The organism is Flavobacterium hauense (assembly GCF_054457175.1).
In genome coordinates this window covers 57672-113518 of sequence record NZ_JBTKVX010000001.1, presented here as the reverse complement: position 1 = coordinate 113518, position 55847 = coordinate 57672, and the positions used below count along the sequence as shown (strand labels likewise).

Here is a 55847-nt window from a genome sequence, read left to right as displayed (position 1 = left end):
CGCGTTTAGTCTCTTCACAATATCAAGTGCCATTGTGTTTACAAATTCTTTTTTGCGGTATTTGGTAATCGGCTGAATGCCTTTTATCACGTTAGTGACAAACAATTCATCTGCCTTTTGAAGGTCAAAAGGAGAAATTGACGCTTCTGAAACTTCCAGTCCTTCGATCTTTTTGGCAAGCTCAAGCACCTGTTTGCGCATTACACCATTAAGGCAACCATCGGCTACAGGCGGAGTAACAAGTTTGTTGCCTGTAAGCATGAATAAATTACCCTGGAGTGCCTCTATCACGTTCTTCTCATCGTTGACAAGCAAACAGTTTTGCAGGCCGTTTTCATGCGCATAGATGCTTCCGGTAATCTGCACCATCTTGTTGGTGCTTTTAAGGGTCGAAAGAAGCTGTTTGGTGACATAAAAGTCACGAAACAAATCTACCTCATAATTTCCTTCAGTAATGGAGTACAGCGGTTCTGTGAGCTCAGAAGCCGTAATAATGAACTCTATATCGTTATCCGTAGGCAGGTAAAACCCACCCGACTTACGAAACACTGATATGCGTGCCCTGTGAGCCGGAGCGGCAGGTAGTGCATTTACAAGCAGTTGAACCTGCTCTTCCATAAATTCCATCGTAAAATCCATCGGAATCTCCATGCGTACAATACGCATAGAAGCCATAAGCCTGAAATAGTGGTCTTCAAGAAAAAGTACCTTGCCGTCAAGCACCCTTAAAGTTTCAAAAATGGAGTCACCGTACAGGAAAGCCCTGTTTTCGTGCAGTATAATATCAGAAGAGGCAACAAGGCTGCCGTTGTAATTGATCATAAAAAAAGCCCTGAAAATTCAGGGCAAATATAGCTTTAAATAGAAAGAATTCCTAAATCGAGCCTAAAACATGCTTCAGGTCTGATATCTGGTTTTCCCATAGCTGTTTGGACTCCTGTATATCATCTTCTTCGGCAAAGTCTACCACCATAAGCGAAACATCTTTTGTGATCTCGTCTACAAGTATGCGCAGCTCAAAATAGTACTCTCCGTCTTTATTGTCATCGTCTATCCAACGGAACTTAACTTTCTCCCCTGATTTCTTAGAAGAAACCCTGGCTTTTTCTTCTGTATCATCCCATATGAAGGTAAAAAACTCACCCCTTGAATTTACGTTATCAGCAAACCATTCAGAAAGCCCTGAAGGCGTAGAGATATACTGATATAAAAGCTGCGGTGATGAGGTTATTGGAAACTCCAGTTCATATTTTATTTTTTCCTCCATTGATGTAAAATTTTTGGAAATATATAATAATTAACATTTAAAAAAAAGCCTTTTGAAAAATAATTTTTTTCTTCAAAAAATATTTGGAACATTTAAATAAAGCCCTATATTTGCACCCGCATTCAAGGATGTAATAACCGAATAAATGGCGAGGTAGCTCAGTCGGTTAGAGCGCAGGATTCATAACCCTGAGGTCACGGGTTCAACTCCCGTCTTCGCTACAAAAACAACCCTAACCTAATACTAAAAAGGTTAGGGTTTTTTATTGGAATTAAGTCAGGACAGCTTCGTAGATTTTCATCTCAATTTTAGCCTCTGACGCGCAAAAAATAAAAGCCTGTAAGTTTAATCTTTACGAAGTCAAACAACAGAACAGCAAAAAGCTTCTCTTTGAAGTCTTCCTTTTATTTATTTGAGTACCAGTACAAACGAATGAATTACAGCCAAAAGATATTGACAGCCTTAGCCTTAGCTTACGGGTTGATTTCGTGCAGCAATTCTACAAAATCAAAGGTTTGGCAGAGAACTGATGCGCTATATAATTAGTGTGCTTGGCAGATTTGTTAGTTCACCTCTGCTTTCCTTTTGAAAAAGACACTGCTTTTTATCTAAAACAAAGTAAATGCAGATTTGCAATCCATGCCATTTATCGTTTTTAAAACACATTATCACATTCTGCCGCGCTCCAATCGCAATAAGATAACGCAATAACATAGAACTATCTTCAGCACAAAAATCATCCCTTTGATTTGATTATTAAAGGGGGTTTCTTTTACACCATTCTGCCCTCATAACCCTCACATAACAAAGGCAGCACAATTTACTAACACAACCCAAGTACTTATACCTATATGATATTCAGGTAAATATACTCTTTACAGAAATAATTAATAAGATTTATTTAGTTCCCGAATATCATAGCAGCATTTGCCTATGACTATTCAACAGTTTACTATTTATAAATTTCACCTTACAATTATGAAAAAAATTACATTCTTAATTTTTCTCACCGCTGCTTTTGCCGCGCCTGACCTTGCTGCGCAACAGGCCGTAACCGCATCAGGGGGAGAAATTTCGGGAAGTGGCGGAAGCGCTTCCCTGTCTACTGGCCAGATAGTTTACACTACAATTTCCGGTGGTGGAGGCACGGCAACACAAGGCGTACAACAGCCTTTCGAAATTTCTGTAGTTGGAAAAGATAATTACAAATCTATTTCCCTTAAAACAACTGTTCCTCTCAGTGCAACTGTTTTTCCTAACCCAACAGTTGCTACGATATCGCTTCGCATAGAGCACGATGATCTGTCAAATTTCAGATATGAGCTCTATGACCTTAACGGAAGAATAATCTTTCAGGAAAAACTAATAGAAAAAGAGACGATTATTTCACTGGAAAAATACCCCTCCAGCGTGTATATATTAAAAATATACCAGGGCGGTCACCAATTAAAAAATTTTAAAATCATTAAGAAAGACATATGAAAAATATAATTACGCTATTATTTGTAGCCATACCATTCATGCTTTTTGCCCAGGCTCCCGGCAAAATGAGCTACCAGTCGGTAGTACGCGACTCCATAGGAGACATACTTGCTTCAGCACCTGTAGGTGTTCAGATCAGCATTTTACAGGGTTCATCTACCGGAACAGCTGTTTTTGAAGAAACCCACGAAACCAATACAAATGCTAATGGGCTATTAAGTCTGGAAGTTGGTAATGGAACTCCGGTAACTGGTACTTTTGACGGAATAGACTGGTCAGCGGGTCCTTACTACATTAAAACTGAGATTGACCCTAGCGGAGGGACAGACTACACCATCGCAGGTACTAACGAATTAATGAGTGTACCTTATGCCCTTTATGCTGCAAACGGACCAGAGGGCCCGCAAGGCCCGACCGGACCTATGGGACCAACGGGACCTTCAGGGTCACAAGGGCCAACTGGACCAACCGGACCTACGGGGACAACCGGACCAACCGGACCAACCGGACCAGGAGGACCTACAGGACCTGCAGGGCCTAAAGGGGCTACCGGAGCAACTGGTGCTCAGGGAATACAAGGAATACAGGGTAATGCAGGGCCTATAGGGGCCACAGGAGCAACCGGAGCTACGGGTTCAGGATTTGCTAACGGTACAGCTTCAGGGCAAATTTACCTTACAGGAGGATCGTTTCAACCACAAGCTCCTGTAACGGTAACGGGTGATGTAACAATAACATCAGCCGGTGTTACAACCATTGCAAATAGCGCAGTCTCACCTTCAAAAATAAATGCAGGCGGAACAGCTTCTTCTACGACGTATTTAAGAGGAGACGGTCAATGGGCTACGCCACCATCAGGGCCAATGGGTATTGTAACAATCAGCGCTAACGGAACTGTACTAAATACATCGAACCAACTTGTATACTTTACAGGTAGCTATACTGTAACACTTCCGGCTAACCCGGTAACAGGCCAGACACTGTATTTTTGTAGTGAAACTACTTCTGCTCTGATTAATCCAAATGGCAAGTTCTTCAGGGACGCAGGGAATAACTATGGTACTTCATCATTCAATGAGTTTGGCGGTACAACTTCAAAAGGATTTGTGCTTGTATACAATGGAACCTATTGGTTTATATTCTAATCGAATATACAGTTCAAAAGAACATTAAAATAAACCCGATGGCACGAATTACAAATCCGCGCCCTTAAATAAAATAACAAAAGCCTGTAAGTTTAATCTTTACGGGCTTTTTTTGTTTAGGATTTAATTTACATTGATTATAATCCGCTGCCTTTTCTATTTTAATCTTCTTTATAAGAAACAAAACCATTGTGAGAATTGCTTCTGTGATTAAACATTCAATAACACAGATTTGCAATCACATCATTACCAGGAGGCACGACGAGGCAACCCAAAATATGACATTCTAAATACTGCTACACCAAAAACAAAAAAGCCCCCGACGGGGAGCAAAAAAAAACGGCCTGAGCTAAGCTCAGGCCGTTTCGGGTATTAACCTTAGGGGTTAATTATTTTTTTACTTCTGTAGCAGGAGCAGCAGCAGCGTCAGCAGCTGGAGTTGCAACAGCAACTGTATCAACAGCAACAGCTGTAGTATCAGCAGCAGGAGCAGCTTCAGTAGCAACAGCAGTAGTATCTACAGCAGTAGCATCAGTAGCAACTTCTTCTTTTTTTCCACAGCTTGCAAGTGTAAGAACAACTGCAGCGCTAAGTACGATCAATTTTTTCATAATATTAGTTTTAAAAGGATTATTTTTTGATTTCAAATCTGAGACAAATGTATGGCGATACTACATCTCTTTTTTACAGACGTGGTAAAAAGGGCTTTTCACTTGGTGAAGTAATAGGAAAAGCAGGTAAAATTGATTTACTTTACATTACTAATACAAAACTGAATGCGCTTCATAGCCACAATACCCTTACTATTACTGCTTTTAGCACCCTTTTCAGGAGTAAAAGCCCAGGACACCATTTCTAAAAAACAGGAAACTCCGGCAGAGATAAAAAAAGCCGCAAATAACCTTGAAAGATCGCTCATTGGCAATGACAAAACCAAGATTGCCCGTAACTATGAGCTTCTGGCAAAAGGATTTATAGATAAAGACGACTTGCCAAAGGCTGAAGAAAACCTTTTTAAAGCAATGGAGAGCTATGCCATGGCTAAAGATGTAGCGGCTACAGCAAGGGTTATACGCAATATTGCCAAAGTACAGGAAGCACAAAGCAAATGGCGGGCAGCCAAACAAAACTACAAGGTGGCCAATGAAACCGCTCCCGACATTACCTCAAAAACCCTGAATGCCAACGACTATGCCCGACTGCAGAACCGGGGAAATATTGAGACCGAAAACAAATACCTGAGTGCTAACATCGCCTTACTGAAAAAGAACAGAAAAAAGGCCGAGATAGCCGATGCTTATACCCTCCTTGCAAAATTAAACCTGAGGAACAGCGACAGCACAAACGCACTGGACAACTACGAACAGGCCATTCCATACGCTAAAAACAATCCCGCCCTCGCCATTAAGATCTATGCAGAAATTGCAAGGCTGCAGGCTTTGGGCAAACATTATGATGAAGCCGTGACTGCCATAGAGAAGCTATTGGCTGAAGCCGAAGAAATAAAAGATTATAATACGCAAATAATACAGCTGCGCTATCTTGCAAGCATTTATTTTGAAAAGGAAGACGCTGAAAAGGCTGTAAATGCCCTAAAGGAATCCTATAAGATTGCATGGGTAAACGGCAAAACCTTTGAAGCAAGGGAAAGCCTGATGCAGCTGGTTGACTATTACAAATCGACCGAGAATGAAAAGGCAGGCATGGAGATGTATGAGGAATTTTTGAAAAACCTTGACCGCATTATCCTCTCAGACAATTCACTGACTGATGCCAAAACTTTTAGGGTGACCGAAGAACGCATACGCCGACTGGAAGCCGAAAGGAACTTCAGGGATGAGCTTATCAGCCGAAAGAATACTTTTACTTACTTTCTTTTAGGCTCTATGGTTTTACTGTTACTTTTCTTTGTCCTGATAGTTAAGGCGTTCTATTCTATAAAGGCCAAGAATAAAGAGATCGCTTTGCAATCGCTGAGACGCGAAATGAATCCGCACTTTTTGTTCAACAGCCTCAACAGTGTTAACCAATTTATTGCGCAAAACAATGAACTCGAAGCTAACAAGTACCTTACCTCCTACTCGAACCTGATGCGTAATACCATGGAGAACTCTAACAAAGACTTTGTAACTTTGGGCAATGAAATAGAGAACCTTACCAAGTATCTTGAGCTCGAGCACCTGCGCTTTAAAGACAAGTTTGATTACAGGATCAAAGTTGACGAAAAACTTGACCCCGAAACCATCTGGGTGCCTAACATGATCGTTCAGCCGCACCTGGAAAACGCTATTTGGCACGGACTTCGCTACAAAGAAGAGAAAGGCCTTTTAAAAATGGATTTCAGGCTCGACGGAAAAACGATAATCATCACAATAGATGACAACGGGATAGGCCCCACGAAAAGTGCCGAGCTTAAAACGCACAACCAAAAAGCGCACGAATCGCGCGGGTTGACAAATACTAAAGAAAGAATGACGTTATTAAACGAATTATATAAAACAAAAATTGACTTTTCCATGACCGAAAAGACGGCACCGGAAACAGGAACCATAATAGAAATTACTTTCCCAATACTACATAAACCATGATGAGCCTGCCTAAAATAAGGAGCGTAATAGTAGAAGATGAAACAGCAGCCAGGGAAGTGCTGCGAAGCTACCTTACCAAATACTGCCCGCAGGTAGAGATCGTTGGCGAGGCACAAAACAGTCGCGAAGCTGTGCCATTACTTCACGAACTACAGCCGCAGCTTGTATTCCTTGATGTCGAAATGCCCTTTGGCAATGCTTTTGACGTACTTGAGGCTTGTAGCAGCCTGACTTTTGAAACCATATTTGTAACCGCTTTCTCGGATTATTCGCTAAAAGCGCTCAACATGAGTGCAGCTTATTATCTGCTTAAGCCCATTAGTATCGAAGAACTTATTGTTGCCGTAAACAAAGTGCAGCAACAGCTGGTAAATAAAGACATCTTTAACCGCAATAAGGTTATCGTAGAAAACTTCAGAGAACCAAAGTCTGAAAAACAACAGGTAATCCTGCCAACGATGGAGGGTTTTGAAGTTGTAAAGATGGAAGACATCATCCGCCTGAAAGGAAACGGTAACTTTACCGATCTGTACCTTACCAACGGAAATAAAAAAATGGCCTGCCGTTTCCTGAAGTATTTCTCTGAGATGCTGCCCCTTCCCTTTATAAGAGTGCATAAATCGCATATAGTGAACCTCAACTTTGTAAAACTGTATAACAAAGGTGGCTACATAACGCTTGAAGATGGTGCCGAAGTAGAGATATCGCCTACCTACAAAGAAGAATTTCTTAAGAATTTCAAGTAATCTTTATACTGCATCTGCATAACATACCTAACAAAAAAAGAGCTTCCCATAATGTGAAGCTCTTTTCCTGAATTAATAACTAATACTATGTATGTTTATGCGCTCAACGCAATCTGAGGGTAGATTTCCCTTAGTTTTTGTTTGAAATTTTTCATTTCCTGCTCGTTGTCAGAAAGTATTTTGTAACGTGACCCGGAATCGTATGCTGTTCTTTCAAAAGTAATGTTGTTTCTTTTTAACATACGCTCAATAAGGTCATGATCGATAACGTGTTTGTACAACGTTCTAAAGATAGTGATGTGCATAATTATGAGTGTTTGGGTTAGTATTCTTTATCTTTCAGGATAGTTTTTACTGCCTTATTTACAGTAGAACTTCTTCCTTTCCTATAAAATTACACAAAATATTTTTATGAAGATAAACCTTAATAAAAATTTAGGATTTCTTAATATTGGCTTTAATTTGCAACAGCGCTAATTCTTTAATTTTTAGTTAAATATCGTTCATATAACCACATCTATCAATTAATTTTGTGGTACTATATTCATCACGTTATACCTTACTATTCCATTTTATAAATGGAACGGTTACGCCAAAGCCCCCACAGGCTTAACAGGTTTCATAGAGCCCCTTTACAGGGGCTTTTTATTTTTAATGTGCTTCAACTAATCCTCCGCCTCCCGGAGCTCCGCCCACTTCTGCACCTGCACCTCCATCACCCTTGTCTTTATCATCATCTTTCTTTTTTACAGGTATGGCATCATACATGTCTTGCAGATAAACCTTTAAGCGCGCTATCAAAGCATCTCGTAGTGCTTTCAATGCTGCATTTATAGCATTCATAGCTGCAGCATTACCTTCGGTACCCGCAGTAATCACATCGCCCACACGGCTATCAACACATGTAGCTGGAATTGATTCTAAAAGGGTTTTAAGAGGACCCCAATTTGATTGTATGCCTTTTCTAACATGTGATTTACTGCTATCAAGCTTAAGCAGGCTCAAAACACCAATAATTTTTTTTACCTCTGCCGCAAATTCGCCATAAGCAGCTGTATTAGTATCAGTACCAGTCAACAGATCTGAAGATACCGAACATTGTGGTCTGTTAGTATCTATAATCGACAACTGATCTGTTATCGCTTTATTGAGAAATTCGTCAAGCGATTCGTTTGACGAATCGTCAAACGAATCGCCAATAGCCCTTACTAATTTGCTGATGTTGTTACAATAGTCATCGCCTTTCTTCTTGCCCCCTTCGCCTTTCTTGTTGCCCTCTTCGCCTTTCTTCTTGCCATTAAGCTGTGCTACCTCTCCGGCCAATCCCTGAGGAACTATTTTTGCAAACTGGTTTACCCGTGTGCTGTTGTCAATCTTATTTTGCAATGCAGCGTGTGCGGCAGCTTCAGGCCTGTTATCTACATGTTGTACGTCTTGTGTGCCTGCGCTCTTTTTCTGGACACTTGCAGCAGCAGTAGTTGCTGCCTGAGTGTCTTTTTGATTGGAGTATGAATTCATTGCCATCCTTTATAAAACTATATGAAGCTCTTAATCAAAGTTATAGATTTGACTATATGCAGATTCAGGTAAAAACACCTGATTTTGGGACTTTATAAGACCATTTAGAAAGCATTATCAAAGTTTTAACGAGCCAATAACAGCCATGCTTGTTTTTTTGGCTGAACTTTATGTAACCAACATAATTTTAAACTGCTATGAGCAAAATACACAATCTATTAGCCGGTCTTGGGGGTGCTATTGCCCTAAACATCCTGCACGAATCCCTAAAGAAAAAAGACAAAGACATGCCGCGGGTAGACCTGCTGGGCGAAGAAGTCCTTGAAAAGAGCCTTGACTATTTTGATGCCGAAATACAAGACAAAGAAACCCTGTATAAGGCAACACTTGCAGGTGATATTCTGAGCAATACATTATACTACAGCGCCATAGGTGCAGGAGATGAAAAATACATTTGGCAAAGGGCTGTTGCCATTGGTCTTACAGCGGGTGTAGGTGCCATTACCCTGCCCGAACCTTTAGGACTGGATGACAAACCCGTAACCAGGACCAATAAGACCAAAGCTTTGACCATAGGCTATTACCTCGCCGGAGCATTAGTAACCGGGTGCATTGTAAAAGCATTGCATAAAAAAACGCTTTGATGATATCAAAGCGTTTTTTTATTTGTGTTAGCAGCTTAAAACTTAAACCCTACAACAAAACACGACTGGTTCAGTTTTACTTCGCCACCCGTGCGGTCTATATCGGTAAGACCATATAGGTATCGATAATCAACGGTAAACTTCCACACGTCTACACCTGCACCTATTACAAGACTGTTGTTGTTACTCTCAGTGTCAAAGTGGTTCAGGTTATTATTTGTATCTGTACTGGAATAGCTCTTCCAGTCATAACCTCCAAAAAGCCTTACGTTACCCAACTTCCCCAACGGAACCAGCTTGAAGCCAACCAACAAAGTCAGGTCAGTTCCTGACATCTTATAATCTGTTTCTGCAGTGCCGTCTTTAGACAATGTGAATTCAGATGTTGAATAACTCAGGTCGCCCTGAAAATATACTATTGGTATATTAATGCGCACAAAGCCTCCATAGTTAGCGCCTGAGCCCGATTTATCATGATTATAGCCCTTAGACCTGACAGATGTGCTGTTTATGGTAAATTGTGGCCCATAAGTGACAAGCTGCGCAGAGGCATTGGCTCCGCAAATTAGGAAGAAGGTAAACAGAATGATTTTTTTCATGGTATGATTGGGTTAGATATTGATTACAGTCTATTTACTTTTGGTCCCAAAAGGTGTGCGCTTTACAAGGTATTTGATGGTAGCCTTATAAGAATCGAGCGTATCGCCAAAAGAAGTTCGTGAGCTGTTTTGCACATTAGCTCCCAGGTCATTGTATATGCGAAGTTCGATATCGGTACCATAAGTAATGGTAGTTGTACCTGTTGATGAAGACACGCTGGTGCCTTTAGAACCATTTTTCTTGTCTTTGTCATTATATGTCTTTACCTCGCTGCCATAGCTTTGCGAACCCTTGTTAGTAATATTGGCAGTACCAAATACCACATACTGTGCGCCCATCATGGATGCCAGATCCTGAGGTGCAAGGCTGGCTATATTATCTTCGGTTACGCCATTTTTTGCGAGGATAGCATTCACCTGCATAGGATCAATAACATTAAGCCCTGTTGCATCATGCCTGAAAGAATCGGCACAGTCACTTTGAATGCGATGCTGAAGGTCGGCAGACATCAGCTGATTATCATTGGTCGTAAAATGGAACGGAAGCACAGCGATTTTTCCTTTTCTGTCAGTAGGAGATGACGAAGATATCTTTACTGCATTGGGCGAGTTATAGGTCTCTTCCCTGCCACTTGCAAATACTATCTTGTTTATATCGGCCTTGTTTAATTCATACTCCAGCGTTTCGCCTTTATAGGCAAACTTTATCTTATCACCTGATATAGCTATAACCCTGCCTTCACTGGTTTTGCCGTCAAGCATATATACCTTATCAGTACCTTGTGCAAAGGCCTTTGGTACAAAAGCTAAAAACGATAATAACAACAGGATTTTAAATAAAAATGCAGAGACCGTTTTCATAACGAAGGGATTAATATTGATAGTAAATTTAGCACATAACAGTCAGACAGTTATAAAGCTACAATAAATTTTGATATAACTTTAACAAGTGATTATCCGGTAAATACTACAGTGCGATAAAATTATTTATCCTATCTTGTGGCTCATTGTATAAAATCCCCATCATGCCTCATACCTGCCATAACTGCGGAAACATTTTTGAAGGAAACTTTTGCAACAACTGCGGGCAGCCTGCACATTTGCACCCCATAAATGCTAAGTACATCTGGCACGATGTGCAGCATGGCCTTTTCCATTTTGATTATGGCATATTTTATACCCTTTGGCAATTGCTCATCCGCCCCGGGCATACTGTACGCGAATACATACAGGGAAAACGCATTGCCCATTTTGCGCCTGTATCACTGGTGCTTATCATGGCAACACTGTACGGGTTTATTTATCATTTATTTGACATCAACACGTTTAGATACAGTACCTCAGAAGAGGTAAATTATAACAACGTCAACGAATGGCTTGGCCATCATTTCTCCTTATTTACATTAGTCACCATCCCCTACTATGCCTTCTTTTCGTGGTTGTTTTTTATAAGAAGGGGCTATAACTTCAGCGAACACATAGTACTCAACTGCTTTTTGGCCAGCCAGAGGCTTTGCATCAGCATACTTGCCATACCATTTTTATATTATGCGAAGAGCAAAGAGGAGATCGCTATCATTACAGGTATACTGACGTTGATCTACCTTTTTCTTGCTTACCGTGGTTTCTCGCAGTTCTTTAATACCATACCTAAATGGAAAGCCCTGCTGCTTACAACCTTATGCTATATTGTAAGCATAATGGTTATGTCAATATGTGCCGCGCTGATACTTATAGAAGTAAAGCCAGCCGCCGTACAATAAAAAACCCCGCCATTAATAATAATGACAGGGTCTTTGGTATATGTAATGGCCTCCCCCCGGGGCTCACTACATTTGTATGGTATGACGAAGGTCTATCTCTTTGTATCCGGAAGTTGCTGCATAATCGGTTTCTTCTACTTCTATTACTTTAAACATTGACTTTATAATAAGCCCTACAAACACCAGGCACATTATAAGTACCGAAAAGTGAAGTACCATTACCGAAAGGTTCTTGTTTACCTGAGCAACAGAAAGCTCGTTATACAGGTTAATGCCTGAAATGGCAATAAGCAATAGGTTGGGTAAAATTAGCAGCAGTTTCATAATTCAGGTTATTTAAGTTTACATAGCGCAAGTTCTGCATTGTAAATCATAAAATTTGCTAACCAAATACTAATAAATGCTTAATTTTTAAAGTGTTATATTTGTACTATAGCCCCACACCACATTTTGTAATACTATTCTCCGGCAGTACTGCGTTTATAAGTAGAATGCAGAATGGCCGACGACGAACCGTAATTTAGGGAGATATGAAGCTATATGAATACAAACGGCTAAATGACGATGAACAATACCACATACTGTGGAACGAAGGTGTATTGATAGATGCCTGCTTTGAAGGCAAGGTGCGCAAGCTGCTCTATGCCATTCATAATTTTTATGTCGAATTATGGTATGACGCCCTCACCAACAAAATACTCTGGAAATTAAGCTTCAAACAAGGGCTCCTTCTCGAAAAATACTTACAAAAATACCCCATCGCCCTAGATTACAGGCACTAAAGGTCATTCTAACAATAAAATACCCAGTGTTAGGTATTTTCATGTCATACCTTTGTCGTAATTTTACCCTATTCAAAATTATTTTGGAAACAGGCCAATTGTGGTCGTCAATCTGGAGTTGGGGGACGAAAGATAAAAAACGATGATCATGAAAGGGGGCGGGCTCACAAGGCCCGCTTTTAGTTTTTTATAGCTATATTTACTTAAACGAAAAAGAGATGAGGGAAAATGCAAAAGCCTCACATCTCAATTTCTGAAATCTAAATCTAAAACCTCTTCAATGGACCTTCACCAACTTATACTCAAGGTCATGCCCCATTTTCACGAGATACACACCGAGGTACGGCAGCTGAAATTTGCCAATCCCGGTAAGACTCCACGTGAGCTTTCCCGCATCTATATAGTAAAGACCCGCAACAAATATGCCTCTGTAGGTGCTGTTACCGCTTTACCCGGAGCCATACCCGGGCTGGGAACGATGGCACAGATAGCCGTTGAAACAGGTGCAATATCTGCCGATGTAGCGCTTATGCTGCGTTGGATGGCTTCTACTGCCTATGCAGTGGGACTGCTATATGGCAGGGACATACAGCAGGATTTTGAAGACGAGTTTACCGTTATACTTGGTATCTGGGCCGGTGTGGTACTTCCTGAAAAGGCGGCACAGGCCAAAGGCGACAAGATTGAAGCAGGCCATTTTGACAAGCATATCACCGACAGGATTCGAAACCGAATGCGCCAGAAGATTGCCCGTAAGCTCGTGACCGAATATGGATCAAAACGTGGCGGCACGGCACTGGGCAGGCTTATACCTTTTGGGGTAGGTGCAGTTGTAGGCGGATATTTTAACTATACCACCATGCAAAAATTTGGCAAGACCGCCGATGATTATTTCAGGGCCGATCATCAGGAATACATACTTCCCGAGGGGGAATAGTTGCCGGTAAGCAATTGCTATACCTATTCGAACACTGAATACTTATTACTTATTGCTTATCCCTCATTGCCCTTATAAGCAGATAGCCAACGGGAATAAACAGCAAAGCAAAAAATGCAGGCACTAGCCAACTATTCGACACTTCGCCTTCGGATCTATTCCGGCTACAAAGTTCTATACTAAGGAACAGCAGCGGAATTGCAATCCTCATTATCCTAAGTGTGCGTTTTACAAAAGCATAACGCTTTTCAGCCTCAATAGGAGCCATGTATTCCGTAATCCTGAACGATCTTATTTTTAACTGCATCAATAAAAGCATAAAGAATAAGAATGTAGCAATTACAGGCATACCAAAAACAGCCGATTTGTTGCCAAAATCATCAGCCCTTCCGTGCATATCGAAGTGAATAGGTATGGTATCGGGAAGGTTCAGGTATTCCCAGATTATAAAAAACCAAAGCAATGCCAGCGCAGTATAACCCAATACTTCAAGAATACTATCGATGCGTTCAGGCTTCAGTTCGATCTCCGGTTGCTCGCACATGTTTATTTACTTTTAGACGATTTTATAAGGAAATAAAACAGAGGCAGCTTTATGAGCAGCATGATACCCAGAAACATCCAAACGAAATCGAACTCTCCTGTTTCTGCCGTCGATACCCTGACCGACAAATATTCTATGATAAGAAACACCAGGCAAATGCTCATTTTTAACGTACGCATAAGCCTTACACCTGCGCGGTACTGTCTTTCGGCATTTTCCCCGGTTATGGTTTCGGTATAATTAAACCAATGCGGCCTTCCCTGCATAAACGTCATGAAAATGAACAAAACCGTTGGTATAATAGCCGATAAAAAAGTAGATTCCTTACTGCCATAGCCATCCGGTTCCCCACCCGACCCAAAATGAGTAGCAACTACATCGGGCAGGCTTTGATAACTGATGATGATATACGCCCATAACGCAATGAGGGCTGTCCAGCCAAGTACTTCGAGGACTATGTCTGCCGGCTGCATTTTCAGCTGTATTTCAGGGCGATTTTCCATTGGTAACACTACTTATACAAATATAAGAGTAACTTTACAGTATATGAAACAAAGTGCCGGAATAGTATTGTACCGCAAGGGCAAAAAAGAAACCGAATTCTTCCTGGTACATCCGGGTGGTCCATTCTTTGCCAAAAAGCACGAAGGCTGGTGGACGATACCTAAGGGCGAACTGTTACCCGACGAGAGTCCGTTAGACTGTGCCATACGCGAATTTGAAGAAGAAACAGGCTACAAACCTGTTTCACCATTTACCCCATTGCAGCCCATCATCCAAAAGGGCGGCAAACAGGTATTGGCCTTTGCAGCTAAGGGTGACCTCAACCCCGAAACGATTACCAGCAATACTTTCACGATAGAATGGCCGCCAAAATCGGGCAAAATGAGGGAATTCCCCGAAGTTGATAAAGCAGGGTGGTTTGATTTGGCGGAGGCCAAAGTACTGATCAATGAAAGGCAGGTCGCTTTATTGGAGGAGGTTGTTGACCTATTTGCGTTTTGAGTTTGAGTGTGGAACTTATCACTCATTCCTGGCAAACACACCCCTAGCCCCTCCGGAGGAGGGGAATTTAAGCTTCACGCAATCGCAAAGAGTAGCCGACTGAGTGAAGCTCGAGGCCTTAAACTTTGTGGCGTTAAGCAAATCGGAACTTGAGACGTTAAAAAAGATTTTTTGTTTGAGCGAAGCGAGTTTAAATCTTTTAGCCGAAAGATTCGATTTGTAGCCTAAGAAGTTCAGCCTTGAATTTTTGATTCTTTTGTTTCAAGACAAAAGAATAAATAAATCCCATTTACCCTCATTACCGGATTTATAATACCTACCTTTACCGTAAACACTTAAAAATGAAAAAGTTTAGCATTAACGACGAGGTTTACCGTGCAGGACAATTTGGATTAAAAGTGCCTCTTTTTGTATGGAAGATAAATCACGAAAAAGACGGCAACACCACCTATAACTGTTCAGCCATTAAAGGCCGTAACGAGGAAGCGTATACCGAAAAGGAAATCTATTACCTTACCGAACTTTACCAGATATAGTAACATGACAATATAATATATAACCCCTGTAGGATTTAGATCCTGCAGGGGTTATTTATTCAGTCCTCACCCCCAGCCCCTCTCCAAAGGAGAGGGGAGCCAACTTCACTCAATTATAAGAGTGAGCGGGAGAGTATTTCCCCTCTCCTTTGGAGAGGGGTCAGGGGTGAGGAAAACCTTGCAGGAATAGCGCATCATATAATCTGCAGGGTCTTTTGGACTTTGCAGGTTTTTTTTAGCTACTCTTGTTCTCTCCCAAAAAAAGTTTCAGAAGATGGCTACCTGAACCAAAGAACAATACTACATTACATATCATCAAAAGAGTATAGCTTAAAGTTACATTAGCAACTTTACCTCCGGCTGCTCCAAAGAAAACGATCAGGCCTATCATTATTAAAAAGAAAAAACCGTATCCCGAAACAATAAGAGTGAGGATATTAGCAATACCTTTCAAAATCATGTTTTCGCTGAAAACTGTAATTACTTCTGTTGCGATAATAAAACACATCAAAACATATATTAAAAAAAGGCCTTCAAAGCCGCTAAGCTCAAAACTGCTTAAAATCACAGCCAAAGCTGCTGCAGCTATCATTGCTACTGACCATTTAGAATAGGTTCTGTTAATCCTCATAACCGCAAATGGTTTTGCCTTTCTCTTTAGCCTCGGTCAGTGTTACTTTAATGATTTCCCCTTGGCAATTACGCAATCCCTGGCAATCTTTTGTAAAATGATATTTCTTACCTCCTTTGGTATTGCAGAGGTATACGTCGCTTTCGGCGTTGAAAGATGTAAGCAGGACAAAAGCGGATAACAGCAATAGTTTTTTCATAGTAAGGTCATTGGTGGCACACAAATATAACTTTTTAGAGAATTATACCTACAAGGTTTTTAAAACCTTGCAGGAATAACCCAACTTGCTTATAGGTTTATACCCATCAACCAAAACTTTGCAACTCTGTGACTCTGCGACTTTGCAACTTTGTATGTATCTTTACACTATCAACAATTTTGCTATGAAAACACTTTATATACTTCCAATACTATTACTGATCATCGGGTGCAAATCGACCACTATTGAAAAGCCCGTTGAGGCATTTTCGTCAACTTCGGAGAACGGACTTGCAGTGGGTACCATCACCTTTGAGAGCGAGTCTCCTAAGAATGATATTTACCGTTTTTTGTATAAGCCAACATCTGACGATAAGAAATTTATCAAGAAAAACGAAGGCAAGATAGAGATCAAGGCACGTAACGGAAAGAAACGTGGCTTTACAGGCGATTTTGCCAATGGACAGTCCTATACATTCGTGATAGAGCGCGCACCGGGCAAGTATAACTTCTTTCAGCATACTGTACTCGAAGGACTTGGCTCTATGGGAAATGTAAGCTTCAGTAAAGAGTATGGGATTCCGTTTGAAATTAAAAAAGGCGAGATAACCTATCTGGGCGAACTGTCTTACAATGACCTTGCACAGCCGGGCTCTCCGCGCATTGTGGTATACGGGCGTTTTGAACGCGACCTTGCCGAACTTAAAAAGAAATACCCAAACATCGACTGGAAGCTGGCTACCGACAAAACGCCAAAAACCGGCAATAAAGGCGAAGGCGACATTATCGATTTCAGGTAATAATTACCTATAAATAGGGATTTTACCAATGGTTTGTGAGTAGTAACTTTACTGTTATTACAAATCACCATTATCATGAAAACAAAAATACTTACCGCTTTATGCGCCATGCTGTTCATTGCCTGTTCGGGCTCTGATGAGAATGACGATGTAAATAACCCCGGAAACGGAGGAGTTAGCAACACCCTGCACCTTAGCTTTAAAACCCCTGACTGGGAAGAATTCATCAATTGTGAAAAACTGGACCTTTACCCTTACCCGGTAAATGAGACCACCAATTATGTATCGGCTACATCGGCATCTACAAAAGAATCATTTTATTTTTCGATACCGGCAGACAGCTCTGCAATGGTACAGCCCGGGAACCTGAAAAAATATGCCATTACTGAGTTTGGGCAAAATGCCAATCCGTTTGAATTTTCGCAAAAACTGCCTGTTACAAAAGGAACTTCTGACTACCTTATAAGCACTGCAGGACTATCTGACCAGTCTTATAATGAAGTGGTTGCCATAACCTACGTCGGCCATGACGAGACGGATGCCTTCTTTAAAGTAAAATGCCGTTACCTCATGCAAGCCTATGAAATTGGCACTGAAACCAATACCAGACAGATATCCGGCACATTCCATTTTAAGGTACGTACAAGCCGTAATTAATAACAGAGGATGCAAATTTTAACATATTTATAACATTTAGTCAGATTTCCTGCATTAATCTCGGCTTAACAAAATTGTCAATTGTTAAAGTTAAAATTTTTAACATTTAATATAGTTTTTATGTAGGCTAAATAATTATTTTTATCCCACCTAAACACTATATCATGGAGAAAATTACTTATGACGCAATGCGTAATTACATTTTGGAAAACGAGCTTACCGACAGTGTAGCAATAGCGCTTCATCCGGATAGCTTTGATGAGCTGGTAATGGATTACCTTGACTTTAACGGCAACCAGATTGAGCGCCCGTTTGAGATCTTAGGAATCGAAATCCGTCAGGACAACACAGGAAACGTAGTGAGAAGCTACATCCATACTGACAGCACGGTGCAGTAACAGTTCACCATCCTTACTTAAAAAGTAAAAAACCCCCATCAACGCAACTGATGGGGGTTTGTTTTTTGTATTCTTTTGTCATTTCGACTTAAGCGTAGCGTAACGGAGACTTGAGGCTGAAAGCCGACTGGCGAAACAAATCTCAAAATAAGACAGAGATACTCTGAGATTTCTCCACTCCATTTCATTCCGGTCGAAATGACAGAGGAGATACAATGTTTATTTCTGCAATCTCTCAATCAATCCGTTCAGGTCTACCGATTCCTGTTCGCCCGAAGCAAGGTTCTTGATCTTGAACGTAGATGAATTGATCTCTTCATCGCCACAAAGTACCGCAAACGGGATTCCTCTCCTGTCGGCGTGCGTAAATTGTTTAGGCAGTTTCGCTGCATCAGGGTACAATTCGGCTTTAATGCCGGCTGACCTAAGTGCTGCAAGGGCTTTCATAGAATATAAAGCCTCTTTGTTGCCAAAGTTGATGAACAATACTTTGGTAGCTTCGGTAACAGTTTCAGGGAAAAGGTTAAGCTCTTCGAGCACAAGATAGATCCTGTCAAGCCCAAAAGAGATACCCACACCGCTCATATTCTTAAGTCCGAAGATACCCGTTAGGTCGTCATAACGGCCTCCACCGCCTATTGAGCCCATCGCTACCTCTTTAGGTGCTGTAACCTCAAATATGGCACCAGTATAGTAGTTCAGTCCGCGGGCAAGGGTAACATCAAGGTCAAGCTCCGATTTGCCCATGCCTACTGCCATAACATTATCGCAGATGAAACGCAGTTCGGCTACACCTTTAAGTCCTTCCTCAGAAGTTGCAAGCAGGCTTTCCAGCTTGGCAAGCTTCTCATCGATCGTTCCCGTAAAATTGAACAGCGGCTGTACTTTGGTAATCGCGTCTTCGGTAATGCCTTTCTCCAGCATTTCCTTTTTCACGCCATCCTCGCCTACTTTGTCAAGTTTATCCAAAGCTACTGTAAAGTCAATAAGCTTGTCTTTAGCGCCTATCACCTCAGCGATACCGCTAAGTACTTTTCGGTTATTTATTTTTATCACGGCACCATTAAGCCCCAGTGATGTAAATACATTATCATACAACTGCACAAGCTCTACCTCCTGCCATAATGATGTTGAACCTACCACATCGGCATCGCACTGGAAAAACTCCCTGAAACGGCCTTTCTGTGGACGGTCTGCCCTCCATACCGGCTGTATCTGGTAACGCTTGAACGGAAACTCAATATCATTTTGGTGCTGTACCACGTAACGTGCAAACGGCACGGTAAGGTCGTAACGCAATGCTTTTTCAGAGATGCGCCCCGTGAATTTATTCAGTTCGATAAGTTGCTCTTTGCTGATGGTCTCTGATGAATTTGCAAGCAGTTCATCAATAGACGCAGGTAGTTGTAACTTGTTCTTATCGAAGAAAAAATTACCCGAATTCAGTATCTTAAAGATAAGCCTGTCGCCTTCTTCGCCATATTTACCCATAAGGGTCTCCGAATTTTCAAACGAAGGCGTTTCGATAGGCTGGAAACCAAAAGTCTCGAAATGATGCTTTATCGCCGACATAATGTATTGACGTTTAGCCACCTCTGTGGGTGAAAAATCTCTCGTTCCTTTCGGGATTCCTGGTTTTGTTGCCATCTTTAAAATTATTTAGAATGCAAATATAAGGAGTTTCAAAATTGCAGAGTAGCAAAGTTGCAGAGTTTAGGGCTGTGGGAGGTTAGAGGTCTGAGGTCCGGGGTTATTCTGTCATTTCGACTGCAGCGCAGCGTAATGGAGAAATCTCAGATTCAAACGCTAAATTTATTTGAGATTTCTCCGCTCCATTTCATTCCGGTCGAAATGACAGAACCACACTGAATCCACTAACTATATCGAACGCGGATGACGCGGATTTGGACGGATGAACGCGGATTTGCTCACTATAACTGAAAACTGTGACTGAGACTGAGACTGAAAACTTGCAGATCGCCCCCCCCCCGGTGTGCCTGTGCAGGAGTGAGCCTTTTTCCCATTCCCACTAAACCTCAAAAAAAGAAAAGAGAGAAAGAGAAAAGAGTCAAAACAAAAAAATATCTCCTTGTGCAGTTGCATTTGTAAATGCAATTGTAATTGAAAATTCAAGTTTAAGGCTTTTTTGGTTTTTGGTTTGACTCTTTTTGGTTCTCTTTATTAGTACCTTATTTGAATACCTTTATTTAGGTCGTGATAGTCATCACAAACTGAAACTAAAACCAGTCCTTAAAGTGAAGTAAAAAAATCAGATAAAAAATGTGCTAAAACTTACCTATACAGCCGTTTTGAGTTCCTGCAATACTTTATGGACCAGTTCTTTTTCTTCCTGTCGTTTTTGCTTCTCCTTAACCAATTTTCGGTTTTTCTCGGCAACCTTTACCAAATCCTCAAGGGTCAGCTCAAAACTCACATAGAATCCCCGTGTGTATCGGCTATACGATTTCAGTCCCCAGTTATCTTTCAGCTCATTCTTAATTCTTTTGGTCATATACTCACTTGAGTATTTACGGACTTCCTTGCTCAAAAAATCTGTACCGCATGACCTTGGGTGACCATCCATTCGCGAAAGCCAAAGCTTGTTATCGAGCTTAAAATAAGCCTTTCTGCCTATGATGCTTTTAAAGGCTAAAAAACCGAGCAGGCATATTTTTTCGAACTCTGATTTATCATTCACAAAATAGCTAAAAAAAACATCAACATTAATACCTGTCATGGGTACAGCACCAGGCATGGATAAATATATGCTTTCCGCTTTGCAAAAAAACGCATCCATATCTTCTAAGGGAATACCATAATACGCAAGGGAATGCTCTAGCCTTTCCATCTCATCTCCATAGTCAAGTTTGAGGGAATGCGCATAAACAGCATAATGCAAAATGTTTTTAAGTACATTAGAAGAATCGGTCATGAAGTCCTGAAGCAATACGACAGGAAAATTGAAATAGCGAACGTCGCTCATTACAAATGTATGTAGTCAAATCTTGAAGAAGGCTTTACAGTCAAAAGTCGTAAAGGGAAAAGTCATAAAGTCCGGAACTTTGAAACTTTGCTCCTTTGCAACCCTGAAACTTAAACAAATTCATTATTTTAGTGGCATCAAAAAACGAACCATGTTTAACCTGTTCAGGGAAAATACAAAGATAGCAATTGATTCGATACGAAGCCAGATGCTACGAACCATTCTGACCGTATTCATCATCGGTCTGGGAATTTTCGCCCTTGTGGGCATACTTACTTTTGTTGCCGGTCTTAAAAACACCATTACGGGCAACTTTGCCGCCATGGGTACCAATACCTTTTCGCTTAGCCGCTATGACTTTTCTGACCAGATAGGCCGCAATAATGGCGAAGAAAAAGTAAACCCTATCATCAGCTACCCGCAGGCAAGGGAGTTTCAGGAGAAATTCCGTTATCCTGCCGCTGTAACGTCGCTGTCATTTAGCGCTGCCAGCAGTATTGAGGTAAAATATGAAGACAAAAAAACCGACCCCGAAGTAAATATCGTGGGTGCCGATGAGTATTTCCTCCCCAACTCAGGACTGGAAACCACTCAGGGACGCAACTTCAATAACTTCGACATCAGCAACAACAATTATGTGTGTATTGTAGGTTCCGACTTCGTAAAGAGCGGACTCCTGAAAGACATAAATCCCATAGACAAGGTTATCTCGGTGCGCGGTGCGCGCTTTAAGGTCATTGGCGTACTGAAAGAAATGGGCTCTACCTTTGGCAATCGCCAGGATCTAAGGCTCATCATTCCTATACAATTGGCACGTTCGCTGTTTACAACCCCAAATATCAACTATGATATCAAGGTGATGATAGGCAACCACGAGATGCTTGGCGCAGCTGTAGACGAAGCCATATTAACCATGCGCCGTGTGCGAAAGCTGAACCCTGTACAGGAGAACAACTTTGGCGTAGAGCGCAGCGACGAACTCTTAAAACAGCTCCTTTCGGATACCCAGGCGCTAAGCGTAGCCGCATGGGTAATAGGAATCATTACTGTTTTTGGTTCCTCTATCGCACTTATGAATATCATGCTGGTATCGGTAAGTGAGCGCACACGCGAGATAGGCATACGCAAATCGCTTGGTGCCAAAAAGACTACCATTGCCATGCAGTTCTTTACCGAAACACTTGTAATCAGCTTAATTGGCGGGGCAATAGGCTTATTCCTTGGTATTGCTGTGGGCAGTGCCCTGACAATACTGGTGTTTAAAGCACCTTTCACCATTCCGTGGGTAGCCATGTTTGCCGCGCTGGTAACTACTTTTATCGTAACTATCGTATCGGGATTATTTCCGGCCATTAAAGCCGCTGCCCTCGACCCTGTTGAGGCATTGAGGTACGAGTAATTTTTGAGTAAGCAGTGTTCAGTTGCAGTAGGCAGCCTGCCTGTCGGCAGACAGGGAACTCCACTCATGCTTATAGATACTCTTTATCAATTTAACACGGATGACCCTGCTAAAGCTGGGCAAGCTGCGGATTTGGGCAGATGAACGCGGATTTTGCTTACTCATTTCTACAAACACACCCCTAGCCCCTCTCAAGAGGGGAACCAGCTTCACTCATACTTTAGAAGAGTGAGCGGGTTTGAGTAGGATTCCCCTCCCTTGGAGGGGTGGCTGAAAGCCGGGGTGGTTCCTATCATAATATTTTAACTACCCCGCCCTACTCCCGATAGCTATCGGGACTTCAGAGAAGGGGAAACCTATCTGTACTATAAAACCCTACACCCTCTCCCCTAAACACCACAACCAATCATCCTGTCGTTCCCGTACATATCCTTTTTAAGGACAATATTCTCAAAGCCATAGTCTTCGAGCATTTGTACGGTTTCGGGCCCTAAGTATTGGTTTATTTCAAAGTACAGCCTGCCATTCGGCGAAAGCTGTCCTTTGGCTAAAAGTGCAATCTTCCGGTAGAATACTAACGGGTCGTTATCTTCTACGAACAGCGCCAGATGGGGTTCGTATTGCAGTACGTTTTCTTTTATCTCTTCTTTTTCCAGATTACGCACATAAGGCGGATTGGAAACGATCACATCATAAAGTTGCGGAAGTGTTTCGGCAGTGAGAATATCTGTAAGGATAAAATTCACATTGACACCATTATGCACTGCATTCCTTTTGGCTGTAGCCAAAGCACCTTCCGAAACATCTATCGCCGATACCGAGGCATCCGTTAAGTTCTTTGCCAACGAAATAGCAATACAACCCGTACCTGTACCAATATCAAGCAGATTTAGCTGCCCTTTTACCTTGTTCTCAGTGATGATCCACTCTACCAATTCCTCTGTCTCAGGACGCGGGATAAGGGTATTGGGATTGACCTCGAACTCAAGTCCGTAAAAATGAGCTTTGCCAAAGATGTATTGTATGGGTTTCTGCGTTTCGAGTTCGGCAAGTACGGCATTCCACTTATCGATTTCGTCGCCTGACAGTTCCGCATCGGGATTCAGGGCAAGGTCGGTGCGTCGCCAGCCTTTAAGCTCTTCGAGGGCTATGGCAAAAAAACTCTCTGCCTCCATGCTGTCGTATAGCGGAGTGAGTTTTTCGATAAAAAAATTACGATAGTCTCTTAATTTCATTCTATTGAACGCGGATGACGCGGATTTAGGCGGATAACCGCGGATTTTGCTTACTCATTTTCTATGACACACCCCTAGCCCCTCTCAAGAGGGGAACTCTTACTCTTGCCCGCTCACTCTTATAGAGTATGAGTGAAGCTGGTTCCCCTCTTGAGAGGGGCTAGGGGTGTGTTTCTCTGCCTACTGTGACTGATCACTACCTACTAACGTAGTTATCATCCAAATCGGGCACGAGTTATGGCCTGTATCACCCATTGGTGCATCGAGATATTCGAATCCGCTTTTGCGGTATAATTTCTGGGCGGCTTCCATATAGGGCATGGTTTCGAGGTAGCATCGGGCAAAGCCAGCTTCTTTTGCGAAAGTAAGGCAGGTCTCCATCATCGCCGACCCCATTCCCGTACCACGGGCTTCGGGCAGGAAGTACATTTTTTGGAGTTCTGCTACATCGGCAGGGCCATTTTCGAGCGGTGCAATCCCTGCGGCACCTATGAGCTTTCCGTCTTTCTCTACCACGAAATACTGTGCATTGTCTGCCGAATAGGTCTCATACATGCAGTCGAGCGCGGCATCGGCGTAGGCCGTACCTACTTTTGGCACGTTATATTCTATCAGCACACTGCGGATGAGTGCTGCCACTTCGGCATTGTCTTTTTGTTCTATTTTTCGGATGATGCTGTTCATTAGTGCAAAGTTACGGAATTGAAGATTATTTTAGCTGTACCACAGAGACACACAAAGAATTTCACAGAGATTCGCTGAGTTTTTATCTTATAAGATCACAAAGTTTCCTGCCATGACAGGATTTTGCTCTGAGTACTCACAAAACTTAGAAACTTTGTGTGACTTCGTGCTTCTTAGCGAATCTCTGCGTAATAGCTATGATTAACATCAAGTATATTTCTGCAAAAACTTCGTAACTTTGATACTTTGCAACTCCTATGTCACAAACACCCCACGAACACTATATGCGACGCTGCCTGGAACTGGCTGCCAACGGCCTGCGCGAAGCCATGCCCAATCCGTCAGTCGGAGCAGTGCTGGTTTATGAAGGCAGAATCATTGGCGAAGGCCATACCTCCCCTTTTGGCGGTCCGCATGGTGAGGTAAACTGCCTGAATTCGGTTTTAGAAGCTGACAAACATCTTATTCCGAAAGCTACATTATACGTGAGCCTTGAGCCGTGCAGCCATCATGGCAAGACACCGCCCTGTTGTGACCTTATTATACGTTATGAGATACAAAACATCGTCATTGGCTGCGTTGACCCTAACGAAAAGGTGGCAGGCAATGGCATCCGCAAGCTACAGGAAGCAGGCAAAAATGTAACTGTAGGCGTACTTGAAGCCGAGTGCCGAGAGTTCAACCGACGCTTTTTTACCTTTCACGAAAAGCAACGCCCGTACATTATATTAAAGTGGGCAGAAAGTGCTGATGGTTTTTTGAGTCCGAAACAGAAAGACGAACAGAAACCTATTTGGATCACCAACAAATATTCCCGTCAGTTGGTACACAAATGGCGCAGTGAAGAGATGGCGATACTCGTTGGTACGCAAACCGTTCTTGACGACAACCCAAGCCTTGACGTTCGGAGTTGGACAGGGCCATCGCCGGTACGCATTGTTTTAGACAGAAGCAACAGGATATCAGATGACCACTCGGTTAAAAATCATAAAATTAAATCAATTATTTTGACGGAAACGTCCGATTTGCCTAACTTAGGTACCCTGTTGTATGAAAGCATAGCTTTTGACGACAATCTGCCAAAAACAATCGCCGAAGTGCTTTACAGGCACAACCTGCAGTCGGTTATCATAGAAGGAGGGCGCCAAACGCTCCAGACTTTTATTGATGCCAACCTGTGGGACGAAGCACGTGTTTTTAAAGGCACCGCTATCTTTAAAGACGGTACCCCAGCACCGCAGTTTGCCGCCAGACCCATACATCAGGAGATGATCTTGAATGACGAACTTATAATTTACAGGAATTATGGTGAATGCAATTATATTTGATTTTGGTGATATTTTCATAAATAAGACTAGTGAAGCAAAGGATAAGGCACTTGCCGATCTTGGCCTGAAAGCATGGACCGATGAGCATGAGAAGCTGGAACTGCAACTGGAAACCGGTGTAATCGATGCCGAAGGTTTCCTGAAAGGGCTTCAGAAGGACATGCCTAATGCCACGCTGAAAGAAATTAAAGCAGCATGGAATGCCGGTATAGCCGATTTTCCGCTATACCGCCTGGAATTCCTTCAAAATCTTGCCAACAATTACCGTTTATTCCTACTCAGTAATACTGACCCTATTCATATCGAGAAATTCGAGCGTGATGTTGAGGCGTCTTTCTACATGGATTTTTATCAATGCTTCGAGAAGGTGTATTTCTCACATGAGATCGGCCACCGCAAACCCGATGCTGAAGCTTTCACCTACCTGCTCAACAAACACGACATACAACCTAAGCGCACCTTAGTCGTTGATGATAAGAAATTCAACACTGATGCCGCCGAAGCTTTAGGCTTTCAGGTATGGAACCTGCAAAAAGGCGAAGAAGATGTGGTGGAACTTTTTGATAAGAAGGTAATTAATCTGGACGACGTTTAGTTTGGTTGTCAGTTGATGGAAGCTTCACTCATACACGATAAACTTTCTGTCATTGACTTCGTCGAACCACTTCGTTAAGTTTGCGAGCACAGTGCAACGGAGCGTGGCAATCTAAAAATTCAAAACGCGGATGACACGGATTGTACAGATGAACACGGATTTTTCTCACTCTTACCCCGAAGGCGATGCTTCCGGCTAATGTATGCGAATCTTTCAGGTTCGTCATAACGTATTCATTCCCTACGGGAAAATGACTCGGGTTTCATAAATGCTACCAAAATTATTTCCCTAACGGGAAACTACTCTGCCAGGTATCGCGTAGCGATTTAATTTCGGTAGCAAGAGAAATAAAACATTGAAATTTCCCGTAGGGAATGGATTAACTCAATCTTTCCATATATCAAATTCTTTTCTGACTGTATTCAACATTTGCGAAAACATTTCAAGTTCATCAACTCCCGGAAACCTCTCAAGATAGCTTTCAGGATTACCATATTCTATATGATTTCTATTTTTTCCACTCTTATAAAAGATATCATACCCTACACCATCACTAACAGCCGTTCGGGTCGTCTGGTATGCATAACATCCTTCATAGAATACAATTTTAGGTTTTTGAAATTTGTATTCAAACATTTCCCATTGTGGAAGATGCTCTATACCAGAAACACTAATTTCCATCCATGCCCTTTCATTCCCTAAATTTCCTTTAAGATCAGTTTCTGTAAAAGAGCGTTCATACACACAACTTGCAACCATTCCGAAATACCTATAAAACTTAGCCTTATACTCTTTACCATTATTATAAATCCTAAAGATTTCAGTACCATTTGTAGTTGAATATTTTTTATAGATACGCATCTCGCTCACATATTCCAATGAGTCAGGAATACCTATAAAAGTATTGATTTCCGACACAGTTTGTGCGAAAGTAATTCCCGTGAAAAAAAATAAAAGTAACGCGAGTTTTTTCTTCATATTCACTTACTTCTCATTGGTTATTTTATATACTACCTTTTCTGATGTTACATCCTGAAACAAAAGAAACCGTTTATCCGGCAGGCCCTTCATTTTTGTTACCAACAGGTAACAGCTTATCCTGTCACGGATCTCATCATTAAAGCTGCCCGCTATGGTTATACCGATGCGCTTTTTATCCTTCATGAAAAAAAAGACTTCAAACACATAATTATCATTATATAACCCCATCACTTCGGTAGTAAGATCGGCGAGCATATCGAAATCACTGTCCTTATATTCGTACTGCTTAACATTTTCCCGGTTCAGTACAGCCATTTCGTCATTAGTAATGGTTCTCCCGCAGGCAGGGTTCTGCCCAAAAGAATAAATACTAAACAGTAAGGCTGCAATGAGGGTTTTCATGAATTGTTTATTTGGTACAAGTATAGGATTTTTTTCTTACAATAAACAAAAGAAACACAACCCCTCTCAAGAGGGGAACTCTTACTCTTGCCTGTTCACTCTTGCCGATGTGTTAGAATCTAAGAGTGAAGCTGCCCCTCTCCTTTGGAGAGGGGTTGGGGTGAGGCTAACCTCGGACTTCGGACATCCGACCTCCGACAACCTACCTACACAAAACTGTAAACTGTGACTGCGACTGTAAACTAATTTTCTCGTAAATTTGCCCTCCCTATGGAAATCGATACCTATAAAACACTCGCGGCACCATCTGAAGAAACGCTCTTTAAAGAAAAGAACAGCAAGTTCTTTGGCTATGCCTATCCTATTAACAGTGAAGACGAGGTAAAAGGTATCATTGAAAGCCTGAAGAAGCAGCACCACTCGGCGCGCCACTGGTGTTATGCATTTCAGTTGGGTACCGAGAAGATTTACTACCGTGCCAATGACGATGGCGAACCCAACAACTCGGCAGGCATGCCCATCTATGGGCAGATACAGAGTTTTGGCGTAACCAATGTACTCGTAGTGTCGGTACGTTACTTTGGAGGAGTGAAGCTTGGTGTGGGCGGACTCATCACTGCTTATAAGACTTCGGCACAGATGGCGCTGGAAGCATCGGACATTATTGAGAAGACTATCGATGTGCATTACACTCTTAAGTTCGGTTATCAGAACATGAACAAGGTAATGCGCGTGATCAAGGAAAAGAACCTTGATATTGTTTCTCAAAAAATGGAAATGGACTGTGAGATAGTAATCGCTACCCGAAAAAAAAATGCCCCAATGGTGTTAGAGGCATTTGAGAATTTATATGAAATAGTTATAAGCTGACAGTTTACTGTTAACCGTTTTAGCTTCACTAAACCCAATACTGTCAACTATAAACAGTACACTTAAAATCAAAAACTGTTAAAGAAAAATACGACAAACAGCATCTATAACCCGACGAAAAACACACTAAACTAAGGCTTTCAGGCGTTCTGTTATATAGTCGGGAGGGGCAGTCGGACGGCCTGTTTTCATGTCTACAAACACTAACATTGAGTTGCCTGTTGTTAATAACTCACCGCCCTCATTTAGTATCTCATAGTCAAATTCTATCTTAACCGACTTCTGTTCTTTGAAGATCGTACGCACTGTTAACAAATCATCATAACGGGCAGGTTTTTTATAGTTCATTGTTAAGGAAACAACAGGAAGCATGATTCCGCTTTCTTCCATCGAACGATAGCTAACTCCCAGATTACGAAGCCATTCCACACGTCCCATTTCGAAGTATTGTGCATAATTACCGTGATACACTACGCCCATCTGGTCGGTCTCGGCATATCGAACTCTTACTCTAAATTCGTGAAAAATCATATTTATTTTTAGTTAATTTTTTATTAAATCTTTACTTTAATGCTTACAATATTTTTTTTATAAAATCAATACGGCAATTGTTTTTTTTTACAAAAAATTGTGTTCATATTTGTTCTCTCAAACAGGGGCAATTCTTTCTGCTCTTTCTATTTGTAGACAACCAATTATAAACATCTAATATTCAGGATTCATGACTAAAACTGCGCAATCGGTATGGGACAACTGTCTTGTTTTTATAAAAGACAATATACAGGATCAGGCCTATAAAACCTGGTTCGAACCGATTAGAGCAGTTGAGTTAACTGATAACGCTCTTTATATTCAGGTTCCGAGTAAATTCTTTTATGAATGGCTCGAAGAACACTATGTAAAGTTATTGAAGGTTGCCCTTACAAAAGAACTTGGTAACACTGCAAAGTTACTCTATAAAATTAAGATGGAAAACACTTATGGCAATAAGCAGCCTTTTACAGAGCAGCTGCCAAGTGCCCATCGTGCGCCGGTTAAGCCTCAGGAGGTAGATGTACCCCTGCAGAACAAAAACCCGGAGCTTAAAAATCCTTTCATCATACCCGGAATCAGGAACCTGAAAATCGAATCGCAGCTGAATGCAAATTACAGCTTTGACAACTTTTTCGAAGGTGACTCTAACAGGCTTGCCCGCTCTGCAGGTATGGCTGTTGCCAATAAGCCGGGCGGAACATCGTTCAACCCGCTGTTGATATTCGGTGGCGTAGGTTTGGGTAAGACCCACCTTGCACATGCAATAGGTATTGAGATCAAAGACAAATACCCTGAAAAGACCGTACTTTATATTTCTGCCGAAATTTTCACGCAGCAATATATCGACTCGGTAAAAAGGAATACAAGAAATGACTTTATTCATTTCTACCAACTTATAGATGTATTGATCATTGACGACGTACAATTCCTTTCAGGAAAAACAGGTACGCAGGACGTTTTCTTCCACATCTTTAACCACCTGCACCAAAACGGAAAGCAGGTAATCCTTACCTCAGACAAGGCTCCTGTAGATATGCAGGATATTGAGCAAAGGCTATTGTCCCGTTTCAAATGGGGTCTTTCTGCCGAGCTTCACCAGCCTGACTATGAGACAAGGATATCTATCCTTAACAACATCCTTTACCGTGACGGTGTAGTGATGCCCGATGAGATCGTTGAATATGTTGCCAAGAACATCAAAAGCAACGTCCGCGAACTTGAAGGCGCAATCATTTCGCTTATCGCCCAGTCGTCATTCAACCACCGTGAGGTGAACCTTGAACTGGCTAAACAGGTAGTAGAGAAGTTCGTTAAGAACGTAAAGCGCGAAATATCTATCGACTACATCCAAAAAGTAGTATCGGATTATTTCCAGCTTGATGTTGACACCCTTCAGTCTAAGACAAGGAAACGCCACGTAGTACAGGCAAGACAGCTGGCAATGTTCTTCGCTAAGAAGTTCACTAAAGCGTCATTGGCCAACATCGGTTCGCAAATTGGCGACCGTGACCATGCTACCGTGCTTCACGCATGCAAAACTGTTGACAACCTTGTAACTACCGACAAGCAATTCCGCAAGTTCGTTGACGACATCAACAAAAAACTATCGATCTAATGCCCGTTAAGATTTTAATGGTTTGCCTGGGGAACATTTGCCGTTCTCCATTGGCAGAAGGTATCCTGCAGTCTAAATTGCCTGCGGGCGATTTTATCGTGGATTCAGCCGGGACAGGCAATTGGCATGCCGGACAAGGACCCGACCACCGTTCCGTCGCTACGGCAAAGAACCGCGGACTGGACATCAGCTGCCAGAAAGCACGTCAAATAAAAGTATCCGACTTCACCGAATTTGACCACATCTATGTAATGGACAGCTCCAACCTGCGTGATGTGCAGCAACTGGCTCCTAATGCTTCGGCGAAAGCCAAAGTGAAACTTATGATGGATGAAATCTTTCCAGGACAGAAAATTGATGTTCCCGACCCTTACTACGGCGGCCCCGAAGGTTTTGACAACGTATATGATATGCTGGACGAAGCCTGTGAACTGGTAGCCAAAAAATTATTGAAGGAGCATTCTTAAAATTTATACTTACGCTCTGTCATTTCGACCGCAGCACAGCGAAGTGGAGAAATCTCAGGATTTAAAGAGAGATTTCTCCGCTCCATTTCATTCCGGTCGAAATGACAAACACCAACTGAAAACCCAAAAAACTTTGCTTATCTCTGCACAATAACTGACCTTTGCAGATATCTAAATTACAGTATCATGAATCCAACAGGCAAACTATATTTATTACCCGTACCCCTTGGCGATGATGCCGATCCAAAAGAAGTACTTCCTGATACTATAGGGCGTTCTATTGAATTCATAGACCATTATATCGTTGAGAACGAGAAAACAGCACGCCGTTTTATCAAAGCAATCCTGCCTACTAAAAAACAGCCTGACCTGAAATTATCAGTCCTTAATAAACATACCGAAGCCTCTGACCACCTGTCGTTTATCCAGCCTTGTATGGAAGGACAGAACGTTGGCCTGATGAGCGAAGCCGGTTGTCCCGGTGTCGCCGATCCCGGTGCGGCTATCGTTAAGATCGCCCACGAAAAAGGGATTCAGGTAGTGCCATTGGTTGGCCCATCTTCTATCCTGTTGGCTATTATGGCCAGTGGAATGAACGGACAGAGCTTTGCCTTTAACGGCTACTTACCTATAGACAAATCGGACAAGAAAAGTGCACTCAAGAATTTTGAGTCGTTATCGCAGAACAAGAGTCAGTCACAATTATTCATAGAAACACCGTACCGCAACAACAGGATGCTGGAAGACATATTGGCTACGCTTCAGCCGAATACCCATCTATGCGTTGCCTGCGACATCACCCTGCCTACCGAATACATCAAGACCAAAACCATTGCCCAATGGAAAAAGGAAAAGGTAGACCTGCACAACAGGCCGTGTATTTTTATAGTGCATAAATTTTAGAGAAAGTTACAAAGCAGCAGAGTTGCAAAGCTTTGCTTCATGCCAACTATTCATACTCACAATACACAACCTGCAAGGTTTCCAAAACCTTGTAGGTTTTATTTTTTATCAGCATTCCAACTTATTACCTTTGCGGCTTAAAACTTTGAGACTTTGCTTCTCTGCAACTTTGCAACTCTTTAAATGAAACTATTCGATTTCTCCCAAAAAGTAAACTATAAGAACGAAATACTGGCGGGGCTTACCGTTGCCATGACCATGATTCCCGAATCGCTTTCGTTTGCGATACTGGCAGGCTTTCCGCCGCTGGTAGGATTATATGCTGCTTTTATCATGGGATTGGTAACATCTATCCTTGGCGGAAGACCCGGATTAGTATCGGGAGGTGCGGGTGCAACAGTGATCACACTTATTGCCCTGATGAAATCACACGGCATGGACTACGTTTTTGCAGCAGTGGCTTTGGCGGGTGTTATCCAGATACTGGTGGGGGTATTTAAGTTCGGGAAGTTCATACGTCTGGTACCGCAACCCGTAATGTATGGTTTTGTAAACGGACTCGCTGTCGTGATCTTCATGTCGCAGCTCGAACAGCTAAAGACTGGTGACGGGTGGCTTTCGGGTTCGCCATTATATATAATGTTAGGTCTTATCGCCCTGACAATAGGGGTCGTAATTGGTTTTCCGAAAATCACGAAGGCCGTTCCGGCATCGCTGGTTGCCATCATAGTTGTGTTTTTAGTGGTGCTTGGTTTTGGCATCGAAACCAAAACCGTAGCCGACATCGCATCGGTACAGGGAGGCTTCCCTCCTTTCCACGTCCCCGATATCGCTTTTAATTTTGAAACCTTCCAGATCATCGCGCCTTACGCATTGGTCATGGCAGCTGTAGGACTTACCGAAGGTCTGCTTACTCTAAATCTTGTTGACGAAATTACCGGAACACGCGGCAACAGTAACCGCGAATGCATTGCACAAGGCACGGCAAACATTGCCAACGGCTTTTTCTTTGGTATGGGTGGCTGTCCCATGATTGCACAGACATTGGTAAACCTTTCGGCAGGGTCAAGGGCAAGGCTGTCTGGCATTATTGCTGCCATAACCATATTAATCATCATACTTTTTGGAGCGCCATTGATCGGGATGGTACCTATGGCGGCCTTGGTTGGCGTTATGGCAATGGTAGCCATCGGTACGTTTGAGTGGGCCAGTTTCAGGATCATCAACAAAATGCCGAAATCGGACATCATAACAGGTGTATTGGTAGCAATTATTACAATAGTCCTTCATAATCTTGCGTTAGCCGTACTTATAGGGGTTATTATCTCGGCATTGGTATTTGCCTGGGAAAGTGCTAAACACATCAGGGCAAAGCACTATATTGATGAGAATGGCGTAAAGCACTACGAGATCTACGGTCCGCTGTTCTTTGGTTCGACTGTACCTTTTACAGATAAATTTGATATTGAGAACGACCCTACCGAAGTCATCATCGACTTTAAGGAGAGCCGTGTTTCCGATATGTCGGCTATAGAAGCGTTAAATTCACTGACTTCAAAATATCATAAGGCAGGAAAGACTGTTCACCTCAAACACCTGAGTAGTGATTGCAGGCAGCTTTTGGCGAATGCCGAAGCGGTTATCGAGGTAAACATCGTAGAAGATCCTGCTTATACAGTGGTTACACGAAAAGCTTAAGATGAATATAAATATTCTATTCATACCTACAAGGTCTTCATTATACAGCCTCGTCACTTTGCAACTCTGCAACTTTGCCACTATGTAACTTAATCGTATTTTTACAGATATGGCAAAAGGCATCAATCTTACAGTTTTTAAGAAATTTTCGGAATCATCCTCTTTTGGGGGCATACTGCTGCTTCTTTGCGTTGCGCTTTCGCTGATCATTGCCAACAGTCCCTTCAGTAGTGATTTTGAAAAGCTGCTGCAAGCACAATTGGGTTTTACTAATGATACACTACATTTAAGTTACCCTGTGCTTACCTGGATAAACGACGGGCTTATGGCAGTGTTCTTTCTACTCGTAGGTCTGGAAATAAAAAGGGAAATTGTTGAAGGCGAATTGTCGTCTTTTAAACAAGCATCACTACCTGTACTCGCTGCCATAGGCGGTATCATGGTTCCCGCACTCATTTATACCACATTTAATTCGGGTACATCTACTGCGGGTGGCTGGGGTATCCCGATGGCGACCGATATCGCTTTTGCACTGGGAATCCTCTCATTATTGGGGAACAAAGTACCGACAGGCCTAAAAATATTCCTCGCCGCACTTGCCATTGTAGACGACCTTATGGCAATACTGGTCATCGCCATATTCTATTCTGCCGAACTGCACCTTGATTACCTGGCATACGCCGGAGGGATGTTTGCATTACAAATAACTTTTAACCGTTTAGGTTTTAAAAACATATTCTTCTATATCATTCCCGGAATTGTGATGTGGTACTTCATCCATCATTCGGGCATACATGCTACGATAGCCGGTGTTCTCACCGCACTTACGCTACCTACTACAGCTGATGCTACCAAGTCTCCACTTGAAAAACTGGAACATGCACTCGCCAAACCCGTGAACTACCTCATCATGCCGGTTTTTGCCATTGCCAATACCAACATCACCTTTGAGAGCGGTATGGTTAGCGGACTTACAGGCAATGTAGGCTTAGGTATACTTTTAGGGTTATTCTTAGGCAAGCCGATAGGTATTTTCTTGATGTCGTGGCTTTCAGTAAAACTAAAAGTTGCCGAACTTCCCTCCGAAACCAACTGGAAACACGTAGCCGGCCTTGGCTTTTTAGGAGGCATAGGCTTCACGATGTCCATTTTTATTGCCCTGTTATCATTTGACGATCCTTCGCTACAGACAGAAGCTAAATTTGCCGTGCTTATGGCGTCGATAATATCGGGTGTTGCTGGGTATGGGGTGTTGAGTGGAAACAGAAAGAAGCATGAATGAGTTCCTGCAAGGTTTTCAAAACCTTGTAGGTGTTAAAAAACACACTACTAAATTAAATTTACAAGGTCGCAAAGACCTTGCAGGTTCTGGAACGTTCATACAAACAAAAAACCGCCCTTTTGAGGCGGTTTCATATTTTATAACTAAGTGAAATTACATTACCACTTTCGGTTGTGGACTTGCAACGATGTTTGAAGTATCGTAGCCGCCAAATTTCTTTATGTACGTTTTAAGTGAGGTACCGAAACCGTCCCTGAATGCTTTGTTTCCATTACTTTTCAGGAAAGTTTTTACTGATCCTGCACCTGCAAGGTGTGCCGCGGCAAGAAGTCCAGATTCGGTGATCTTAACGCCTTTGATGATCTGGCCGTCAAAACGGTGGATCTCTTTTCGCAGTTCCCATTTGTTTTTAGCAAGCAATGCTTTAAAAGCACGCTCCTGAAGGCCCGGATTGTTAAGGAACTCTTTGCTGTCCTTAATACCCAATGCACGTAGTGCACTTTTGCCAAACTGGTACTTGCCCATATAACCAAAACGGTTCACGAGTTTGTATAAACCCTGAGACTCTTTGATGGCTACCGCCTGTTTAAATCCTACGTAAGACTTTCCTGTGAACGGAAAGCTAAAATCGACCTGTGCAGTTTCGTCGATGGTTGGTACTGTGTAATTCGTGATTTCGTCTTCAGTAAGGTGAAATCCTTCGATTTTTCCAAATTGTTTCGCTTGTGGAGCTTTAAAGCCCGAGCTTACAATCGTAATGAATAGGGCTAACCCTAAAAAGTATGACCATTTTTTTATCATGTATTTTGTTTTCTCATAAGCTGTCACCTTGATGATATTACCGAGGCAAATATACGACAAAAAACAGGGTTGATAATCAATTAGTTATGAACACCCCTAACTTTAACATAACCTTAAGGACATAATTTATTAGGAGAATTTTCGCTAACTACCTGTAACCAAAGGGAGTTACAAAGATTATCTTACAAGGTTATTTAACGGGAAAATTGTGCGGTTTGTCGGTTCATAACATTTCGAAAACGATAGTAAATTTCAAAATTCAAGTAAGAATTATATTATATTTTTGATTTAGGAACGTCAAATTTTGGGAATTTTGATATGCATGCAGAATAAAATTGAGGTTTTGTAGGGGATTTTTGTCATTCTGAATAAAGCGATAGCGTAATGAAGAATCTCTTTTGGAATTGGAAGACACACCCCTAACCCCTCTCAAGAGGGGAACCAGCTTCACTCAATCAAAACAAAAGGGACTAGACAGTTTGTCATTGCGAGGAGGGACGACGTGGCAATGTATTTTTCATTTATTTTTCTTTTTGAGCTCTTTAAAATAGTCCTCAATCTTTTTTTGTTCGGGTTCTATACTTTTTAGATAATCAACAACCAGCCTGCTATTATTCTTTTTAGTCTTAATCGTTTTATAAATATGACCTGTATTGTACATTTCAACAGTAGTATCTATTCCATTCAACTTAACATAATAATCAATTATATACTTTGCCTGTCCTCTTCTCATTGATATAAGATCATATCCCTGATGGTACTTCTTTAAATGAGACAAATAAAGTTTAAGCAACATAATATTTGCTATATCATCATTATGCCCAATTGATTCTTTATCACGTCTTGAGTAGATATATTCCAAGTCAAACATATTCAGTGTATCATTTTCAGAAAAGTCAATAGAAATTGGCTCATATCGAAGTGCATAAGCCTTTAAATCATTTATATCCCGATTGAGTGTTGCAATAGTATCTTTTGAATCTACTTCTTTAGCATGAATAGCTGATGCAGTATTTGCAAATCCTTTAGTAAATCCAATAGCAAGATATATCGTAAAACCGATACCTGCAATAATAGATAGCGCAACTAAAGTCAAGAATATGGTCACCCTTTTATTTCTATCCATTCTGATATTTTGTTGACAAGAGATTAAACTAAGATAACAATTTCCTACAATAAAAAAGCACCCACTTTCGTAGATGCTTTTAAATATCTTATGCGATAAATCTTATCGCTTAATTCCCATTTTGTTTACCCACGCCACATATTTCTGGCGGTTTACTTCGTGCTGGGCAGCGGTTACCGCAAACTCATGGTAACCAAAGTTAGTTACGCTGGCGCAGAAGTAGATATAGTTGTGCTTCTCTGGATTCAGTACCGCATCAATAGCCGTGATATCAGGCATTGCGATAGGTCCCGGAGGCAGTCCTTCATATTTGTACATATTATAAGGAGAGTCGATTACAAGGTCTTTGAACAATACGCGCTTGATCACCTGGTCAAAATCTCCCGATTGTTTCTTCATAGCATAGATGACCGTTGGATCGGCTTCGAGCTTCATGCCTTTATTGTAACGGTTCAGGTAAACACCTGCCACACGTGGACGTTCGTCGGTCTTCACCGTCTCTTTATGCACGATAGATGCAAGAGCGGACACCTGAAGCGGCGTAAGCCCAAGTGCTTTGGCTTTAGCCAGTCTTTCCTCATTCCAGAATTTCCTGTATTCCTTAGCCATTTTCTCCCTTACCTTGTTTGGCGTAGTGTTCCAGAAGAACTCATAGCTGTTCGGGATGAACATGCTCAGTACGTTATCTTTATTGAAGCCATTATCGGCAAGGAATTTCTCATCGGTAAATGCCGCAAGCAGCGAAAGGCTGTCGGGCTCTATCTGGTGCGAAAGTCTTCCTGCTAGCCTTTCGATAGTTTCCTGATTATTGAAAGCAACATTAACCGTTACCGGCTGGCGCAGTGAGTTGATGATGTCGTTGCTGTTCATTCCGCTCTTCAGGATGAATTTACCCGCCTTAACATTGGTAGGATATTCTTTTTTTTCGGCAACCGAGTTCAGCTTGTCCATATCCTGCACATAAGGAGCGATGATCTTTTTCACCGCCTCATAGTCAGATCCGGTTGGTACATATACTGCCAGTCTTGAATCTTCAAATTTGGTATTCGGAGAGAATATCTGCTGGTATATCCTGTAACCAATGATGGTTCCTCCCACTACTACAATCAGGGAAACAATCCCTACTATTTTTCTAAGTTTCAATGTATGTTCTTTTATTGCTGACGGATAAGCTGGTAAAAGCCCTCGTCGTGATAGTTATTATTTCGTTTTATCCAGTCTTTTTTCTGCCCTATGAGCTGAAAGCCAAAATTAGTAAAAAGGCTCACACTTGCAACATTGCCCGAATCGATATTTGCATACAATTGATGCAACTGCAGTTTATTGAAAGCGTAGTCGATAAGCAGCCCTAAAGCCTCTGTTCCCACACCTTGGTTACGTTCGGCTGTATCCTGAATGATGATGCCTGTGCCTGCCCTGTTATTTACAGGGTCAAAATCGAAAAGATCGATAAGTCCAATGGCTTCAAAACTGCCGTTTTTACAAATGGCAAGACGAAGCTGTTTTGCCTCATATATGTCCTGATGAGCATTCTCAAGGTACTGGCGGATAAGGAAGCGGCTATAAGGTGTCTGCGTATTGCTTACCTCCCAAATGGCCTCATTATTCTCCAGCCTGTAGATGAACTCCAGGTCGTCGGGCTCCAGCGCCCTTAAATAGATTGTATTTCCTGTTAGGGTTACCATTCAATATCTCCGGTAAACACAAATTTTGCTGGCCCTGTAAGGTACACTTCGGTAAACTGCTTCTCATTCTGGTTGAAAGATACTTTCAGTTCGCCACCCGGTGTTTCAAGCTTAACCTCATTAGCATCGGTATTTCCAAGTACTTTCATGGCGATGGCCACGGCTGTAACGCCTGTACCGCATGAAAAAGTTTCATCTTCTACCCCACGCTCATACGTTCGCACTGAAAATTTGTCAGTTCCTGCCGGAGCTACGAAGTTCACGTTAGAGCCTTTATCGCCATACAATCCGCTGTAGCGGATGTTAGCACCCACGCCTTTTACATCAAAAGTATCAAGACCATCTACGATCTCCACGTGGTGCGGAGAACCGGTATCCATAAACACATAGTTTTCATATACCGAAACGGTATGCACGTCTTTCATGTGAAGCGATACGGTTCCGTCTGGAGCTACGGTCGCATGGTGACGTCCGTCTATAGCTGTAAACTCGGTTTCGTTATCAATAATCTCAAGCTGTTTGGCAAAAGCTACAATACAACGGCCTCCGTTACCGCACATAGTGCTCTGATTCCCATCAGAATTGTAATAGACCATACGAAAATCGGTAGCATCGTCGTTCTCTAATAGTATAAGTCCATCACCCCCGATGCCAAATCTGCGGTCGCATAAATGCCCGATAAGTTTGGTATCATTTTTGGGAAATAAATTATCACGGTTGTCTACCATGACAAAGTCGTTTCCTGTGCCCTGGTATTTGTAAAAAGTGTGTTTCATCATTACTGTATTACCGCAAAAGTACAAATATAAATGACACGGAAAATGCAGAATTGGGTCAGAAAAACAACGAATTTGTTATATTAGAATGTAAAGACGCAGCAATCCTAAGTCTCTACAAAAAACAGAAAGCCTCCGGCTTTTTATGGTTCACAATCGCACAAAAAACGAAAATCATTAATCGATACATTAAAATTAAATACTGTTTAAATTATGAAAAGAATTTCTGGTTTATTCCTGGTGGCGCTGATGAGCGGCGCTACGACTCTGGGAGCTTACAAACTGGTATTTGATAATGACAAACCATCATCTGCCTTATCAATCGCTCCATCCTCAAATTATTCAAGGAACGTAGGTTTTAACGGTATGGAAACGGCAGATTTTACCGCTGCTGCCGATCAGGCAGTGCATACGGTGGTCCATGTTAAGAATGTTACCTATTCTAACCAGCCCCGCAACATGATGGAATACATTTATGGTTACCGCAGCGGCGAACCTACCCCGCAGGTAGGAACAGGATCGGGGGTGATAATAACCGAAGACGGCTATATTGTAACCAATAACCACGTGATCGAAAACGCATCAGAACTTGAAGTGACCCTAAACAACAATAAAACTTATAAAGCAAAACTGGTAGGCACCGACTCTAAAATGGACATTGCCCTGCTTAAGGTTGATGCCAAAGAGAAACTGCCCTATACTACCTTTGGCAACTCAGACGACATTAAAGTGGGCGAATGGGTACTGGCGGTAGGTAACCCTTATAATCTTACCAGCACCGTAACAGCCGGGATCGTTTCGGCGAAAGCCAGAAACCTGAGCAAAGACGGACTGCAATCGTTCATACAGACCGATGCGGCGGTAAACCCGGGCAATAGCGGCGGCGCACTGGTAAATACTAAAGGCCAGCTGATAGGCATCAACACCATGATTACCTCCATGACCGGATCGTATGTGGGTTATTCTTTTGCTGTTCCGTCTAACATTACCCGCAAGATCATTGAAGACCTTATGGAATATGGTAATGTTCAGCGTGGTATCCTTGGGGTTCAGGGTGGCGAACTTAACAGTGCCATGGCCAATGATCTTGGTGTGACCGAAACACAGGGCTTCTACGTAAATGGTGTTGACAATGATTCGGGAGCTAAAAGAGCGGGCATCAAAAAAGGAGATATCATTGTGGATATTGACGGTAAAACAATTAATGGTTATGCCGACCTGAATGCTGCCGTTGTAACCAAACGCCCTAACGATGTGGTTAAGGTTACCCTGCACCGCGGCAGCAGTGTACTTACCTTACCGGTAACGCTTACTAAAAAAGAGGTTAACAGCCTTATTTATAGTGGACTTGAATTTGAAGACCTTACCGCAGCCGAAAAGAAAAAACTAAATATCAACTATGGTATCAGGATCAAGGAAATTACCGATGAGCAATACATGCCTTATTACGACGAACTTAAAGATGGCGTGATACTGAGCATTGGCAATATAAAAGCCAAAGACATAGAAACGGTATCTAAACTGCTTTCGAATAAAACGCCTAACGAACGTGTAAGGGTACAGATGATAACCAAAAACGGAGAGCTGGTACGTTTTATAATGTAACATAGTTTAAAGTTTACGGTTAACTGTTTACAGTTTTGAGCCCCGGTGAGTAATTACCGGGGCTTTGTTTTTAGCAACCATATCATAACCTTGGGAAAATAGTTACACAACGTGTGTTGCTTACTTTTGTAGAAATCATCCCCTTACAATGAAGAAAAAGACTTTTCGAAAACTTGAGGTATTGCTGCATTTTCTTACTGCTTTTATCCTTATCATAAAAGGTGTGGATGAAATGAGCAGGCGCCTTTATTTTCCGGGAAGCATTATTCTGGGACTGGCACTCCTTATACTTGTCATCAGTATTTTCTGGAAAACCCTTTACATTTCGCCAAGACAGGCCAGGCAAATTTGCTATTACCTCGAAGCTCCTGCACTGCTTATCACCTCATACGTACTGTATCTCGAAGAAAAGCAATTTTTGCCCGATATTTTTCTGGTGGCAGCCATGCTCTACCCCATGGTAGGCTTTATCACCTCAAAAAAATCCAAACATTTTGAAAAACGTCATTTTTAATGCGTTAACACAAAATAACATTCGATAGCATTAACTAACCATCTCTGCCGGTTACCCCGATTACATTTGTCTTATCAATTTTAAATAATAAGACAATGAAGACCAATACGATCATTAGGAGCTTTATCCTAAGCACAGCATTATTGCTTAGCAGCCTTGTGTATGCGCAGCAGCCAAAAGGATTTGGCAAGACCGACAAAAATCCATGTGCTGCATCCCAGTATGAAAATTACCTGAGAACTGCCAAAGGCCGCACGCTGACCGAAAGTCAGTTTGAACAATGGATCGCCCCCAAAGTTGAAGAACTGCGCCGCAACAAAACCTTGTATAAATCAGGCAATACAGTACTAACACTTCCTGTAGTAGTACACGTTATACATAATGGCGATGCTGTTGGCGAAGATGAAAACCTTGCCGACGATCAGATTTTTTCTCAAATCACGGTACTGAACAACGATTTTAGAAGATTACTGGGTTCTCCTGGATATGTAGAAGGCAATGCCGGTACCGATATGGAAATCGAATTCTGCATGGCGCAGCGCGATCCCAGCGGTAACCCTACCAACGGTATTGACCGTATACAGAGAGCAAAAGAAAACTGGGGCATGATGGCCATAGAAACCCAGTTAAAACCCACTACGCAATGGGATCCCGAAAAATATATTAATATCTGGGTATGTAAATTTGGGGGCGACCTGGTTTCTCCTTTTGGCGAGGTGGGCGGATATGCTTTCTTCCCTGAGGGTTCCGGTCTTGAAGGCCTTGAAGGAGCCGAATCGTATGCCGAAAATGATGGTGTGACCATGAATTACAAATGTTTTGGCTCTGCCGACTACTACCCGGAAGGCACTTATCTTCTTCCCGGAGCAGATAAAGGCCGTGCAGCAGTACACGAAATGGGCCATTTCTTTGGACTTAGGCATATTTGGGGCGATGGAGAAGACTGTACAGCAACCGATTACTGTGATGATACCCCTGCCGCTCTTAGCATGAATACTTCTTGCGAGCCTGTTGACTCATGCCTGGAAAATGACGGCTTTGACATGATTGAAAATTATATGGATTATACTCCTGATGAATGCAAAAGCGTATTTACACATAACCAGAAAGAAAGGATGTGGGCAACTATGCAAAACGCATTGCGCAGGGGAACGCTAATTACCTCTGACGGATGTTTAGCACCTACTGCCGGAGTGAACGATAATCAGCTTCAGGGACTAAACATTTACCCTAACCCGGCGAAAGAGATCCTGAATATAACATCTGACATTACAGGTGTTGCAGGCACCTATGAGATATATAACACCCTGGGACAAGCTATTGCTGCTAAAAACATAAGCTTTGAAGAAAACCAGAGTATAGATATATCCGGATTAAGCCAGGGAGTTTACATTATTAAACTTACAAGGGAAGGCAAAGCCAAAACCCTGAAATTTATTAAGGAATAGAAAATTAACAGGATTCGTGATTTAGCCCTGTTAGGTGATTAATTGGTTAAGGAGCGGTATGAGGCCGCTCCTTTTTTTGTTTACCGGTGTTTTCTTAAAATAACATTATCCCTTTGGCGGATAGGGGTCATTGCCATAGGTGCGCTCTTCCTGAAAAGAACCGTCTGCCTGGTGTATGATAACCGAGCTTGGTTCCCTGTTGCGGGCAAGAGAAACAGTAAGTTCGATAACTTCCTGTTTTGTTGTTCCCGTTACCGAGGCGCGTTCTGCGTTTTCCAGTCGGCCCTGCCAGCCATGCTCATGAGGCAGTACGTGATAAGTAGCTCTTTGTGACATAGTGTATTGATTTAAAACTGACTTAAATTTAAACATTGCCCTATACGTAAAACAACCTTTTAAGGCAGCCTTAACACAGCTTGCAGAATTTTATAAGCTTGAGGTTCTAAAGTATAAAAACAGGTATAAATAAAAACCCCGGTAGTGGCGCTACCGGGGTCTCCCTGTTCAAAAAAATTAATTAACTATTTATTCTTAACTACTTTAATGGTTTTAGAAGCATTCTCTGTACTTACTTTAACCATGTAAGTACCCAATGCCAGTTGTGAAAGGTTTAGCTGTACATTAGTACTGTTGTACTGGCCGGAAATTACTCTTTGCCCTACAAGGCTGTATACCTCTACTCCGGTAATATTTTCAGAATATTCAAGGTTAAGCACATCGTTAACAGGGTTTGGATAATAGCTGAAAGCAGCCATATCAAACCTGTCAGTATCAAGAACGACATCAACAGTTACCATAAACGGTTCGGTTGTACAGTCTCCTACTGTTACTGTAGCATAAAGTACGGTATCATCTGTTATTTCATAATCTTCACCAAGAGGGTTTACGCCATCTTCGGCATTTGCCAATGAAGCATAAACAGTAACTGTACCCTGCAGGTCGGTATCTATCTCGACATCTCCTAAAGTAACCACAGGGGCTCCTGAAACATGTTCGATAGTTACCGCTACATTTTCAGGCGTTTCAAGCGGCGTAACTGTTACCACAAAAGAAGTTTCATCGGTACACGTTAATGAAGAGTCAGACTCTGCATAAACATATACTGTTGCAGATTCTGAAATTAAATCTCCTGCCGAAAGCGGAGAACCTGTACCGCCCGGTCCTGAATAATAACTATTCCCTGCTGAGAGTGCAGGCAATACATATGGTGAACATGTTGTCACATCATCCATCAGATCGGCAACAACTCCTACAACGATAACCGTAAAAGTGGTTTCTGCAGTACAAGTCTGGTTTATAGGTGAAGCTCCATAAATATGAACTGTCATGGTTTCGGTAATTGCATCACCCGCTTCAAACATTGTTCCAAGGCCTGAGCCGCCCGAGTAGTATGCACCACTTGTAAGTTCAGGAAGTATGTATTCAAAACATACAGTTACATCATCAAGCTCATCTACTTCAAAAGAGGTAATGGTAACGGTGAAAGAATTTTCTGCCGAACATGTACCTTCAAGGTTATATATATAGATAGTAGCATCTTCTGTAACCATATCGCCCGGCTGCAGTGCGGCACCAAGTCCGCCCGGCTCCGTAAAATAATTTCCGTTGCTTAATCCCGGAAGTTCATAAGGGCTACATACTAAAACGTCCTCCTTATCATCTGCCTCTACATAGCTAACTGCAATTGTAAAACTATTTTCGTCACTACAGGTAGCAGTACCTGCATAAACATATAATGTTGTCGATTGCGTGATAACAGTTCCTGCATCTACAATAGCACCTCCACCGTTGGTAGCGGTACGGTAAACTCCACCCCCGCTAGTAAGCACCGGCAATGTATAAGCTCCACAAGACACTACATCTTCCGGATCATCAGCAACAGGAGCGCCTATGGTAATCAAAACCGGATTATCTACTGAACAAGGGCCTACCGAAGCATATACATATAATGTTGTGGTAGTCGTTATAGCTGTTCCAGCTGTCACGACAGTACCGCCACCAGCCGGAGCTGTACGATAAACACCATTGGTAAGAACCGGAAGTGTATATGAGGTACATGCAATAACATCTGCAGGGTCATCAGCAGTAACTACGGCAAAGTTGGCTGTAACAGCAACCCTGGCAGACCCTTCACATCCGATGGTTTGCGATGCGTAATACGTTGTCCCGTTTACCAATGCCTGTGTAGCTGCTAATGCAGTACCACCCGAAGCAGCAGCATACCATTTAATTCCGGTACCGGTTGCAGTAAGGTTAGCTACGGTTGCAGCAGTACATACTGTTTGTGTTGGCGTTGCAGTAGGTGCAGCAGTAAGACATGGTGCTATAGTAACAAGATAATCCTCTGCCTGTCCGTATTTAGAATGGAGCTCACCGGCGCATGGAGAATTAAGGTATTGCGGAAGCGGGGAAGTAGTTCCTCCTTGAAAAAGCTTTACAATCCTCATTAGTGTTGTACCCGGTAATGCCGAGGCAGGAATTGTAATGTTGCCGGATAACTGAATCGCATCAACTCCCGTTGAAAAAAATATTGAACCTATTTCAAAGCCTTCTCCCGGATCAGACAGGATGCCGTTTTGATTAAAATCGATGTAGACCTTAAAATAATTAGTAAACTCGCCTGCCGTATCACCTTTTAGAATAATAGGGTAAGATTGCCCGGGACTCACACTTGCCGGAGGCAGGGATGTAAAATCCTGAATATATGGCAAAGCTGTGGTGCCTGCAGCTGACTGATTATTTATTCCTGCAAAATTTACAGAAGTTATCGGCTCCACGCCATTTTCGAAGGCAAGATCCTGGCAATAGCAGTTGGTCCCTGTATTTAGTACCCTTACCGGAGCACTGGTCGTGGTAGCAGACGATGCTGTACAGGTTATATTAACGCGATACCAGCGTGTTGCTGTTTGTGTAGTGCTATATGTAGCAGCAGTACCTCCCGTTGCTACGTTTGTAAAAGTAGTTCCATCCGTAGAGCTTTGCCATTGATAAGTAAGTCCGGTAGTATTATTTGCCGGGCTATAGCCAAAATTAATGGTAGTAGTATTACATGCAATACCTTTTGATGCTGTCGCTGTTGCAGCAGGTGGAGTTCCAGTACACGCCAGCGGTGCAGCCTGCGAAATCTGGAAATCATCTAATATTACATAAAAATCATTGCTTGAAGAACCTATGACCGCCTGTATACCAACATAAACAGGAACGCCTGGCGGTGGGTTAAAAGTAACAGTTTTAGCAGCGCACGTTGCTGATTCAAAATGATTGGAAGGATTGATAGTCTGAATAAGTGTGAAAGGGCCTTCCTCCGAAGTTGCATAATAAATTCCGATAGCACCCCAGTTACCAGCATTTGCTGTAGGAACGTTAGGCAGTCCATCTTCATTATAATTGAGCAGCTTATAATTATAATTGAAGGTTACTAATCCTCCGTTAGACGTCCCTAAGGAAGGAGAGATAGCCTGTACCGAACTTGTAAAAGCCCATAAGTTGGCAGCAAAAGAAAAACTTCCCCCACAGGAAGCGTCTTCAAAGTCATAAAAATCAGATGAATCCCAGTCGTAAGCGTAATTTTCGAAATTCTGAGTGTAATTAGCTTGCGAATGCCCCGTGACGGAACATAAAAACGTGCAAAAGAGCACAAATAAGTAATGTAATTGTGTTTTCATAGGTAGGTGATTGATTTAAAGTAAACTAATTTAACTAATCAAATCAATAAGCGTGTTAAATTTAACAAAATTAGGTGCTAATTTTAACATTTATTTTACAAAATAACCACGGAAAGGGAAATATTTTCTTTCACAGGATGATCAAATCCTACAAACTCTAACATTGATTATCAATAGAATAGATTTTAAACCATTTACTCCCAAGCTATAGTCTACTAAAAAATAATGAGCAAATTACAGCAATATGAATATGTTATGAAAATTAAGAAATTGTTATAAATAAAATGCTCCATAAGAGCTGCTTTATTGGATATTGCCACCGTTTTAACGACATTACTTTTATTTTAAAAAAACATTAAAAAATCTTTTACGAAAACGTTTGAAATCTATACTTTTGCACCACTAAACAACACCATTAAAATATTATCTTCATGAACAACAATGTTTTATACGAAAAAGAGCTTTCTTTTCAAGCTGACAGGCGAAGAGCCGGTGTAGAATTCATTAAAATCGTAAGCGATCTATGGTACGATAAGTCAATTGAGCTTGTACTTTTCAGGAACCAGCTGATAGACAGGAACGTAAGCGACATCATCAACCTGCACGAATATGCCGGAGAGTTTGTACAGAAACCAATCAATGTATTTGATTCTGTAGAGATCGCACGCGCTATCGAGGCACTTGATTTACCGCCTTCACGTATCGATATCGGGAAGCTAACGTATGAGTATCACCTTGAAGATGACAAATATAACGACGCAACAGCTTTCGTTATCGACAAGCTGAAAAACGCTAAAGACAGCAAGAACATCCAGCCGAAAGACGTAGTTCTTTATGGTTTCGGACGTATCGGAAGGCTACTTGCCCGTGAGATGATGTCTAAAATCGGGAAAGGTAACCAGTTAAGGCTTAGAGCGATAGTGGTTCGCGACAAGGCTGACGCTACCCTACTTGAGAAACGTGCTTCATTACTACGTTACGATTCGATCCACGGTGATTTTGAAGGCTCTGTAAGTGCAGACCCTGAGAACAACGCCCTGATAATCAACGGAACAACTGTTCATATAATCACTGCAGGCAGCCCTGAAGAAGTTGACTATACGAAATACGGTATCAATGATGCCCTTCTTATAGATAATACAGGTGCTTTCACTACAGATGAGGCACTACGCCGCCACATGTCTTCTAATGGTGTTGAGAAAGTGTTACTTACGGCTCCGGGTAAAGGAATGCCGAACATCGTTTACGGTGTAAACCACAACGAACACAGCCCTGAGGAAGTAGATATTTTCTCTGCTGCGTCTTGTACAACAAACGCTATTACCCCCATCCTTAAGGCAGTTGAAGACACTTTAGGTGTTGTAAAAGGCCACCTTGAGACGATACACGCCTATACTAACGACCAGAACCTGGTTGACAACATGCACAAGAAATACCGCCGCGGACGTGCTGCTGCCCTTAACATGGTTATCACCGAAACAGGGGCTGGAAGCGCTGTAGCTAAGGCATTACCTTCATTAGCAGGTAAATTGACGTCTAACGCTATCCGTGTACCGGTGCCAAACGGATCGCTTGTAGTACTTAACCTTGAGGTTGAAAGAGCTACAACTGTTACTGAGATCAACGAGATCATGAAGCACTACGCCCTTGAGGGTGAGCTTGTTGAGCAAATCAAATACTCAATGAACAACGAGCTTGTATCGAGCGATATCGTAGGAACGGCACAGCCTTCAATCTACGACAGCAACGCTACGATCGTAAGCGCAGATGGCAAGAACATAGTACTTTACGTATGGTATGACAACGAATACGGCTACAGCCACCAGGTTATCCGTCTTGCTAAATACATTGCCAAAGTAAGAAGGTATACATACTATTAGTAGATACAAAACCAACCGATTTTTTATCTCTAAATCCGCGGGCTACAACCGCGGATTTTTTTATGCGCTTTTGTTAATCTATTGTAAGATTTTTTTGTTATTCTGAACGTAGCGCAGCGAAGTGAAGAATCTCACTCAAAATGTAAAACAAACTTGACAAAAAAGGCCTGTTATTACGCATTTTGTCAAAAATTGGCCAATTTGCTGCGTAATAATACAACGCATAAAACCCTGACAACCAATACTAAATTTTTTAATATTGCACTTTACATTTTTCAAATGAAGGTATATTTTTCATCTGTTAACCAAATTACATTTTTCGTAAAACGTTAACATTTGCCTCTCTCGTAATGTAACCCTTCCGGGAATGGATTTACTGCAATGGTTTCTTCAGTAAAAATTTTAACTGCAAAACCGGTTTCAGTAAAGTTGTTGTGGGTTGGAGTAATTTTGCAATGTTCATTTCAGGTTTTTGTCATTGCGAGCGAAGAGCAACGGAGCGCGGCAATCTTTTAAGAGTAAGAGTAGGATTCCCCTCCCTTGGAGGGGTGGCTGAAAGCCGGGGTGGTTAAAACTGAATGCTGCTACTGTATACTGCTCTTGAAGCAAATGGTAAGCGCAACCCGGCAATGGTAATTCCTGCTATCGCCTAGGCATCGGCTTAATCAGGTTTATGTAAATCGTGACAATGAATTTAACGATATTATAAGGCATAGTGGATCATAAATCATTAAATTTAATATAACATTGAGAGCTATGCCCAAGCCATATAAAATAGAACCCATTTTTGTACCTAGATTTAAAGATGTCAATGGTTTTTATACATCTCCCGCTAGAAGCAAGGTTATGTCAAAAATACGCTCAAAAAACACAAAACCAGAAATCATATTTAGAAAAGAACTTTGGAAGCGAGGGCTTAGGTATAGGACACATGTAAAAGATATACCTGGCAGTCCCGATATAATCATGAAGAAATATAAAGTAATAATTTTTATTGACGGTGAATTTTGGCATGGGTATAATTGGAATGAAAAGAAAGAGAAAATAAAAACAAACCGTGATTTTTGGATTCCAAAAATCGAAAGGAATATGCAACGTGACCAACAGAATAACGAGAAATTATTAATATTGGGATACAAGGTTTTTCGCTTTTGGGAGCATTCAATAAAAAAAGAATTGCAAAGTTGTATTAATGAAGTTACAGAATACATTGAAGCATTAAAAACTCATTAATTATCATTTGCACAAATGATAATTAATGAGTATAATTGCAAATCAAATTGCAATTATGATAAATTGGAACGATAAAACGAAAAGATTGCTTAAATCTGAACTCGTCAAAAGAGGCATATCTAATAATGATTTAGCCAATCTTTTAAGGGAGAGAGGAATTGATGAAACTAAAGCAAGTATTGATAGCAAAATCAGTCGTGGAAGTTTTAGTGCATCATTCTTTCTACAAGTACTTTGCGTGATTGGTTGCAATAAAATTGAAATTGATAATTACGAAAATGATGTATTAATCGCTGCCGAACCTAATATTAAATATAATAAATTAAGTAATGAAAAATAAAACTGTAAAATTCATCGATTTATTTGCTGGTTTGGGAGGTATTAGATTAGGTTTTGAAAGCGCTTTTAAGCAATTTGGTTTTGAAACGGAATGTGTCATGACCTCCGAAATAAAAACTCATGCAGTTAAAACACTAAATCACAATTTTAAACATGATTTTTTTGTCGGAGATATTTTTCAAATCCGCAACGAATTTATTCCCGATTTTGATTTTTTATTAGGGGGCTTTCCTTGCCAACCATTTAGCGCTGGTGGTAAAAGACAGGGCTTTATTGACACTAGAGGTACATTATTTTTTGAAATAGAGCGAATTTTACAAGAAAAACAGCCATATGGTTTTATTTTAGAAAATGTTGAGGGCTTGGTTAAGCATGATTTGGTTAACAAGAAAGAAGATAAAATTGGTAGAACTTTATCCACAATTTTAGATAGGTTGCAAAATGATTTAGGATATAAAGTTACATGGAAAATTTTTGATTCTCTCGAATTTGGCCTTCCACAATCTAGAAAAAGAATTTTTATAGTTGGAACTAAAGAAGATTATATTGATTTAGATGGGCACGACCAAAAATTTGCCACATTAAAAAGCATTTTAGACACTGGCCTTGAAACCATTAAGTCTGATTTCGTAGATAAAATACTTTCACATCTTAGCATTGAAGATCTTTATGGGAAGTCTATAAAAGATAAACGTGGAGGCGATAATAATATACATAGTTGGGAAATCGCTGTTAAAGGTGAAGTATCGGAACAACAAGCAATATTATTAAACAAACTATTTAAAGAAAGAAGAAAAAAACAATGGGCCAAAGAAATAGGCATTGATTGGATGGATGGCATGCCATTAACTTTAGAGCAGATAAATACCTTTACAAATCTTCCACAAGAAAGTTTGAAAGATATATTAGAAGATTTAACAAATAAAGGCTATCTAAAACTAGAATACCCTAAAAAACTAATAAAGGAAGTAACTCTAAATGGTGTCAAAACATATAGAGAATATGATATCAGTAAACCTAAAGGCTATAATATCGTAACTGGCAAATTGAGTTTTGAAATCAACAAAATACTCGATCCTAATGATATAGCACCAACCCTGGTGGCAACCGATGTTTCCAGACTAGCAGTGCCCGATAATAAAGGATTAAGAAGATTGACTATACGCGAAGGATTAAGGCTTTTCGGGTATCCAGAATGGTATGAGATTCCTACAAGAGAAACTGAAGCTTTCGATTTGTTGGGCAATACCGTTGCTGTTCCTGTAGTTGAATTTGTTGCTTCTAAGCTAGCAAATAATTTTTCGATGAATTTTAAAGATAAAAATGATATAGCTGAAAAAATTGTTTATACAGAATAACATATTATAATTTATAATATTCATTTAACACATCATCCAGTACATGAAGTGTTTTTTGATTAAACACGAAATCACTTGCATCATAAATTCTATATAAATCATTCTGTCTACCAACCCATCCAAATCCATCACAATAATTAAGCATTAGAATTTTATTATTCCTATGGTTTGCATTATGTTTCATTAAAATTCCATAAAATTCAACTAATTGATCAGCTCTTTTAGATTGACCACTGCCGGTAGTTATATTATATGAAGATTCAATTAAAATTACTGGAGAGTCGACACTTGGTATTAGAAAATCTATATTCTTGTTAAGTAAAGGAAATTCTTTTTGCATTTCATAAACCAACCTTTCATTATTAGTTGATTTATACAAATCTAATTTAGACTGTATAATCTTTTCAACGTGGGCACCAACTTCATTGGAATATTTACCTTGAATCCCATTATCATTTAAAATTCTTTCAACATACTTATAATGCTTTAGATCATTTATAAAATCTACCTCTTGAAGTTTAAAGTTCCTCATATAATAAAGAGGAATTTCTTTTCCGATATTTGAGTCTCTTCCACCTATAAAAAATTCAATTAAATTTTTCCTAAATATTGGATCAGAAACAATTGTACTGCTTATTTTTTTTACATTCCATTCAGATTTAAATTCTTCATTATAATATCTAAACCTAACTAATGAAACTACTCTTTTTAATCTTTCCTCGGAAAGACCAATAAGCGATACAAATGCTTTCAACTTTAATTCAGGTGTAAATCTATCTTTTGAGATTAAAAAATTAGCCAAATCATCATGATTTGAAAAACTGACGCAACTTTCATTTATGAATTTAGCTAAGGGCTCAATAGAATTAAGAAATCTGTTATCAAATTCATCATCAATAACAAAAGACATAGTGTTTTTCCAATTATCAAATGATAGTTTCTCCATAATTTAATTTTTGTAAATATAATTTAATTTCACATTACTCTCACTATTAATAATAGCATTTGTAAGAAAAATCATTTTACAAAGTGTATAAAATAAACTGAACGAATTATCAGTATAATTACCTGATTTTAAAAACTACATAAATTACCTAGCCCCGATAGATCCGATATCCTCGTAGCGAAGAGAGAAAGGCGATAGTGGGTAGCGACGTATAGAAATAAGCGCTTTGATGGCTGCAACACACCCCTAACCCCTTCCGCCGCGGCGGAGAGAACAGCTTTACTCTTGCTCAATAAGATTGCCACGTCGTATCTCCTCGCAATGACAGTAACCTGAAATTTCAACAATTATCCATTTATAATTGGTAGGGAATAACATCAAAAACTAATTCCTTTGTATCATTAAATTTATTGATATGGAATTTACGAGAGAATTTATTTTGTATAAATTGGGAGATAGAATAAAAGAATATCGTTATGACATAGCTGGTTTAACTCTAGAAGAATTGTCATATCGAAGTGGAGTAAGTCGAAATACAATAAACTTAATTGAAAACGGAAAAATTGATCCAAGAATTACAACTATCAGAAAAATTTGCAATGCAATGGGATTATCTGCGGCAGAATTTTTTGACTTCAGTATGTTCCCTTGTATTGAATATCGATTTTAAAACAAAAAAACTCCCACGTCATGACGTGGGAGTTTTCTATATATAAAACTTTATAGTCTTAAGCTTTTGCGTCTGCGGCGATAAGGTTTAGCGCAGATCCTGCAACGAACCAGCCAATCTGGCCTTCGTTGTACGAGTGGTTAGCCATGATGATGTCTTTTGTGCCATCAGCGTGTACAAACTCAAGCGTTAGCTGTTTGCCCGGTGCGAATTCTTTAAGGTCTGTGAAGTTGATGGTATCATCCTCCTGGATCTTGTCGTAGTCAGCCTCGTTAGCAAACGTAAGTGCAAGCATACCTTGTTTCTTAAGGTTGGTTTCGTGGATACGTGCAAACGATTTTACAAGTACCGCCTTAACACCTAAGAAACGTGGCTCCATTGCCGCATGCTCACGTGAAGAACCTTCACCGTAGTTATGGTCACCCACAACGATTGAAGGGATATTGACAGCTTTATAAGCACGTGCAGTAGCCGGTACCGGTTCATACTGTCCGTCAAGCTGATTTTTAACAGAGTTTGTCTTTTGGTTGTACGCATTCACCGCACCAATAAGCATATTGTTAGAGATGTTATCAAGGTGACCACGGAAACGTAACCAAGGACCTGCCATAGAGATGTGGTCGGTAGTACATTTTCCAAACGCTTTGATAAGCAGTTTAGCACCCATGATGTTCTCACCATCCCAGGGCGTAAACGGAGCAAGAAGCTGTAAACGCTCTGATGTAGGGCTAACAGCAACTACCACTTTAGAACCGTCAGCTGCCGGTGCCTGATATCCAGGATCGTCAGCGTGGAATCCTTTTGAAGGAAGCTCATCACCTGTTGGCTCATCAAGCATTACTTCTTCGCCGTTCTCATTGATCAATTTGTCCGTAAGCGGGTTAAAGCCAAGGTCTCCTGCAATGGCAATGGCCGTTACAAGCTCAGGAGAACCTACGAATGCAAGCGTGTTAGGGTTACCGTCGGCACGCTTAGAGAAGTTACGGTTGAAAGAGTGAACGATAGTGTTACGCTCTTCTTTCTCTGCTCCTTCACGATCCCACATACCGATACACGGTCCGCAGGCATTAGCGAATACGGTAGCGCCAATTTTATCGAAAGCCTCGATAAAACCGTCACGCTCTATAGTAGAACGCACTACTTCAGATCCCGGAGTGATCGTGAATTGTGCTTTTGTTTTTAGGTTTTTGGCAGCCACCTGTCTTGCAAGTGATGCCGAACGTGCGATATCCTCATACGAAGAGTTCGTACATGATCCGATAAGGCCAACCTGAACCTGTAGCGGCCAGTTGTTCTTAGCGGCTTCTTCTTTCATTTTAGAGATAGGCGTAGCCAAATCTGGAGTGAAAGGTCCGTTTAGGTGTGGCTCAAGCTCAGAAAGGTTGATTTCGATAACCTGGTCAAAATACTGCTCAGGGTTAGCGTAAACCTCTGCATCACCGGTAAGGTAAGCAGCCACCTCGTTAGCAGCATCAGCTACTTCAGCACGGTTGGTAGCGCGAAGGTAACGGTCCATAGACTCGTCATATCCGAATGTAGAAGTTGTAGCACCGATCTCTGCACCCATGTTACAGATAGTACCTTTACCTGTACACGACATTGACGTTGCACCTTCACCAAAATATTCAACTACAGCACCGGTACCACCTTTTACAGTAAGGATACCAGCCACTTTAAGGATAACATCTTTTGGAGCTGTCCAGCCTGATAGCTTGCCTGTAAGTTTTACACCTATCAGTTTAGGGAATTTAAGTTCCCATGCCATTCCGCTCATTACGTCAACTGCATCAGCACCACCAACACCGATAGCAAGCATACCAAGTCCGCCTGCGTTTACCGTGTGTGAGTCAGTACCGATCATCATACCGCCCGGGAATGCATAGTTCTCAAGAACTACCTGGTGGATGATACCTGCTCCCGGTTTCCAGAAACCGATACCATATTTGTTAGATATAGAAGAAAGGAAGTCAAATACTTCGTTGCTTTGCTCTTTAGCACGTGCCAAATCGGTCTTAGCGTCTACTTTAGCCTGGATAAGGTGATCACAGTGTACAGTTGTAGGTACTGCTACCTTAGCTTTTCCTGCATGCATGAACTGAAGAAGTGCCATCTGTGCCGTAGCATCCTGACAGGCTACCCTGTCCGGGGCAAAATCTACATAGTCCTTACCTCTTGTAAACTTTTGAGAAGGCGTACCTTCCCATAAGTGAGAATACAAAATCTTTTCAGAAAGTGTAAGAGGACGTCCCACAAGCTCACGCGCTTTGTCAACACGCTCCGCCATGGTTTCGTACACCTTTTTAATCATTTCAATATCAAAAGCCATATCTCTATATTTTAATATTATACGTTTATTTTTTTCTGACAGCCGAAGCCTGGAAAGTATTATGCCAACTGCTTATGAGCCGGTGAGAACTTAGTCAGGTCAATACCTTCAACCGCGGCTTTATATTCTTCTATAGACGGAATACGTCCCAAAATTGCCGACAATACAACAACCGGTGTAGAAGCAAGTAATGATTCACCTTTTTTACGCTCGGTATCTTCCACAACGCGCCCCTGGAAAAGACGTGTAGAAGTTGCCA

At 41.4% G+C, this 55847-nt stretch carries 59 protein-coding genes and 1 tRNA gene (2 of these 60 cut by a window edge); 31 read left to right on the top strand and 29 right to left on the bottom strand.

Annotation, left to right across the window (positions count from 1 at the left end; genetic code table 11):
* Positions 1-822: the 5' portion of an aminotransferase class IV gene (locus tag ACX0HA_RS00465; protein WP_458843293.1), read on the bottom strand. The gene continues 18 nt to the left of window position 1, outside the view; 822 of the gene's 840 nt are visible here — the first part of the coding sequence; its start codon is at positions 820-822; its stop codon lies off the left edge, out of view.
* A gap of 52 nt (positions 823-874) precedes the next feature.
* Positions 875-1267 carry an START-like domain-containing protein gene (locus tag ACX0HA_RS00460; RefSeq protein ID WP_458843292.1) on the bottom strand — a complete coding sequence of 131 codons (393 nt, stop codon included), beginning with the start codon at positions 1265-1267 and terminating at the stop codon, positions 875-877.
* A 147-nt stretch (positions 1268-1414) separates the two neighbouring features.
* On the opposite strand from ACX0HA_RS00460, the gene ACX0HA_RS00455 reads away from it, so the two are divergent.
* From ACX0HA_RS00455 to ACX0HA_RS00445, 3 genes are all read left to right on the top strand, one after another.
* Positions 1415-1488: transfer RNA gene (locus ACX0HA_RS00455), tRNA-Met, on the top strand.
* Positions 1489-2245: 757 nt separating this feature from the next.
* Positions 2246-2749, top strand: coding sequence for a T9SS type A sorting domain-containing protein (locus ACX0HA_RS00450; protein ID WP_458843291.1), 504 nt, complete (start codon positions 2246-2248; stop codon positions 2747-2749).
* Complete coding sequence (locus tag ACX0HA_RS00445; RefSeq protein ID WP_458843290.1) at positions 2746-3894, top strand: hypothetical protein; 1149 nt, start codon at positions 2746-2748, stop codon at positions 3892-3894. Before ACX0HA_RS00450 ends, ACX0HA_RS00445 begins: the two co-directional genes overlap by 4 nt.
* A gap of 389 nt (positions 3895-4283) precedes the next feature.
* On the opposite strand, the gene ACX0HA_RS00440 is transcribed toward ACX0HA_RS00445, so the two are convergent.
* Positions 4284-4505 carry a hypothetical protein gene (locus ACX0HA_RS00440; protein WP_458843289.1) on the bottom strand — a complete coding sequence of 74 codons (222 nt, stop codon included), beginning with the start codon at positions 4503-4505 and terminating at the stop codon, positions 4284-4286.
* Between the two features lie 165 nt (positions 4506-4670).
* Between ACX0HA_RS00440 and ACX0HA_RS00435 the strand changes: the two genes are divergently transcribed.
* Positions 4671-6482, top strand: a complete 1812-nt coding sequence (locus ACX0HA_RS00435; RefSeq protein ID WP_458843288.1) for a tetratricopeptide repeat-containing sensor histidine kinase — start codon at positions 4671-4673, stop codon at positions 6480-6482.
* Positions 6479-7228 carry a LytR/AlgR family response regulator transcription factor gene (locus ACX0HA_RS00430; RefSeq protein ID WP_458843287.1) on the top strand — a complete coding sequence of 250 codons (750 nt, stop codon included), beginning with the start codon at positions 6479-6481 and terminating at the stop codon, positions 7226-7228. Before ACX0HA_RS00435 ends, ACX0HA_RS00430 begins: the two co-directional genes overlap by 4 nt.
* 95 nt (positions 7229-7323) lie before the next feature.
* On the opposite strand, the gene ACX0HA_RS00425 is transcribed toward ACX0HA_RS00430, so the two are convergent.
* Both ACX0HA_RS00425 and ACX0HA_RS00420 read right to left on the bottom strand, forming a co-directional pair.
* A complete protein-coding gene (locus tag ACX0HA_RS00425; RefSeq protein ID WP_458843286.1) occupies positions 7324-7533 on the bottom strand; it encodes a hypothetical protein in 210 nt (69 codons plus the stop codon).
* A 346-nt stretch (positions 7534-7879) separates the two neighbouring features.
* Positions 7880-8746 (bottom strand): hypothetical protein, encoded by an 867-nt coding sequence (locus tag ACX0HA_RS00420; protein ID WP_458843285.1) that lies wholly within the window; start codon positions 8744-8746, stop codon positions 7880-7882.
* A gap of 197 nt (positions 8747-8943) precedes the next feature.
* Between ACX0HA_RS00420 and ACX0HA_RS00415 the strand changes: the two genes are divergently transcribed.
* The gene (locus ACX0HA_RS00415) at positions 8944-9390 is read left to right on the top strand and encodes a hypothetical protein (protein ID WP_458843284.1); all 447 of its coding nucleotides are present in this window, start codon (positions 8944-8946) and stop codon (positions 9388-9390) included.
* Positions 9391-9425: 35 nt separating this feature from the next.
* Here ACX0HA_RS00415 and ACX0HA_RS00410 read toward each other — a convergent pair whose 3' ends face one another.
* Both ACX0HA_RS00410 and ACX0HA_RS00405 read right to left on the bottom strand, forming a co-directional pair.
* Complete coding sequence (locus ACX0HA_RS00410) at positions 9426-9989, bottom strand: outer membrane beta-barrel protein (protein ID WP_458843283.1); 564 nt, start codon at positions 9987-9989, stop codon at positions 9426-9428.
* Between the two features lie 30 nt (positions 9990-10019).
* Positions 10020-10850, bottom strand: a complete 831-nt coding sequence (locus ACX0HA_RS00405) for a hypothetical protein (protein WP_458843282.1) — start codon at positions 10848-10850, stop codon at positions 10020-10022.
* Positions 10851-11014: 164 nt separating this feature from the next.
* On the opposite strand from ACX0HA_RS00405, the gene ACX0HA_RS00400 reads away from it, so the two are divergent.
* Positions 11015-11752: a DUF3667 domain-containing protein gene (locus ACX0HA_RS00400; protein ID WP_458843281.1), complete on the top strand. Its 738-nt coding sequence runs from the start codon at positions 11015-11017 to the stop codon at positions 11750-11752.
* Between the two features lie 66 nt (positions 11753-11818).
* Here the strand turns inward: ACX0HA_RS00400 and ACX0HA_RS00395 are convergent, their stop codons facing one another.
* Positions 11819-12076 (bottom strand): hypothetical protein, encoded by a 258-nt coding sequence (locus ACX0HA_RS00395; protein WP_458843280.1) that lies wholly within the window; start codon positions 12074-12076, stop codon positions 11819-11821.
* Positions 12077-12282: 206 nt separating this feature from the next.
* On the opposite strand from ACX0HA_RS00395, the gene ACX0HA_RS00390 reads away from it, so the two are divergent.
* Positions 12283-12534 (top strand): hypothetical protein, encoded by a 252-nt coding sequence (locus ACX0HA_RS00390; RefSeq protein WP_458843279.1) that lies wholly within the window; start codon positions 12283-12285, stop codon positions 12532-12534.
* 280 nt (positions 12535-12814) lie between these two features.
* Positions 12815-13471 carry an EcsC family protein gene (locus ACX0HA_RS00385; RefSeq protein WP_458843278.1) on the top strand — a complete coding sequence of 219 codons (657 nt, stop codon included), beginning with the start codon at positions 12815-12817 and terminating at the stop codon, positions 13469-13471.
* A gap of 49 nt (positions 13472-13520) precedes the next feature.
* Here ACX0HA_RS00385 and ACX0HA_RS00380 read toward each other — a convergent pair whose 3' ends face one another.
* The gene (locus ACX0HA_RS00380; RefSeq protein WP_458843277.1) at positions 13521-14015 is read right to left on the bottom strand and encodes a DUF1648 domain-containing protein; all 495 of its coding nucleotides are present in this window, start codon (positions 14013-14015) and stop codon (positions 13521-13523) included.
* A gap of 2 nt (positions 14016-14017) precedes the next feature.
* Complete coding sequence (locus ACX0HA_RS00375) at positions 14018-14518, bottom strand: DUF1648 domain-containing protein (protein WP_458843276.1); 501 nt, start codon at positions 14516-14518, stop codon at positions 14018-14020.
* A 43-nt stretch (positions 14519-14561) separates the two neighbouring features.
* On the opposite strand from ACX0HA_RS00375, the gene ACX0HA_RS00370 reads away from it, so the two are divergent.
* Together ACX0HA_RS00370 and ACX0HA_RS00365 are read left to right on the top strand one after the other, a co-directional pair.
* Positions 14562-15020, top strand: a complete 459-nt coding sequence (locus ACX0HA_RS00370) for an NUDIX domain-containing protein (RefSeq protein ID WP_458843275.1) — start codon at positions 14562-14564, stop codon at positions 15018-15020.
* A gap of 341 nt (positions 15021-15361) precedes the next feature.
* On the top strand, positions 15362-15556 hold the full coding sequence (locus tag ACX0HA_RS00365; protein ID WP_458843274.1) for a hypothetical protein: 195 nt from the start codon (positions 15362-15364) through the stop codon (positions 15554-15556).
* Between the two features lie 235 nt (positions 15557-15791).
* Here ACX0HA_RS00365 and ACX0HA_RS00360 read toward each other — a convergent pair whose 3' ends face one another.
* Positions 15792-16187 (bottom strand): hypothetical protein, encoded by a 396-nt coding sequence (locus ACX0HA_RS00360; RefSeq protein WP_458843273.1) that lies wholly within the window; start codon positions 16185-16187, stop codon positions 15792-15794.
* Positions 16177-16386: a hypothetical protein gene (locus ACX0HA_RS00355; protein WP_458843272.1), complete on the bottom strand. Its 210-nt coding sequence runs from the start codon at positions 16384-16386 to the stop codon at positions 16177-16179. Before ACX0HA_RS00355 ends, ACX0HA_RS00360 begins: the two co-directional genes overlap by 11 nt.
* Positions 16387-16570: 184 nt before the next feature.
* On the opposite strand from ACX0HA_RS00355, the gene ACX0HA_RS00350 reads away from it, so the two are divergent.
* The 3 genes from ACX0HA_RS00350 to ACX0HA_RS00340 all read left to right on the top strand — a co-directional run bounded on the left by ACX0HA_RS00350 (position 16571) and on the right by ACX0HA_RS00340 (position 18240).
* Positions 16571-17185, top strand: coding sequence for a hypothetical protein (locus ACX0HA_RS00350; protein WP_458843271.1), 615 nt, complete (start codon positions 16571-16573; stop codon positions 17183-17185).
* Between the two features lie 75 nt (positions 17186-17260).
* The gene (locus tag ACX0HA_RS00345) at positions 17261-17842 is read left to right on the top strand and encodes a hypothetical protein (protein ID WP_458843270.1); all 582 of its coding nucleotides are present in this window, start codon (positions 17261-17263) and stop codon (positions 17840-17842) included.
* A gap of 164 nt (positions 17843-18006) precedes the next feature.
* Complete coding sequence (locus tag ACX0HA_RS00340) at positions 18007-18240, top strand: hypothetical protein (RefSeq protein WP_458843269.1); 234 nt, start codon at positions 18007-18009, stop codon at positions 18238-18240.
* Positions 18241-18459: 219 nt separating this feature from the next.
* Here ACX0HA_RS00340 and hisS read toward each other — a convergent pair whose 3' ends face one another.
* On the bottom strand, positions 18460-19887 hold the full coding sequence (gene hisS / locus ACX0HA_RS00335) for a histidine--tRNA ligase (RefSeq protein ID WP_458843268.1): 1428 nt from the start codon (positions 19885-19887) through the stop codon (positions 18460-18462).
* A gap of 649 nt (positions 19888-20536) precedes the next feature.
* Positions 20537-21223 (bottom strand): hypothetical protein, encoded by a 687-nt coding sequence (locus tag ACX0HA_RS00330; protein WP_458843267.1) that lies wholly within the window; start codon positions 21221-21223, stop codon positions 20537-20539.
* 151 nt (positions 21224-21374) lie between these two features.
* Here ACX0HA_RS00330 and ACX0HA_RS00325 point away from each other — a divergent pair, with 151 nt between their 5' ends.
* A complete protein-coding gene (locus ACX0HA_RS00325) occupies positions 21375-22622 on the top strand; it encodes an ABC transporter permease (RefSeq protein WP_458843266.1) in 1248 nt (415 codons plus the stop codon).
* A gap of 389 nt (positions 22623-23011) precedes the next feature.
* On the opposite strand, the gene prmC is transcribed toward ACX0HA_RS00325, so the two are convergent.
* Positions 23012-23857 (bottom strand): peptide chain release factor N(5)-glutamine methyltransferase, encoded by an 846-nt coding sequence (prmC, locus tag ACX0HA_RS00320; protein ID WP_458843265.1) that lies wholly within the window; start codon positions 23855-23857, stop codon positions 23012-23014.
* Between the two features lie 180 nt (positions 23858-24037).
* Positions 24038-24541: a GNAT family N-acetyltransferase gene (locus tag ACX0HA_RS00315; RefSeq protein ID WP_458843264.1), complete on the bottom strand. Its 504-nt coding sequence runs from the start codon at positions 24539-24541 to the stop codon at positions 24038-24040.
* Positions 24542-24798: 257 nt separating this feature from the next.
* On the opposite strand from ACX0HA_RS00315, the gene ribD reads away from it, so the two are divergent.
* Positions 24799-25869 carry a bifunctional diaminohydroxyphosphoribosylaminopyrimidine deaminase/5-amino-6-(5-phosphoribosylamino)uracil reductase RibD gene (gene ribD, locus ACX0HA_RS00310; protein ID WP_458843263.1) on the top strand — a complete coding sequence of 357 codons (1071 nt, stop codon included), beginning with the start codon at positions 24799-24801 and terminating at the stop codon, positions 25867-25869.
* Entirely contained in the window at positions 25847-26464 is a 618-nt protein-coding gene (locus ACX0HA_RS00305; protein WP_458843262.1) for an HAD family hydrolase, read from the top strand. Before ribD ends, ACX0HA_RS00305 begins: the two co-directional genes overlap by 23 nt.
* Before the next feature lie 384 nt (positions 26465-26848).
* On the opposite strand, the gene ACX0HA_RS00300 is transcribed toward ACX0HA_RS00305, so the two are convergent.
* Together ACX0HA_RS00300 and ACX0HA_RS00295 are read right to left on the bottom strand one after the other, a co-directional pair.
* Entirely contained in the window at positions 26849-27442 is a 594-nt protein-coding gene (locus ACX0HA_RS00300) for a hypothetical protein (RefSeq protein WP_458843261.1), read from the bottom strand.
* Positions 27443-27448: 6 nt separating this feature from the next.
* The gene (locus tag ACX0HA_RS00295) at positions 27449-27847 is read right to left on the bottom strand and encodes a hypothetical protein (RefSeq protein ID WP_458843260.1); all 399 of its coding nucleotides are present in this window, start codon (positions 27845-27847) and stop codon (positions 27449-27451) included.
* A gap of 270 nt (positions 27848-28117) precedes the next feature.
* On the opposite strand from ACX0HA_RS00295, the gene ACX0HA_RS00290 reads away from it, so the two are divergent.
* Entirely contained in the window at positions 28118-28717 is a 600-nt protein-coding gene (locus tag ACX0HA_RS00290) for an IMPACT family protein (protein WP_458843259.1), read from the top strand.
* 126 nt (positions 28718-28843) lie between these two features.
* Here the strand turns inward: ACX0HA_RS00290 and ACX0HA_RS00285 are convergent, their stop codons facing one another.
* Positions 28844-29248, bottom strand: a complete 405-nt coding sequence (locus tag ACX0HA_RS00285; RefSeq protein ID WP_458843258.1) for an acyl-CoA thioesterase — start codon at positions 29246-29248, stop codon at positions 28844-28846.
* 190 nt (positions 29249-29438) lie between these two features.
* On the opposite strand from ACX0HA_RS00285, the gene dnaA reads away from it, so the two are divergent.
* From dnaA to nhaA, 5 genes are all read left to right on the top strand, one after another.
* Positions 29439-30866 carry a chromosomal replication initiator protein DnaA gene (dnaA, locus tag ACX0HA_RS00280; RefSeq protein ID WP_458843257.1) on the top strand — a complete coding sequence of 476 codons (1428 nt, stop codon included), beginning with the start codon at positions 29439-29441 and terminating at the stop codon, positions 30864-30866.
* Entirely contained in the window at positions 30866-31333 is a 468-nt protein-coding gene (locus ACX0HA_RS00275; protein WP_458843256.1) for a low molecular weight protein-tyrosine-phosphatase, read from the top strand. Before dnaA ends, ACX0HA_RS00275 begins: the two co-directional genes overlap by 1 nt.
* A 186-nt stretch (positions 31334-31519) precedes the next feature.
* Positions 31520-32236: an SAM-dependent methyltransferase gene (locus tag ACX0HA_RS00270; protein ID WP_458843255.1), complete on the top strand. Its 717-nt coding sequence runs from the start codon at positions 31520-31522 to the stop codon at positions 32234-32236.
* Between the two features lie 183 nt (positions 32237-32419).
* Positions 32420-33934: a SulP family inorganic anion transporter gene (locus ACX0HA_RS00265; protein WP_458843254.1), complete on the top strand. Its 1515-nt coding sequence runs from the start codon at positions 32420-32422 to the stop codon at positions 33932-33934.
* Between the two features lie 109 nt (positions 33935-34043).
* Positions 34044-35216, top strand: coding sequence for a Na+/H+ antiporter NhaA (gene nhaA / locus ACX0HA_RS00260; RefSeq protein WP_458843253.1), 1173 nt, complete (start codon positions 34044-34046; stop codon positions 35214-35216).
* A gap of 153 nt (positions 35217-35369) precedes the next feature.
* Here the strand turns inward: nhaA and ACX0HA_RS00255 are convergent, their stop codons facing one another.
* The 5 genes from ACX0HA_RS00255 to dapF all read right to left on the bottom strand — a co-directional run bounded on the left by ACX0HA_RS00255 (position 35370) and on the right by dapF (position 39604).
* Complete coding sequence (locus tag ACX0HA_RS00255) at positions 35370-36017, bottom strand: peptidoglycan-binding protein LysM (RefSeq protein ID WP_458843252.1); 648 nt, start codon at positions 36015-36017, stop codon at positions 35370-35372.
* A gap of 517 nt (positions 36018-36534) precedes the next feature.
* Positions 36535-37143: a hypothetical protein gene (locus tag ACX0HA_RS00250; RefSeq protein ID WP_458843251.1), complete on the bottom strand. Its 609-nt coding sequence runs from the start codon at positions 37141-37143 to the stop codon at positions 36535-36537.
* Between the two features lie 102 nt (positions 37144-37245).
* A complete protein-coding gene (gene mltG, locus ACX0HA_RS00245) occupies positions 37246-38286 on the bottom strand; it encodes an endolytic transglycosylase MltG (protein ID WP_458843250.1) in 1041 nt (346 codons plus the stop codon).
* 11 nt (positions 38287-38297) lie between these two features.
* Positions 38298-38828, bottom strand: coding sequence for a GNAT family N-acetyltransferase (locus ACX0HA_RS00240; protein ID WP_458843249.1), 531 nt, complete (start codon positions 38826-38828; stop codon positions 38298-38300).
* Positions 38822-39604, bottom strand: a complete 783-nt coding sequence (gene dapF, locus ACX0HA_RS00235; protein WP_458843426.1) for a diaminopimelate epimerase — start codon at positions 39602-39604, stop codon at positions 38822-38824. Before dapF ends, ACX0HA_RS00240 begins: the two co-directional genes overlap by 7 nt.
* Before the next feature lie 213 nt (positions 39605-39817).
* On the opposite strand from dapF, the gene ACX0HA_RS00230 reads away from it, so the two are divergent.
* The 3 genes from ACX0HA_RS00230 to ACX0HA_RS00220 all read left to right on the top strand — a co-directional run bounded on the left by ACX0HA_RS00230 (position 39818) and on the right by ACX0HA_RS00220 (position 43171).
* Complete coding sequence (locus tag ACX0HA_RS00230; protein WP_458843248.1) at positions 39818-41209, top strand: S1C family serine protease; 1392 nt, start codon at positions 39818-39820, stop codon at positions 41207-41209.
* A 148-nt stretch (positions 41210-41357) separates the two neighbouring features.
* Complete coding sequence (locus tag ACX0HA_RS00225) at positions 41358-41723, top strand: hypothetical protein (protein ID WP_458843247.1); 366 nt, start codon at positions 41358-41360, stop codon at positions 41721-41723.
* Between the two features lie 95 nt (positions 41724-41818).
* Positions 41819-43171, top strand: a complete 1353-nt coding sequence (locus ACX0HA_RS00220) for a T9SS type A sorting domain-containing protein (protein ID WP_458843246.1) — start codon at positions 41819-41821, stop codon at positions 43169-43171.
* 105 nt (positions 43172-43276) lie between these two features.
* Here ACX0HA_RS00220 and ACX0HA_RS00215 read toward each other — a convergent pair whose 3' ends face one another.
* Entirely contained in the window at positions 43277-43507 is a 231-nt protein-coding gene (locus tag ACX0HA_RS00215) for a DUF2188 domain-containing protein (protein ID WP_458843245.1), read from the bottom strand.
* A 185-nt stretch (positions 43508-43692) separates the two neighbouring features.
* Complete coding sequence (locus ACX0HA_RS00210) at positions 43693-46836, bottom strand: GEVED domain-containing protein (protein WP_458843244.1); 3144 nt, start codon at positions 46834-46836, stop codon at positions 43693-43695.
* Between the two features lie 431 nt (positions 46837-47267).
* Between ACX0HA_RS00210 and ACX0HA_RS00205 the strand changes: the two genes are divergently transcribed.
* From ACX0HA_RS00205 to dcm, 4 genes are all read left to right on the top strand, one after another.
* A complete protein-coding gene (locus ACX0HA_RS00205) occupies positions 47268-48716 on the top strand; it encodes a glyceraldehyde-3-phosphate dehydrogenase (RefSeq protein ID WP_458843243.1) in 1449 nt (482 codons plus the stop codon).
* A gap of 756 nt (positions 48717-49472) precedes the next feature.
* On the top strand, positions 49473-49949 hold the full coding sequence (locus tag ACX0HA_RS00200; protein ID WP_458843242.1) for a very short patch repair endonuclease: 477 nt from the start codon (positions 49473-49475) through the stop codon (positions 49947-49949).
* 25 nt (positions 49950-49974) lie between these two features.
* On the top strand, positions 49975-50289 hold the full coding sequence (locus tag ACX0HA_RS00195; protein WP_458843241.1) for a DUF6471 domain-containing protein: 315 nt from the start codon (positions 49975-49977) through the stop codon (positions 50287-50289).
* Complete coding sequence (gene dcm, locus ACX0HA_RS00190; protein WP_458843240.1) at positions 50279-51646, top strand: DNA (cytosine-5-)-methyltransferase; 1368 nt, start codon at positions 50279-50281, stop codon at positions 51644-51646. Before ACX0HA_RS00195 ends, dcm begins: the two co-directional genes overlap by 11 nt.
* A 4-nt stretch (positions 51647-51650) precedes the next feature.
* Here dcm and ACX0HA_RS00185 read toward each other — a convergent pair whose 3' ends face one another.
* Positions 51651-52592, bottom strand: a complete 942-nt coding sequence (locus tag ACX0HA_RS00185) for a DpnII family type II restriction endonuclease (protein ID WP_458843239.1) — start codon at positions 52590-52592, stop codon at positions 51651-51653.
* Positions 52593-53007: 415 nt separating this feature from the next.
* Between ACX0HA_RS00185 and ACX0HA_RS00180 the strand changes: the two genes are divergently transcribed.
* Positions 53008-53262, top strand: a complete 255-nt coding sequence (locus tag ACX0HA_RS00180; protein WP_458843238.1) for a helix-turn-helix domain-containing protein — start codon at positions 53008-53010, stop codon at positions 53260-53262.
* Positions 53263-53320: 58 nt separating this feature from the next.
* Here the strand turns inward: ACX0HA_RS00180 and ACX0HA_RS00175 are convergent, their stop codons facing one another.
* Both ACX0HA_RS00175 and ACX0HA_RS00170 read right to left on the bottom strand, forming a co-directional pair.
* Positions 53321-55588, bottom strand: a complete 2268-nt coding sequence (locus tag ACX0HA_RS00175; RefSeq protein ID WP_458843237.1) for an aconitate hydratase — start codon at positions 55586-55588, stop codon at positions 53321-53323.
* A 59-nt stretch (positions 55589-55647) separates the two neighbouring features.
* Positions 55648-55847 carry the final stretch of a bifunctional aconitate hydratase 2/2-methylisocitrate dehydratase gene (locus ACX0HA_RS00170; protein WP_458843236.1) on the bottom strand. The gene runs 2578 nt beyond the window's last position, so 200 of the gene's 2778 nt are visible here — the last part of the coding sequence; its start codon lies beyond the right edge, outside the window — the gene reads right to left on this strand; the stop codon is at positions 55648-55650.

Excerpts from the sequence above, each read along its gene's own strand:
- ACX0HA_RS00460 (WP_458843292.1), bottom strand. The coding sequence starts at position 1,267 with ATGGAGGAAAAAATAAAATATGAACTGGAGTTTCCAATAACCTCATCA.
- ACX0HA_RS00450 (WP_458843291.1), top strand. The coding sequence starts at position 2,246 with ATGAAAAAAATTACATTCTTAATTTTTCTCACCGCTGCTTTTGCCGCG.
- ACX0HA_RS00445 (WP_458843290.1), top strand. The coding sequence starts at position 2,746 with ATGAAAAATATAATTACGCTATTATTTGTAGCCATACCATTCATGCTT.
- ACX0HA_RS00440 (WP_458843289.1), bottom strand. The coding sequence starts at position 4,505 with ATGAAAAAATTGATCGTACTTAGCGCTGCAGTTGTTCTTACACTTGCA.
- ACX0HA_RS00435 (WP_458843288.1), top strand. The coding sequence starts at position 4,671 with ATGCGCTTCATAGCCACAATACCCTTACTATTACTGCTTTTAGCACCC.
- ACX0HA_RS00430 (WP_458843287.1), top strand. The coding sequence starts at position 6,479 with ATGATGAGCCTGCCTAAAATAAGGAGCGTAATAGTAGAAGATGAAACA.
- ACX0HA_RS00425 (WP_458843286.1), bottom strand. The coding sequence starts at position 7,533 with ATGCACATCACTATCTTTAGAACGTTGTACAAACACGTTATCGATCAT.
- ACX0HA_RS00420 (WP_458843285.1), bottom strand. The coding sequence starts at position 8,746 with ATGAATTCATACTCCAATCAAAAAGACACTCAGGCAGCAACTACTGCT.
- ACX0HA_RS00415 (WP_458843284.1), top strand. The coding sequence starts at position 8,944 with ATGAGCAAAATACACAATCTATTAGCCGGTCTTGGGGGTGCTATTGCC.
- ACX0HA_RS00410 (WP_458843283.1), bottom strand. The coding sequence starts at position 9,989 with ATGAAAAAAATCATTCTGTTTACCTTCTTCCTAATTTGCGGAGCCAAT.
- ACX0HA_RS00405 (WP_458843282.1), bottom strand. The coding sequence starts at position 10,850 with ATGAAAACGGTCTCTGCATTTTTATTTAAAATCCTGTTGTTATTATCG.
- ACX0HA_RS00400 (WP_458843281.1), top strand. The coding sequence starts at position 11,015 with ATGCCTCATACCTGCCATAACTGCGGAAACATTTTTGAAGGAAACTTT.
- ACX0HA_RS00395 (WP_458843280.1), bottom strand. The coding sequence starts at position 12,076 with ATGAAACTGCTGCTAATTTTACCCAACCTATTGCTTATTGCCATTTCA.
- ACX0HA_RS00390 (WP_458843279.1), top strand. The coding sequence starts at position 12,283 with ATGAAGCTATATGAATACAAACGGCTAAATGACGATGAACAATACCAC.
- ACX0HA_RS00385 (WP_458843278.1), top strand. The coding sequence starts at position 12,815 with ATGGACCTTCACCAACTTATACTCAAGGTCATGCCCCATTTTCACGAG.
- ACX0HA_RS00380 (WP_458843277.1), bottom strand. The coding sequence starts at position 14,015 with ATGTGCGAGCAACCGGAGATCGAACTGAAGCCTGAACGCATCGATAGT.
- ACX0HA_RS00375 (WP_458843276.1), bottom strand. The coding sequence starts at position 14,518 with ATGGAAAATCGCCCTGAAATACAGCTGAAAATGCAGCCGGCAGACATA.
- ACX0HA_RS00370 (WP_458843275.1), top strand. The coding sequence starts at position 14,562 with ATGAAACAAAGTGCCGGAATAGTATTGTACCGCAAGGGCAAAAAAGAA.
- ACX0HA_RS00365 (WP_458843274.1), top strand. The coding sequence starts at position 15,362 with ATGAAAAAGTTTAGCATTAACGACGAGGTTTACCGTGCAGGACAATTT.
- ACX0HA_RS00360 (WP_458843273.1), bottom strand. The coding sequence starts at position 16,187 with ATGAGGATTAACAGAACCTATTCTAAATGGTCAGTAGCAATGATAGCT.
- ACX0HA_RS00355 (WP_458843272.1), bottom strand. The coding sequence starts at position 16,386 with ATGAAAAAACTATTGCTGTTATCCGCTTTTGTCCTGCTTACATCTTTC.
- ACX0HA_RS00350 (WP_458843271.1), top strand. The coding sequence starts at position 16,571 with ATGAAAACACTTTATATACTTCCAATACTATTACTGATCATCGGGTGC.
- ACX0HA_RS00345 (WP_458843270.1), top strand. The coding sequence starts at position 17,261 with ATGAAAACAAAAATACTTACCGCTTTATGCGCCATGCTGTTCATTGCC.
- ACX0HA_RS00340 (WP_458843269.1), top strand. The coding sequence starts at position 18,007 with ATGGAGAAAATTACTTATGACGCAATGCGTAATTACATTTTGGAAAAC.
- hisS (WP_458843268.1), bottom strand. The coding sequence starts at position 19,887 with ATGGCAACAAAACCAGGAATCCCGAAAGGAACGAGAGATTTTTCACCC.
- ACX0HA_RS00330 (WP_458843267.1), bottom strand. The coding sequence starts at position 21,223 with ATGAGCGACGTTCGCTATTTCAATTTTCCTGTCGTATTGCTTCAGGAC.
- ACX0HA_RS00325 (WP_458843266.1), top strand. The coding sequence starts at position 21,375 with ATGTTTAACCTGTTCAGGGAAAATACAAAGATAGCAATTGATTCGATA.
- prmC (WP_458843265.1), bottom strand. The coding sequence starts at position 23,857 with ATGAAATTAAGAGACTATCGTAATTTTTTTATCGAAAAACTCACTCCG.
- ACX0HA_RS00315 (WP_458843264.1), bottom strand. The coding sequence starts at position 24,541 with ATGAACAGCATCATCCGAAAAATAGAACAAAAAGACAATGCCGAAGTG.
- ribD (WP_458843263.1), top strand. The coding sequence starts at position 24,799 with ATGTCACAAACACCCCACGAACACTATATGCGACGCTGCCTGGAACTG.
- ACX0HA_RS00305 (WP_458843262.1), top strand. The coding sequence starts at position 25,847 with ATGGTGAATGCAATTATATTTGATTTTGGTGATATTTTCATAAATAAG.
- ACX0HA_RS00300 (WP_458843261.1), bottom strand. The coding sequence starts at position 27,442 with ATGAAGAAAAAACTCGCGTTACTTTTATTTTTTTTCACGGGAATTACT.
- ACX0HA_RS00295 (WP_458843260.1), bottom strand. The coding sequence starts at position 27,847 with ATGAAAACCCTCATTGCAGCCTTACTGTTTAGTATTTATTCTTTTGGG.
- ACX0HA_RS00290 (WP_458843259.1), top strand. The coding sequence starts at position 28,118 with ATGGAAATCGATACCTATAAAACACTCGCGGCACCATCTGAAGAAACG.
- ACX0HA_RS00285 (WP_458843258.1), bottom strand. The coding sequence starts at position 29,248 with ATGATTTTTCACGAATTTAGAGTAAGAGTTCGATATGCCGAGACCGAC.
- dnaA (WP_458843257.1), top strand. The coding sequence starts at position 29,439 with ATGACTAAAACTGCGCAATCGGTATGGGACAACTGTCTTGTTTTTATA.
- ACX0HA_RS00275 (WP_458843256.1), top strand. The coding sequence starts at position 30,866 with ATGCCCGTTAAGATTTTAATGGTTTGCCTGGGGAACATTTGCCGTTCT.
- ACX0HA_RS00270 (WP_458843255.1), top strand. The coding sequence starts at position 31,520 with ATGAATCCAACAGGCAAACTATATTTATTACCCGTACCCCTTGGCGAT.
- ACX0HA_RS00265 (WP_458843254.1), top strand. The coding sequence starts at position 32,420 with ATGAAACTATTCGATTTCTCCCAAAAAGTAAACTATAAGAACGAAATA.
- nhaA (WP_458843253.1), top strand. The coding sequence starts at position 34,044 with ATGGCAAAAGGCATCAATCTTACAGTTTTTAAGAAATTTTCGGAATCA.
- ACX0HA_RS00255 (WP_458843252.1), bottom strand. The coding sequence starts at position 36,017 with ATGATAAAAAAATGGTCATACTTTTTAGGGTTAGCCCTATTCATTACG.
- ACX0HA_RS00250 (WP_458843251.1), bottom strand. The coding sequence starts at position 37,143 with ATGGATAGAAATAAAAGGGTGACCATATTCTTGACTTTAGTTGCGCTA.
- ACX0HA_RS00240 (WP_458843249.1), bottom strand. The coding sequence starts at position 38,828 with ATGGTAACCCTAACAGGAAATACAATCTATTTAAGGGCGCTGGAGCCC.
- dapF (WP_458843426.1), bottom strand. The coding sequence starts at position 39,604 with ATGAAACACACTTTTTACAAATACCAGGGCACAGGAAACGACTTTGTC.
- ACX0HA_RS00230 (WP_458843248.1), top strand. The coding sequence starts at position 39,818 with ATGAAAAGAATTTCTGGTTTATTCCTGGTGGCGCTGATGAGCGGCGCT.
- ACX0HA_RS00225 (WP_458843247.1), top strand. The coding sequence starts at position 41,358 with ATGAAGAAAAAGACTTTTCGAAAACTTGAGGTATTGCTGCATTTTCTT.
- ACX0HA_RS00220 (WP_458843246.1), top strand. The coding sequence starts at position 41,819 with ATGAAGACCAATACGATCATTAGGAGCTTTATCCTAAGCACAGCATTA.
- ACX0HA_RS00215 (WP_458843245.1), bottom strand. The coding sequence starts at position 43,507 with ATGTCACAAAGAGCTACTTATCACGTACTGCCTCATGAGCATGGCTGG.
- ACX0HA_RS00210 (WP_458843244.1), bottom strand. The coding sequence starts at position 46,836 with ATGAAAACACAATTACATTACTTATTTGTGCTCTTTTGCACGTTTTTA.
- ACX0HA_RS00205 (WP_458843243.1), top strand. The coding sequence starts at position 47,268 with ATGAACAACAATGTTTTATACGAAAAAGAGCTTTCTTTTCAAGCTGAC.
- ACX0HA_RS00200 (WP_458843242.1), top strand. The coding sequence starts at position 49,473 with ATGCCCAAGCCATATAAAATAGAACCCATTTTTGTACCTAGATTTAAA.
- ACX0HA_RS00195 (WP_458843241.1), top strand. The coding sequence starts at position 49,975 with ATGAGTATAATTGCAAATCAAATTGCAATTATGATAAATTGGAACGAT.
- dcm (WP_458843240.1), top strand. The coding sequence starts at position 50,279 with ATGAAAAATAAAACTGTAAAATTCATCGATTTATTTGCTGGTTTGGGA.
- ACX0HA_RS00185 (WP_458843239.1), bottom strand. The coding sequence starts at position 52,592 with ATGGAGAAACTATCATTTGATAATTGGAAAAACACTATGTCTTTTGTT.
- ACX0HA_RS00180 (WP_458843238.1), top strand. The coding sequence starts at position 53,008 with ATGGAATTTACGAGAGAATTTATTTTGTATAAATTGGGAGATAGAATA.
- ACX0HA_RS00175 (WP_458843237.1), bottom strand. The coding sequence starts at position 55,588 with ATGGCTTTTGATATTGAAATGATTAAAAAGGTGTACGAAACCATGGCG.